The following is a 54787-nucleotide window of genomic DNA, read 5'->3' on the forward strand; positions in this document are numbered from 1 at the left end:
CGTCCACCAAATGGCCGGTCTACAGCCCCTTCGCCCGCGAACACTACGGCCGCGGCAAAGCAGACGGCATTGCCGAAGGCAAGGTCGAAGGCAAGGTCGAAGGTAAGGCAGAGGGCCGAACAGAAGGTAAAGCGGAAGAGGCCGCCAGATCGGTGCTGCTCGTGCTCGCCACCCGCGACTTCAATGTCCCCGACGACATTCGCACCCAGATCACCACCTGCACAGACCTCGCCCAACTCGAAACCTGGCTCACCCGCGCGGTCACCGCCCAGGCCCTCGAAGATCTGTTCAACGAAGTGGGCTGAGTGCCGGGCCGCCTGGTCGGCGCCGGCTCGACTACCCGCTCCCTGCCATGACCTTGATCGGATCTCGGGCTCTGGGCCGGAGTACTAGCGGGTGGCGAGTCGGTGGCCCTACTCGATGCGGGTCAGGAAGAAGTCCCGGACGTCCTCGGCGAGTAGTTCCGGCACCTCCATCGCGGCGAAGTGGCCGCCACGCTCGAACTCCGACCAGTGCCTGATGTCGTACAGTCGCTCGGCCAACGGTCGCACCGACTGCGTGATGTCGTGTGCGAACACCGCCACGCCGACCGGCACCTGGCAGTGCACGGTCCGCCCCCGCGGGGCATCGTGGTGCAGTCGCGCCGAGGAGGCCGCGGTGGCGGTCAGCCAGTACAGCGAGATGTCGGTGAGCATCCGATCGTCGCTGATCTGGGAGCGGGGGTCCGTCCACTGCGCGAAGCGCTCGGCGATCCAGACCAGCTGGCCGACCGGTGAGTCGGTCAGCGCGTAGCCGATGGTCTGGGGGGTGAGAGCCTGCAGGGCCTGGTACGGCGGCCGGTTCGCGATCAGCTGCCTGACCTTGTCCAGCCGGGCTTCGTCCGTTGCGGACAGTTCAATGTCGGCATCCGGGTCCGGCCGGGTCGGCAGGTAGTTGACGTGCGCGCCGACGACTTGCTCGGGCGCCACCGCGCCGAGCGCCAAGGAGATGCCCGCGCCGAAGTCGCCGCCCTGCGCGCCGTAGCGCTCGTACCCGAGACGGCGCATCAGCTCGGCCCAGGCCCGCGCGATCCGGAAGGCATCCCAGCCGCCCTCGTGTGTCGGCCCGGAGAAGCCGTAACCCGGGATGGACGGAATCACCAGGTGGAAGTCGCGCGACAGCGGCTCGATCACGTCGAGGAACTCCAGGAACGAGCCCGGCCAGCCGTGGGTGAGGATCAGCGCGAGCGCGTCCGGCTTCGCGGACCGGACGTGGACGAAGTGGATGTTCTGGCCCTCGATCTCGGTGGTGAAGTGCGGGAGCTTGTTGAGCTCGGCTTCGTGCTCGCGCCAGTCGTACTTGGTCCGCCAGTGTTCGGCGAGCTCCTTGAGCCGCGCCAGCGGGAAGCCGTAGTCCCACCCGGCATCGGCGACCTCGTTGGGCCAGCGGGTACGGGCGAGCCGGTCGGTCAGGTCGTCAAGGTCGGCCTGGGGGATGTCGATGCGGAACGGCTTGATCATGTTCTCTGCTCCAGGGGGATTCATTCAGCCGCCGAACGTTCGGACGGCTAACGTTTATGTCCCGAACGATAGCACAATCATTAGTGCCCCGAACGATTCGTTAGACTTGTCACATGGAGAACCCATCCGAGGACACGCCCACCCGATGGGAGGGCCTGCCCAGCTGGCTGCTCAGCCAGACCGCCAACCACGCGCACCGCCTGGTGGGCGACGGGTTCTCGGCCGTCGGCGCCCGCGGATACCACTACCGCCTGCTGGCGACGCTGGAGCAGTCCGGCCCGGCCAGCCAGGCCGCGCTGGGCCGCCGTAGCGGCATCCACCTCAGCGACATGGTCGCGACCATCAACGAACTCGCCGACGGCGGACTGGTCGAGCGCGCCCCGGACCCTTCCGACCGGCGACGCAACATCATCTCGCTGACCGCGGCGGGCAAGCGGCAGCTGCGGCGGCTGGAGAAGCGGTTGGCCGAAACCCAGGAAGAGCTGCTGGCTCCGCTGTCACCCGAGGAGCGGCGGCGGTTGACCGAGCTGCTGTCCAGGCTGGTGGATCACCACAACCGGCGAACCGGCACCCCTGAAGAGCCGTGGCGCTGACGGCGGCTCGATCCGCCCTTGATCGCCGGTTTCAATTAGTCGTGTGGAATGCTGTTCGTCCCAAGGGGAGGGCGGATCTTCGTGCACGGGATGGGCGAAACGAGTACGGCGGAGAGGTACCGAAAGTTCGGGGAGATGGAGGCCCGGGGTCACTCGCCCAGTTACGAGCAGCTATGCATGGGCGTCGGCGCCGACGACAAACTTCTGGCCCTGGTCGATACGCTGCCCGCGGCCAAACGACAACCCAACCTCCTGTTCGGCGCGGTCCGGTTCCTCGGCGGTCCAGTGCATGACTATGAGGCGTTTCGCATCTGGGTGCTCGAGCATTGGGCAGAGGTCAGCTCCGAGATGCTGGCCCGCAGTACCCAAACCAATGAGCCGGGCCGGTGCGCGACGCTGCTGCCGCTTCTGGCGCGCCTGCCGCAGCCACTGGCGTTGATCGAGGTCGGCGCCTCGGCCGGACTGTGCCTTTTCCCGGACCGTTACACCTACCGCTTCGATGACCGACCCGCCCTGGGTCCAGTCGGCCCAGTCATGCTGACCTGCCGGACCAGCGGAGCGGTACCGATCCCGCAGCAAGTGCCGTCGGTGGTGTGGCGGGCCGGGATCGACCTGAACCCCCTCGACGTCGCTGATGCCGATCATCTGCGCTGGCTGGAGGCGCTGGTCTGGCCTGAGCAGCAAGATCGGCTGGTACGGCTACGCGCCGCGACTCAGATCGCGCGTGCCCAACCGCCCCACCTCGTTCAGGGTGATCTGAATGTCACCATCGCCGGCCTGGTTGGACAGGCCCCGCCGGACGCCACGCTGGTCGTGTTCCACAGCGCGGTTCTGGCCTACTTGCCGCAGGACGAACGCGATCGGTTCGTCGAGACGATGCGTGGCTTGCCCGCCCGGTGGATCTCCAACGAGGCGCCGACCGTATTGCCGGGCGTGGCCGCTCGGCTGACCCGTAGCCCGTCGACCGACCGTAGCGCCTTCGTCCTGGCCCTGGACGAAGAGCCGGTCGCTTTCACCGGACCGCACGGGCAGTTCCTGGACTGGTTGCCAGAATGAAACCGATTTGCCGGGGACGGACGGTCAGCCTAACTGGTCGAACTCGCCGTCCTTGACGCCGCCTAGGAAGGCTCTCCACTCGCTGGGCGTGAAGATAAGTGCGGGGCCGCCCCGGTTCTTACTGTCGCGGACGGCGACGATTCCGGGGAGATTAGTAGCAACCTCAACGCAGTTCCCGCCCCCGTTGCCACTGCGGGAACTCTTCCTCCACACAGCCCCGGTGAGCTCTGTAGTGGTCAGGTTTTTGCGGTCCATTGCTCAGCCGCTTCCTTGATCATGTCGAGCGATTCGCCTGGCCGGTCGGCATCTGCCCTGAGTCTGTCATAACGGCCCCAGATCAGTGAAACGAGCTCATGCTCGGCCGATACTTCGCCTTTGCCTGCGGACTCCACGGACACCGTGGTTGGCGCATCGAGAAGCTCTCCGATGACAAAGCTGGACATCAGCCCATCCGTGCAAGGGTTGTCGGCGGGGACGATCTGCACTGTCACGTTGTGGCGGTCAGCAGCGGTGGCTAGATATCTGAGCTGATCGGCCATGATCTGGGGACCACCAATGGAACGACGAAGGACCCATTCGTCCAGTAGCACCCATAGGGCTGGGGGATTATCCCTATTTAGAATCAATTGCCGTTCCATGCGAGCGGCAGCCTGTTCCTCCACCTCCGGAGCGGGGGTTGCGAGGTGGCCACGAAAGACGGCGCGCGCGTAGTCCTCAGTCTGGAGCAGGCCAGGGACCAAAAGGGGATCCCACGTTCGAAGTGTTACCGCATTGGGTTCGATCTCCTCCAGCCAGCGAAGAAACCACCCCGGTCCGTAAGGGGATTGGTGGATGCGGCGACAAAGCCGGACGAAGTATTCCGTGTCAGGGAGGCCAAAGAAACGATCACACGCCTCTGCGAGATCGAGTTGTGGATTGCGGCTACCGGTTTCGATGTGCCCTACAAGAGACGGTGAGCAATCGAGATGGTCGGCGAGCCGCCGCTGTGACAGCCCTTTCTCTTTGCGGCATCGGGCCAGTTCGCGGCCGAAACGTTCGGCGGGCGACATGCGTGGATCGAGATCGTTGGCCATGGTCGCCTCCAAGCGCCTCGGTAGTCAATGACATCTGCTTACACGCTATCCACATTCAGCTACGTCCTATGCATCTTTCTGTCGGCAGACTGTCCATCTATCTCGCGTGCAGCCCACCCACTTCTACCGGCACTCTGAGCTTAACAAGCTATTTCTGTAAGTGGGATCGTGACAAGAATCCGACATTTGCCCATCGCAATGGAGTCAAAATGACAAAAGAGATCTTGAGGAGTCTGCGGCCTCGAAGTGACGGCGGTGATCGCGTGGACGGTTTCTCGTTCGATACGCAAGAGCAGTTCGTTTGGCTATGGCAGCTCGGGTTGGGGCTGACGGATCTCGGCGAGAACGTCGCCGTCGATCTTCGGCGCGGGAAGTGTCCGGTGCTGCTGGTGATTTATCGGCCTTTTCCGCTACGGGTACGAGCGAAGCTATACAAAGGCGAGCCGGTCTTCGCGTGGGGCTGGATGCCTTGGTGTCGAATGCCGGTGCTGGAAGACGCGGCGGTGTCGGCGGAACGGCTGCTCAAGCTGGTGGCCCGGTGAATATCTGGGGCGCGGATCAGGACGGCTTCTTCGTGTGGGGTGCCACGGACAGCCACGGGCGTGGCTCAGGTGGAGTCGCCGGGACCGGTCTGAAAGCCGCCTCACAGCTGTACGACGCGATCAGCGCTCTGGAGGGCGACGCGGTCGGTTCCATGAACGTGGTCCATCTCGACCGCTACGCGCGTCAACCGTCCTACATCTACGGGCCCGTAGTCCTGCGCATCCGCCGAGACAAGGCGACGGGCGAAATCAACCTCAGCCCCGGTGACAACTGACGCACCCAAAGCCGCCCGGTGTCCCGTGTCCTCGTCTCGGGCTGGCGACCCCGTACTGACCTTGGCCCCGCACGGGGTCGCGGACGCTCCAGGCAGATCTGCTGCTGGGTCGCGGATGTGTCTTTCGTGCTCGACCAGCTGACCGGCGCGCACCCGAAGAAGGGCGCCGGTCCGGTCTATACGGCGAAAATCGCCACCGTCCTGGCCCGGCGCAGCCTGCTACCGGGATGACGGCCGGTGGTCCGGCGTTCATGTGCTGCTGGATCTGGCAGGGACAGGGCTCTAGGCGAGCCCCATCCCCTTAGATCAGAAACGGTTTCTCAGGTAGCCGAGCTGCGCGTAATTCGCCGCGAAAGCCCGGAGCCACCTAGAGACGTATTGACCAGCGGTCGATTCGGCCCACGTTGCCGCTGGCACGGTCCCGTACCCGCAGTCTCCACGTCCCGTCGGCGACCGAGAAGGACAGGTTCTCCGTGAAGCTCTTGTGAAGGTCTTCCGTATAGCCGCCGGTCTGGTTGTGCAGCACGATGGTGCGACTGCCGTCCGCCGACACCAGCATCACCTCCAGATCCGAGATCCTGGGGTGGATGATGTGCACCTCTACCGTCGCCGTCGCCGAGGCTTTGCCCGGGCAGCCCTGGATGGCGATGTATGACTCCACAGGAGGGATCTGGAATTCGGGGATCGCCACATCGGTGTCGTTCGTGCCTGAGCAGCCCGCTGTGGGCACCGGGCTGACCATCCAGCTGTACGACGTGCTACCTGAACGGGGCAGGCTGGTCGAGTCGGTCGCCACTACTTTCACAGTGAACGACCCCGCCGTGGTCGGAGTCCCGGAGATCGCACCCGTCTTGGCATTGATCGACAGGCCAGGGGGCAGGCCCGTCGCCGACCAGGTGTATGGCGCCTTCCCGTCCAAAGTCGGGTGGTTCACCGGCGGGATCGCGGTACCCACCACACTGGCCTGGGGGCCCGAGTTACGCACCTCAAGGCCGTCGGCCGGCACCCACTCCCATTGGGTCACCTCGCCGTTTCGGCCGCTGGTCATGTGGACGCCGCCGGCCTGGCCGGCATTGATGTAGTCGCTGGTTGCGTAATTTGATATTTCGGCCCACGTCCGGCTCCCATGACCGATGATGGACCATCTCATACCGGGCTGATTCGGTGAGTCGCTGCAGTCACGTAAATTTATTGAACTGTAGGAGGTATTCAGACATTTGAAGCCGTCGTACGTCTGCAGGCGGAAGCTCCCGTTCGTCACTTTATCGAACTTCCACTTGGTATTCTTGGAGCCGCATTTCGCCACCAAGGCCTTGGTGGCGTCGTAGGCGAGGCAATTGTTGGTGCCGTGAACTCGAAGATAATTCACGTACTCGGTCGGGATGTCGGCCATTGCCGCTCCCGGAGCCGACAGGCCACCCGCGAGCGCTGCCATGGTCATCGCCGCGCCGATCGCCGCACGCCGCAGCAGCAGCTTTCCTGGCTTTTTCATTCAAGGCCCTTCTGATAGTTATGAATCGGCTTCCCGATCACTGAGCGAGTATCGGTGGCCTCGGTCCGAGATCCTGGCTAGGGAAGCTTGGCCTCGCATTTGTCCTGATCTTCGTACTCCACCGACCGGCAGCTATCGGCCCCCGTGTCGTAGGTGTATTCGTGGGCGTGGTCGATGCCTCTGTCACCGACGAGCAGATCGCCGTCCGCGCCGCCGTACAAATGGTCATTGCCATATGTCATGCCGGTGTCGTTGTAGTCGCCGTAGAGCTTGTCCACGCCGGACCCGCCGTACAAATAGTCCTGGCCGCCGTGGCCGTATATCACGTCGCCCCCGCCGGGGCCGCCGTTCAGCGTATTGTCCCCGTCGTTGCCGACGAGGACGTCGGCCTTGTATCCGCCGAAAATATCTTCCACATCGTTCGGGATGTTTTCCTGTTCGCCGGCGATGCCGTCGTCGGCGACGCCATTCAGGGATGCCTTCACCGGCTCCCCCTTTTCCGCGTAGCTCACCACGTCCTGACCGCTGCCGCCGGCGTATGTGTCGACGCCGACCCCGCCTCGCAGATCGTCGTTGCCCGGGCCTCCGGTCAGGCTGTCGTTGCCGTCCGAGCCCTCCAGCAGGTCGCCACCGTCCGCGCATTCCTGTGCGCAGCCGCCGAAGAGCTGGTCGTTGCCGGTGTCCGGCTTTCCGCGGTTCGTGGCCAGGTCGTCCGGGCTGAGACCACCATTGATCCACTGCACTCCGGGGCCGCCGTAAATGACGTCGTTCCCGGAGCCGCCGTAAAGGCGGGCGTGCGTCCTACTGCTCGTGGGTAGCAGGTTGATGATGGTATCGGCGCCTTCGTGGCCGTCGACGTCCAATCCCGTGGGAGTGCCGCTTCGCCCGCATTCAACTTCGTTGGCGGTGACGGCGATGCAGTCGCCGAGCGGCATTATGGGGTAGTTCTCATCGGCGACACGCACCCGGCCGTAGGCGGCCGGGGTGATGGTGATGCGGTTGGCTCCGTAACTTCCATCGATATTCAGCGTGGTCCCGACCACGCCGGCATAGCCTGCGGCTGGATCCGTGTCGGCCCTCGCTACGGCCGGTGAGACTAACACCATGCCAGATAGCAGCGCCGCAGCGCCGATCCATGGCATCCTCTTCCGTGTACCGCGCTTCGCCGTACGAACTGCCTGTTCCCGTGTGTTCGCGGCGGTTTTTCTCTTCGCCGGCGAGCCGAAAGGTGCTGCGGGGACGATCTGATTCACGTGAGCTCCGATTCTATGACGGGCGATGCGGGCGCGGCGGATGGCAAGCTCAGCGTTTGATGGTCGTTCGGCAGCGGTGTTCCGACCACGAGCATGCGTCGCCTGCTGCGACGAATTCGAGGGCAATATTTACCCGAAATACTGGTCTGGTCAGCCGATCACACGGGCCGCAATTTCGCTGAGTTGGGCGTCGCGCCGCCTCATGACCACTGGCGTCGTCACGACACTCACACACTCGGGCATCGCTTCTCCTATTTGGCCACGGCCGATGAGGGAAGGAGGTTATGGGGCCGCTCTTCCGTTCCTCTTCCGCTCCGGTTCCGTACCGTTGACCATTGCGCCTGCCGGCCACCGGGCCGGTGCGCGTGTCCTCGTCCTTCCCGGCGGATCAGGCTGGCGGCTCGTATCGGCCTTGGCTCGGTAGGAGGTCATCAGCCAGGCGCAAGAGGTCACCAGCCGGGCGCAAATGGAAAGTGGCGGGCCGGGAGAACCGGCCCGCCACAGGGGGAATCAGCAGTCCACCAGCTCGGGTTTCTGGTTGAGGATCTGCGCGCGCGGCGTGACGAACTCTCGCCATGCGTCCGCGGCCGACGGAACGAACACCGCCACCCGGTGGCAGTTCTGGAAGGCCAGGCGGACGCCGAAGTGGCGCTCCAGCGCCCCCCGCATCGCGTCACTGGCCAGGCAGCGCAGGAGCTGGCCGCGAGCCTCCTCGGACGGCGGCGGCACCTGGTTGTCGGCGAAGTCGGCGCCGGTCCTGTCGCGGTGCTGGACCAGCTCGCTGATCACCGACCAGGCGTACGGCAGGGATTCGCGGACGCAGGCGATGAACGCCGCGTCGTCGACCTCGCCGGCTCTGGCCTGATCGAGTAGATCGTTCGGAACGGTCAGCGACATGCTGTCTCCTCTCAACGGGGATTGATGCGAACGCTAGGCGGGCTCGGTAAGGGCTTCCAGATGACCGGAGGGGACAGTCATGTGGTCGCTCGGCCGCCGTAGACGAACTCCGGGTCGATCTGGTCGGCCAGATCGAGGCCGGTCTTGGCGTTGGCCCAGGAGCGGGCGTTGCGCAGGTGGAACTCCTCGGTCTGGCGGCCGAAGCGGGCCCAGTCCTTGGCCTGCGCGTCGAGGTGCTTGCGCAGGATGGCCAGCGCGTCGGCGTTGGCGGGCTCGAGGTCGTCGAGAGAGAAGCGGTGGCCCTGCTCCATCGCGCGTATGGCGGAGGAGTGCTCCATCCAGGTGAGCAGGTCGTCGCCCACCTGGCTGTGCAGGAAGTCGACGTCGGACGGGCTGTGCACCTTGTTGCCGATCACGGCCAGCGGCACGTCGTAGTCGGCGGCGTAGTCGCGGTATTGCCGGTAGACGCTGACGCCCTGCCTGGTCGGCTCGGCGACGAGGAACGTCAGGTCGAAGCGGGTGAACAGGCCGGAGGCGAAGGAGTCGGACCCCGCGGTCATGTCGACCACCACGTATTCGCCCGCGCCGTCGACCAGGTGGTTGAGCAGCAGCTCGACGGCTCCGACCTTGGAGTGGTAGCAGGCCACGCCGAGGTCGTCCTCGCTGAAGGGGCCGGTGGCCATCAGCCGCATGCCCTCGGGTGTGGCGACCGCGAACTCGCTGGTCGCCAGGTCCTTGAAGCTCAGCAACCGGGAACCGCGGCCCGGCGGGGTCGTCTTGACCATAGCCTGGGCGGAGGGGATGCGCGGGTTGTCGCCGCGCAGCAGGTCCTTGATCTCGGTGAGCCGGGAGCCCAGCGGCTCTGGCGGGTCCTCGACGCCGAGCACCAGCGCCAGGTGCTGGTTGATGTCGGCGTCCACGATGACCACCGGGCCGCCCTGGCTCGCCAGGTATCTCGCGAACAGCGCCGACATCGTCGTCTTGCCGCTGCCGCCCTTGCCGACGAACGCCACTTTCATAAGCGCCCTCCTGTTGGTTATGAAAACCGTTACCATTTCTGGTCGCGCTCATCTTGCCACACTGAGTGCGTGCATGACGATGAATTGGCGCAGGTCGCGGGATTGAGCGAGCCGGGCGAGCGGGACGACGAGCCGGCGCGGGCGTAGGGCTGCGTGAGGCGGGCAAGTGGGATGAGGCCCGCGCTCGGCTTTCGCCGGTGTCACAGGGCGTGGAAACGGCCGGGAAACAGGCCGCCGAGTTCGATCACCTTCATGACCGCGAACCAACCGTCACGACGTACCGCGATCGGCCTGCTGGGGGCGGCTCCCCTCGCCACGGGAGCCGCTCGTGCGCAAACGCCCCCTATCCCCGACGCCGTCCGGCCCGGAGGATCCTTCGACAAGCACATCGCCCAGCTCGCCGCCGACGACAAGTTCTCCGGAACCGTGCTGATCAGCTATCGAGGCAAGCCCGTACTGTCGCGTGCCTACGGCATGGCCGACAAGGAAAAATCCATCCCCAACCGGGTGGACACCATCTATCCGCTGGCCTCGGCGTCCAAGCCGTTCACCGGCCTGGCCATCGTGCAGCTCGCGCAACAGGGCAAGCTGAAGTTCCACGAGAAGCTGGGCACCTATCTCGATGGCTACCCGGCCGAGACGGCGGACACCGTCACCGTCCACAACCTGCTCACCCACACCTGCGGCCTGGGCGATCCCACCCGCGACGACGACATTTCCACGACGGTTCACTACAGCATCGCCGAGCAACTCGCCGCCATGAGAAAGCGCCTCCAGTCACAGAAACCCGCCTTCCCTCCCGGCGTCAAACACCAGTACAGCTCCGCCGGTTACGAGGTCCTCGGCGAGATCGTCGCCCGGGTGTCGGGGCAGACCTTCTGGGACTATGTCCGCGACCACATCTTCCGCCCGGCCGGCATGACCGACTCCCTTTACTACGTCCGCCCCCAATGGCTGGCCAGCGAGCGTTTCGCGCACCCGTACATGTACCAGAGCGACGGCTCCCGCATCGACGGCCTCCGCAACCTCGACAAGGGCGGCTCGCGAGGCGTCGCGGGAACCAATTCAGCGCGCAGCTACATCGGCACAGGAGGCGGGAATGGCTTCTCCACGGCACCTGACCTGGTCCGTTTCGCGCATGCCCTGCTGAGCCACAAGCTGCTCAACCCGGCCTACACCGCCCTCTACGTGAGCGGGAAATTCCCACCAGCTCCTCTCGCAGGCAGCCCGCCCCGCCCCGGGGGATACGAGTCCCTCATGGCGTACGGCCCCATCGCCGGCATTTTCCACGACCAGCGGGTGATAAGCCACGGCGGCGGAATAGCGGGTGGCAACACCAACTGGTCGGTCTACCTCGACATGAACTGGACCTCGGCCATTCTCTGCAATTACGACCTCGACCCCGCCGACTTCGCCGCGATCATCGACCTGGAAAGACGGGCCATCACCGGTGTGACGTGATGGATCACGGCAGCCAAAGGCATGGCCGCGCGGACCCCGTACCACCGTCGTTTCAGCGGGGGCGGAGGCCGTCGAGTGCGACCTCGATGTACCGCCGCCAATCGCCCGCGGCGTTGCGGATGACTGCCGCCAAACCGCAGATGACCATGTTGACGTCCCCGGTCGTCACGTCCTGGCCGACCGTGCCGCGCGTCTGCGCCCGGTCGATCAGCTCCGCGACGATGGTGAGCAGCGCCTCGCGGGTCTCGTCACGCGGCTCGGTCGAGCCCATGGCCTTCTCGATGACCTCGGACATGCCGCGATCACCGGCCAGCACCTCGCCCACATGGCGCAGGAACCCCGCCAAGCCGTGAGCCGGATCGTCCGTGTCGGCGAGCCGGCGTGCGGCGGCGATGAGGTCGGCGGCCCGGTGCTCGGCGATGGCCTCGATCAGGGCCTCCCGGGTGGGGAACTTGCGGTAGAGGGTCCCGATGCCGACGCCCGCCGCCCGTGCGATCTCCGACATCTGCACGTCGTAGCCGGACTCGGCGAACAACGCGCGAGCCGCCTCCAGGACGCGATCTCGATTGCGCTCGGCGTCGGTACGCGTCTTGCGGCGCGCCTGCGGAGTTGACATCCCAAACGATCCTCTGCCTAGACTTCATGCGGAATCCGGATTCCTTATTCCGTATTATGCATGAGAGGTCAACACCATGGCGGCGTTCTCATCAGGTTCAAGGCGGTCGACCGGGCAGGCCCTACTGGTGTGGGGGTTGCTGGTGGTGGCGGCGAACCTTCGGCCGAGCTTGACCGGTGTCGGGCCGTTGCTGGATCACGTGCAGGCCGATCTGGAGTTGGCTCCGGCCGTGGCGGGTCTGCTGAGCACGCTGCCATTGCTGGCGTTCGCCGCGATGTCGCCGATGGTTCCGCGACTGGCGGCGCGGTGGGGACCCGAGCGGCTTCTCTGGGGCGCACTCGTGGTGCTGACGCTCGGGATCGCGGTCCGGTGGGTACCGACGGCAATCGGGCTGTTCGCGGGAACCGTGCTGATCGGGGCGGGCATCGCCGTGGGCAACGTGCTGCTGCCGAGCCTGATCAAGCGCGATTTCCCGACCAAGGTGGGACTGCTGACCAGCGCGTACGCCACTGTGATGGGGGTTGTCGCCGCGGTGGCCTCCGGGGTGGCGGTGCCGATCAGCCAGGTCGCCCCTGGCGGTTGGTACACCGCGTTGGGTTGCTGGATCGTGCTCGCGCTGGTGGCCGTCGTGCTGTGGTTCCCACAGGTGCGGACTTCGCGGCGGCCTGCCTCGGAGGCGATTCGCAGGCACCGGTTGCCATGGGGATCGGCGCTGGCGTGGGCGGTCACGGCGTTCATGGGATTGCAGTCGCTGGGCTTCTATGTCGTCGTGACTTGGTTGCCGCAGGTGTTCCAGGACAGTGGAGTAAGTGCGGCCGCGGCGGGATGGCTGTTGTTCGTGTTCCAGGCGGTCGCGGTGTTGACCAGCCTGGCGGTGCCCGCCGCGCTGCGGTGGGCACGTGACCAGCGTGCGGTGGCGATGGTGAGCTCAGCGGTTGTGCTTGCCGGTTACCTGGGACTTTTGGTGGCGCCGGGATGGGCGTTGCTGTGGAGCGTCGTCCTCGGGCTGGGTGGCGGAGCCTGCCTGGTGCTCGCCTTGGCCTTCCTCAGCCTGCGTGCCAAGGACGCGACCATGGCGGGCGCGTTGTCGGCGATGGCGCAGTCGATCGGTTACCTGCTGGCCGCCGCCGGGCCGGTGATTTTCGGGCTGCTCCACAGCGTCAGTTCCGGGTGGCACGCACCGATCATTCTGATGTGCGGCGCTGCGACCGGCCAGGTGATCGTCGCGATGGTGGCCGGCCGAGGCACGGTGTCGTCGGCCGACGGCCAGGCACCTCACAGGAGTACTGGACTCTGTTGATCCAGGCGGGCTTCAGCCCTGATCCTTGTGTACATGGAGGGTCGTGGGGCGGTGTCGCGGGTCACGCTGGCGGCCGCGGGCGTCGCGCTGGGCCTGGTGAGCAACATGGCGACCGGCACCGTCGAAGTGGACGCGTGGTGGTGGAAGCCGTTCACCTGGGGCCTGACCGGCCTGTTCGGCCTGGTCGTCGTGATGGGCGCACTTGGCGGGAGGAAGGTCGCTGAGGTCACGCCGGTGGAGCCCGCGCTCGCCATGCTCAGGAAGATAGTGAGCGATCAGTGGCGCAACGAGGCCACCCGGGTGCTGGGGCTGGGGCTGGACCCGATGCCCGTACGGTGGAACCTGCGCGACAAGGTGCGCTTCATCGACGGCCCGCGCATCGGAGGGAAGATCACCTGGTCGGGATCGGGTGACCAGATCGAAGAGCTGGCCGACCGGTTCCGCGCGTCAGGCCGCCGCCTGGTCGTGCTGGGCGGCCCCGGCGCCGGCAAGACGACGCTGGCGATCCAGCTCGTACGCGAGTTGCTGAAGAGCCAGGACGGCTCGGTGCCGGTGTTGCTGACGATGAACGGCTGGGACGTCAAGGAGTATCCGTACTTCGAGGATTGGCTGGTCGACCGGCTGGAGCAGACCTATCAGGCGCTCCCCGCGTACGGCAAGGACATGGCGCGCCGGCTCTTCCGCGATGGCAAGATCGTGCCGGTCCTCGACGGGCTGGACGAGATGCCGGCCGCCTCGTTACCCGGGGCGCTGGCCGAGCTCAACCAGGCGCTCCCCCCGGAGACCCAGCTCGTCCTCACCAGCCGCACCGCCGAGTACATCGCCGCGGCGCAGGCGCTGGGCCGGGCCGCCGTGGTCGAGGCGGAGCCCATGTCGGCCGCTGCCGCCGCCGACTACCTGGACGGCATCCTCGCAGGGACCGCTCCGCATCCCGGTTGGGAACGTCTGCTCGACCGGCTACTCGAGGACGGGCCGACGCCGCTGTCCGAGACCGTGTCCAGCCCTTTGGGGCTGTGGCTGCTGCGCACCGTCTACGGACCGGCCGCCGATCCGTCCCGGCTGCTCGACCCCGCCCGCTTCGCCACCGCGGCCGAGCTGCGTGCCCACCTGTTCGACCGGCTCGTCCCGGCGCTCATCGAGGCCCGGCCTCCCGCGCGGAAGGACGAGGCCGACCTGTTCCGGCCGAGCCGCGTCTACCAGCCCGAACAGGTCACCCAATGGCTCAGCTACCTGGCCACACTGCTCGACCGCACCCCCGTCGAGGCCGAGGCCGTACCTCTGGGCGGCAAGAGCATCGGGGTCAGGGACTTCGCCTGGTGGCGGCTCGCGGCCTTGACCATGCGCCGGTCGCCCCCGGGGCCAGGGGTCACGCTCTTGGTACTGGTGGCGAGCGCGGCATGGGGAGGGGTGCTCGTCACCCTGGCGTTGGACGACTTCACCTGGTGGTACCTCGTCGGTGGCCTGGGGATCATCACCATGTATCGGGAAAGGTCCGGCGACCCGTCTTGGGCGCATGACCGGCCCGGCTACGCCGACCTGCGGATCAGGCGGCGGATCTTCCCACTGCTCAACAAGCTGCTGTCCGGCTTCTCGATCGCGAGCGGGATAGCGCTCGGGTCCGCGCTGCTGGGCGGCGTCGTGCAGGCGGTGGTCAATCTCGTCGCGGGCGACGCGGTCACAGACGGGCTGGTGGGGGCCTTCGCCGTGGCGGTGGTGTTCGGGCCGGGGATGCTCCTCGTCTTCATGACGGACGCGGTGGCCGAGTGGGCCGAGATTCCGGTGATGGACGGGCAGGCCAGCACGCCGCTCACGAGCTGGCGCGCGGACCGCAGGCTCAACCGCGTACGGCTGCTCGCCGGAGGAACGCTCGGCGCGGTCATCGGCGCGGCCCTGATCTGGGCGACGGGCGGATCCGCGGGCGAGATGGCGGTCGCGACCCTGGTCGCGGCCATGGCCGGCATGACGTCCGGGCTCGTGTCAGGGCAGCACCACGCCTGGCCGGTCTACGAGCTGGCCGCCTTCCGCCTGGCCCGGCGGGGGCGGCTGCCGCGGCGGTTGATGGCGTTCCTGGACGACGCGCACCGCCTCGGGCTGCTGCGTGCGGTCGGGCCGCTCTACCAGTTCCGGCACGCCGAGTTCCATGACCATCTCGCCGGGCGTGGGACGCCGGTTACCGCCCCCCGGCAGGCCATCACTCCCCGTCCGCCCGTGCCCCACCGCGCCGGTCGGGTGGTCACCCCCGTGCCCTTGCGTACGATCGAGACCCCTCGAAAGGTCCACAACCTCGCGTTCAGCCCGGACGGCACCCGCCTGACCTGGACCGGCGAGGGCACGACCACGCTGGCGGACCTGACCGGCAGCCCCGAGCGCGTCTTCCGTCACAGCGGCCGCCTGATCGCCCGCCTGCTGGACACGGGACCGATAGCGGCGATCAGTCCCGACGGCCGGCTGATCGCCTTCACCAGGGAACGCCTGGGCCTCAGGGACTTCGACGCCACCGCCGGCAAGATCTGGATCGCCGACCTCGCCACCGGCGCCGAGCTCGTGGAGCTCGACAACGACGGCGGCGTACAGGCGATGGCCTTCAGCCCTGACAGCGCCCGCCTGGCCGTCAGCGACACCGAGGCCGCCACTCGCATCTGGGACGTGACGGACGGCACCGAACTCCTGCGCATCGCGCACCTCGGCGGCCCTCCCGGCCTCGCCTTCAGCCCCGACGGAACCCGCCTGGCCACCGCCTCCTCCAGCTCCTGGGGACGCGACCGGACCTGGGAGGCGGAGATCTGGGACTCGGAGACCGGCATAGCGCTGCTGCGGCTGCACGAATCGGATACCGAACTGTTCTCGTGGACGCGTGACGTGGCGTTCAGCCCTGACGGCACCCTGCTGGCCACCGCGGGCTCCGACGCCACCCGCGTCTGGGACGCCGGCTCCGGCGCGGCCCTCGTCACGCTGCGCGAGCAGGCCCGGCGCGTCGCGTTCAGCCCTGATGGCACCCTGCTGGCCGCCGCTGGCTACGGTTCCGACGTCCGGCTCTGGGACGTCGGGGACGGTAGGGAGGTATGGGAGATCCTGCGGATCCCGCACGGCCAGTGGTCCACCGCGGCGGCCTTCAGCCCCGACGGGCACCTGTTCGCCACCATCGCGGAAGACAAGATCATCCAGTTGTGGGAGCTGTCTGGCTGACCTGTCCGACCTTGTACACCTATCGGGTCGCCGGTCTGGATGGACATGGCATGGATAAGCCCAAAACCTATGCACTCATGAGTAGCGCTGAACCGGGGTGGTTAGGTTCACGGCGATCGCAGTCGACCGTCCCGACATCATCAAGGAGCACCGGTGCCCAACGGAAACGAGATGCCACTCAAGGTTCCTCCCGGCTATGACCTGGACATCGCCCGAACCTGTTCTTTCGTCGTCAACGTAGCCTGCGAGATGTGTGAACAATGGAAGGCCGCGGGCAAGCCGAGTGCTCCCACGTTCTCCTGGACGCCCTCGGATAGCTGCCCTGTCACCGGCCCGGCGTTCCCGCTTGGCCAGTGGAAATTCCGCGGCCCGTTCTGGAGCAGTTTCACCCCGGTCGTCAAGAAGATCGCGGAACCCTTCGCGATATTCGCTTACGGGCCTGACAGCAGCACCGTGTTCCTGGCCTTTCGCGGGTCCCAGACGGACGACGACTACATCATGGACGGCAAGACCGAGTTGGTGCCCTATGACCCGCCGACAAGCACGCCCATCAGGAACACCCAGGTGGAGAAAGGGTTCAACGACGTCTTCAACGGTTTCGACCAGGGCGCCTTCGCGGCCGAGTTGTCGCAGATCGCCGAGAGCGGCGCAAGGCTCATCGTGACCGGGCACAGCCTCGGTTCGACCCTGGCGACCCTGATCGTTCCGCTGGCCCGCTTCGCGGGAATACCCATCGCGAAGATCCTGCATTGCAACCAGGCCAGCCCCAAGGTCGGGGAGTCGAATTTCAAGGACTACTACAACAGCCTGCGCGTGCAGACGTTCCGGCTGGTGAACTTCTACGACAAGGTGCCGAAGCTGCCGTCGGGGCCGTATGAGGCGGTCGGCGTCGAGGCCCTGTTCGGTGCCGACTACCCGACCGAGGGGGAATGCCACAATCCCTGCTGTTCGTACTCGTACGCCCTGTTCAACCCAGACACGCCCTACAACCAGGGCATGGATACGTGCATGTCGCAGTCGAATCCTGATATGCGCATTCCCTGAAACGCCAGGCATCACATCGCCGACAGATCGACTGCCGTCTCCAGCACCGCATAAGACGTGCTTGAGGCATCGCATCTTCAGCGCTGCGGCACTAGCGGGTGCTGGGGCGGGTGGTGGAGTCGCTGGAGACGATCTGCGCGAAGGTGACCTCCGTGAGCAGGCGTTCCTCGTGCTCGCGCAGCGCGCTCCAGACGTCGGCCAGCGGGCCCGCGACACCCGGGTAGCCGCCGTGCGCCGGATACTCGGGCTTGCCCTCGATGACCGCGATCACGTCGGCGAGCGTGATGTCGTCCGCCGGGCGGGCCAGCCAGTAGCCGCCCTCAGGGCCGCGCAGGCTGTGGATGAGCCCGGCCCTCCTGAGTTGCAGCAGGATGTTGTCGAGGAAGCGGCGCGGGATGTTCTGGGCCGAGGCGATGCGCTCGGCCGGCACCGGCCCCGGCGGTGCCGCCGCTAATTCGGTGACCGCCCGCAGCGCGTAGTCGGTTCGCGCGGAGACCCGCATCACACCGGATTGAGGCCCCAGCGCCGGCGTAGGGCGCTGTCGGCGGCCTCGAACAGCATGTCGATCACGATGCCGATCACCAGGATCACGATCATCGTGCCGATCAGTCCCGGCGAGTCCGAAAGCTCCCGTGAGATCGCCAGTTGCTCGCCGAGCGACGACTGGTACGCGATGATGACGAGCAGCTCGCCGGCCATCAACGAGCGCCAGGCGAACGCCCATCCCTGCTTCAGCCCCGCCAGGAACGACGGCAGCGACGCGGGCAGGATCACGTGCCGGTAGAGCTGCAATCGCCGGAACCCGAGCACATGCCCAGCCCGCAGCAGCAGCGGAGGCGTGTAGTCGACACCGGTGATCAGGCCGTTGGCGATCGACGGGGCGGCACCCAGGATCACCACAAAAGTGATGGCGCTCTCGGTCAGCCCGAACAGCAGGATCGCGAACGGGAACCAGGCGATCGACGGCATGGTCTGCAGGCCGGTGATCAGCGCCCCGAAGGCGGCCCGCAGCACCTTCACCCGCGACACGGCCGCGCCGATGACCAGGCCCACGAGCACGGCCAGCGCGAAGCCGGTGACGGCTCGGCGCATGGTGGTCGCCACGGCCTGGTAGAACTCGGGGTCGCCGAGGCGGTGCCCGAGGTCCTGGAAGGTGGTGATCGGTCCGGCGAAGACGTACTCGGGCCAGCGGCCGCTCAGCACGACCAGCTCCCAGGCGACCAGCACCAGCGCGACCGCGGTCAGCATCGGCCAGAGCCTCGCCCAGACCCGGGACGCCACTCCGGCGCGCTGCTCACCGGCCAGTTCCAGCGCGTCGAGCCCGGCCATCTGGCGCGCGTGCGTATCAATGGCCATGGCGCAACACCTCTTCCTTCAGCCGGTCGGTGATCCTCGCGGCGAGCCCGGCGACCTCCGCGGAGTCGGTGCGGCGAGGCCGGGCGAGCTCGACCGGGAACTCCTCGACCACGCTGCCGGGACGGCTGCTGAGCAGCACGACCCGGTCGCCGAGCCGGACCGCCTCGCGGACGTTGTGCGTGACGAACAGGACCGACAGCGCCTGTTCCCGCCAGATCCGCTCGAGCTCGTCGTGCAGCAGGTCGCGGGTCATCGCGTCGAGCGCTCCGAACGGCTCGTCCATCAGCAGCACCGCGCCGCTCTCCGACGAGGACGAGGATGAGGACGAGGACGAGGAGGACTGGGCGAGCGCGCGGGCCAGAGCGACGCGCTGGCGCATCCCGCCGGACAGCTCATGCGGGCGCTTCTTCCCGAACCCGCCTAGATGCACCATCTCAAGGAACTCGGCCGCCCTCGTACGACGGTCGTGTTTGGCGAGGTTGTCGGCGCGGAAGGCCATCTCGACGTTGGCCGAGACCGTGAGCCACGGGAACAGCGCCGGCTCCTGGAACATCATCGCGACCTGTCGCCCGGCTGTGGAGATCTCCCCCTGTGTCGGCCGGTCGAGCCCGGCGACCAGCGAGAGCAGCGTGCTCTTGCCACAGCCGGAGGCGCCCAGGAGGCAGACGAACTCGCCGGGCCGTACCGACAGTGAGACCTTGTCGAGGGCGAGCAGCCCGTTGCCGCCGTGACCGTAGACCTTGGAGACGGCCTCCAGCCGGACCGCGGCCGTACGATCGACCACCTGCGTCGTCATGTGCGTCACCTGTCCGAAATCGACTGCTGACCCTGCGCGGCCAGCACCTCGTTGAGTGGCTTCAGGTTGTAGATGCCGTTCAGGTCCACCGGCTTGAGCAGCCCGACCTTGACGGCGTGGTCCGCGCTGCCGGTGAGGGAGGAGGCGATGGGGTCGTTCGTGAACGTGATGTTCTTGAACGCGCTCTGCAGGACCTCGGGCTTGAGCGGCTTCTGGGTGAGCTTCTCGATCGCGGCGTTGACGGTCTGCGCGGCCGCGGCGGGGTCGTCGTTGAGGTACTTGGTGGCCTCGACGTGCGCCTCGAGCAGCTTCTTGAGCAGGTCGGGGTTGGCCTTGGCCCAGTCCTGCCGGACGATGAGGTGGGTGATCACGAACTGCTTGTTCGGCCAGAGGTCGCGCTCGTCCTGAAGGATCTTGCCCTTGCTCTCGATGACCAGGCGGCTGGCGAACGGCTCGGGCACCCAGGCGCCGTCGATGTCGCCGGTCGCGAACGTCTGCAGTGTCTGCGCGTTCTCCTGGGGCACGATGTGGACGTCGCCGCCGCCCTTGGTGTCGGTCTTGAGCCCCTTGCTGTCCAGCCAGTAGCGCAGCGCGACGTCCTGGGTGTTGCCGAGCTGCGGCGTGGCGATCTTCTTGCCCTTGAGGTCCGCGGCCGAGTTGATCCCGGGCTTGACGACCAGGTACACACCGCCGGACGCGGCGCCCGCGACGATGTTGATGGCCTTGCCCTTGGACTTCTCCCAGGCGTTGATCGCCGGGTTCGGGCCGATGTAGGTGGCGTCGACGGCGCCGGAGAAGACCGCCTCGATCGCGGCCGGGCCGGCGTTGAACGTGCTGGTCTTCACCGGTACGCCGAGGTGCTTGGCGTAGAAGCCCTTCTCGACGCCGACCAGGGCGGTGGCGTGGGTGATGTTCGGGAAGTAGCCGAGGCGCAGCTCCTTCGCCGCGCCGCTGGGAGAGGCGCTGCTCCCGCAGGCCGCCACGAGCGCGGTGAGTGCGGTTGCGGCCAGAGCGGCTAGCACCCTGCGAGCGTTCATGCCCTACTCCCTATTTCCTACTTAATAAGTCGGCTATGTGCATATGAAACTCTCCAGATCCCGACACGTCAAGTTGGTATAGGGGGATAACTAGGATCTGTCCATATGGAGAGACAGTTGATCAGCCACATCGCGCACGCCGACCACCCGATCGCCTCCCCGATAAGCGAGGCGAACCTGACCCGCTTGCTGCGCCGGGCCAAGCTGCCGAGCGGCGCGCGGATCCTGGACCTGGGGTGCGGCTCGGGGGTCTGGAGCGTTCGGCTTCTTGAGCTGTACGGCGATGCCACCGCCGACGGTGTGGACCTGTCCGACGCGGGCTTCGCCGACGCCCGCCGGATGGCCGCCGAGGCCGGGGTGGCGGACCGGCTGACCCTGCATCATGGCTCCGCGACCGACTTTGCCGCGGCTGAGCCGTACGACCTGGTGCTGTGCGTCGGTGCCACGCACGCGTTCGGTGGGCTGACGCCGTCGATGGAGGCGATCGGCGGCCTGCTCACTCCCGGCGGGCTGGCGCTGGTGGGTGAGGGGTTCTGGGAGCGGCCGCCGGGCGGGGAGATCGAGGCGGAGATCGGCGAGTACGCGGACCTGCCGGGCACCGTGGCACAGGCCGAGTCGGCCGGGTTTCACACCGTGTACGCCCACGTCAGCGAGCGGGGCGAGTGGTACGACTACGAGTGGTCGTGGACCGGGACGCTCATCGACTGGGCGCTGCGGCATCCCGGCGACGACGGTGACGCCGCGATGGCCGCGGCGCTGGAGCACCGGAAGATGTGGCTCGACGGATACCGTGACCTGCTCGGGTTCGTGACGCTGCTGCTCAGACGCGCCTGACGGCGGGCCGCTAACGGCAGGCCGAGTCGAGGGTGATCGGGTTCTCCGGGCTGCCCGTCTGCGGGGCGGCCTGCGGGTGCTGGGTGGGCGAGCTCTGCTCGGACAGGGCCTGGGAGACCTTGTGCCTGATCAGGGTCCAGTCGGGGTAGACGGTGTCGATCAGCGGCGGTACGAAGTTCAGGCTCCTGATCTTGTGCTCCTTCACCTTCTGCGCCAGGTCCACCAGGTCGGGCAGGACGTTCTGCGGGATGTCAGTGGAGATCGCGCGCTTCGTCGCCACGGCCAGCTTCTCGAAGCTGTTCAGCACGGTCACCGGGTCGGCCTGCTTGGCGACGGCGTTGAGCAGGCATTTCTGGCGGCCCATGCGCACGTAGTCGTCGCTGTCCGTACGCGAGCGGCCGAACCAGAGCGCTTCCTGGCCCGAGAGCTTGCGGGTGCCGGGGCTCAACAGGCCCTCGCGGTACTTGCCGTAGACGATCGGGTCCTTGATGGTGACCGTCACCCCGCCCATCGCATCGATGATCTGCGCGAAACCCCTCATATCCACCAGGGCGTAGTAAGTGACGGGGATGCCGAGAATTTCGCTGATCGTCTTCTTGAGCAGGGCCGGGCCGCGCTGCCCCTTGCGTACGCCCGGCTCCATCTCGGGATAGTCCTCGGCGTACTGGAAGATCTCGTTGAGCAGGCCGGGAGTGTCGGGGCCCGCGCCGGTGAAGCCGTCAGGGAAGCGGTCCCTGGGCGGGCCTTCCGGAAGTCGTACCCGCTGCAGGTTGCGCGGCAGGCCGAGCAGGGTCGTCGCTCCGGTGGCGACGTCGACGCTGGCCACGGTGATGCTGTCGGTACGCACACCGGGACGGCCGGGGGCGGCGTCGCCGCCGAGGAGCAGCAGGTTGATCCGCCTCGCGCCGTTCCACGGGTCCTGCGACACGATAGGGGAGACGTTGGCGGTGAACAGGGTGTTGACCACGTCCCGCGACACGTAGGCCACGCGGGCCGCGTACACGGCCGGGGCCAGGATGAGCCCGCACAGGGCGATGGTCAGGACGGTGGTCACCGCGCGGCCCACGCGGTTCGCGGGCGCCGGACGTACGAGTAGGTACGACCAGATGATCACGCCCGTCCAGACGACCCCGAGCGTGGCCACCATGATGGTGAGAGCGGTGAGCCAGGCGGGCTGGACGGCCAGCGAGAGCAGCCTGCTGCTGAACACGGTGAGCACGGTGAGGATCGACGCGAGCATCAGCACGTACGTCACCATGAGGGCGAAGCCGGTCTTCCGGCGGTCGGCGGCCAGGTGGGCCACCCCCCACAGCAGGGCTGAGGCCAGGGTGAGCGCGATGCTGAAGCCGAGGCCGAACCCGCGTGTTCTGACTGTCATCCCTGGTCAACCCCTCGTTCTACGAACTATGGCCAAGGTTAGTAACGGTTTGGAGGCGGGCGATTTGGTGAAAAGGCAGTGTCGCGGCAAGTTTCGGTGAAGTCCATCTTGAGATATAACGTGTGTGTGAGACGCGGAAGCTATGGATTCGACGCACCATGGGCCCTCGCCGGACTCTTCTTCGGGGCGGTGGTGCAGCTGGCCCTGGTAGCGGTCTCCTTCGCCTTCGACGTACCGGCGGCTGGGATCGCGTTCCTGCTCGGCGCGCTCTACACGCTGGCCAGCGCGGGGAGTTACCTCTACACGACCCGGCGGGGGAAGTTCGTCGTATGGGGCGAGGAGCTCGGCCGGATCGAGGGCGACGAGCAGGTGCTCGACCTCGGCTGCGGGCGCGGGATGGTGCTGCTGCTCGCGGCCCAGCGGCTGCGCGGCGGCCGGGCCACCGGCATCGACCTGTGGAGCGGCAAGGACCAGTCGGGCAACGCCGAGAGCGTCACCAGAGCCAACGCCGAGACCGAAGGGGTGTCGGACCGGGTCGATCTGGTCACGGGGGATATGCGCGAGCTGCCGTTCGAGGACGGGCGGTTCGACGTGATCGTGTCCAGCCTGGCCATTCACAACATTCCGACCGCCGAAGGCCGCGACCAGGCCGTCAAGGAGGCGCATCGGGTGCTGCGTCCGGGCGGGCTGATGCTGATCGCCGATTTCCAGCACACGTCGCGCTACGAGGACGTGCTGCGTGAGCTCGGCGTGGTCGATGTGCGCAGGCGCGATCTGGGGTGGCGGTTCTGGTACGGCGGGCCGTGGTTCAAGTCGGAGATGCTGGAGGCCCGCAAACCAGGTCCGGACGGTGTTGAGTCGCGCTCGGTCGGTGGCGAGGCGCGCTCGGCCGATAGTGAGTCGCGCTCAGCCGACGGTGAAGGCGCGGTGGTGTCGGCGGTGCCGGAGGTAGGGCGGGTTCACCAGGATGCGGCGCCCGTGAAAGACGTCGGCGACGGCGCGTAGCCCAGTCGCTCGCGGGCCGCGGTGATGTCCAGCGTGCGCTCGACGGCCAGGTGGCCGACGGCGTAGCGGGTCAGGCGCGGTTCTCGGGCGAGCTTCTCGGAAATCGCGGCCAGGCCGTGGGCGAGATGCCGAGGCAGGTAGAGCGGGGTCGCGTCGATGCCCTTCTCCCTCAGTACGGCCCGGAGCGCGTCGTCCAGGACGACCGGCTCGGCGTCGGTCACGTTGTACGTCCCGAGCGGACCCGTGACGGCCAGCAGGCAGGCCATGGCCAGGTTGGACACCGACGTCAGGCTGACACGCTGCCGCCCGTCGCCGACCGCGACCAGTCTGCGGCCTCTGACCGCCCGCAGCACCCGGGGGAGCAGCGTGGTGTCGCCCGGACCGTAGACGGCGTGCGGGCGCAGGATCACCGCCCGTCCCTCGACCAGGCGTTCGGCCGCCGCCTTGGACGCGCCGTAGGCGTTGACGTACCGGCTCACCGGGGCCTCGTGCTCGCGGGCCATAATCGTCGGCCGTCGCGGGTCGTACACGCTGGCCGTGCTGACGTGCACGAACCGGGCGTGCGGGAAGGCGGCCATGGCGTTCGCGGTTCCGGTGTGGTTGGCCCGCCAGATCCCGGCCGGCGGGCCCCAGTCGGTGACGCTCCCCGCGCAGTGGATCAGCGCGTCGAGGTCCGGCTCCGGGCGCTCGTCGCCGGTCAGGTCCCACGCCTGGTACGTCACTCCGGGGATCTCCGCGGGCCGGCGCCCGAAGCCGTACACCTGCCAGCCCCTGGCCACGGCCGCCCGGCAGACCGCGCCACCCACGAAACCGGACGCCCCGGTCACCCCGACCCTCATGCGGCCCTGATCAGCAGGTGCTTGTAGGTCGGGAGGAGCACGCCCCTGGCGGCCCGCCGCGCCACCACCTTGACCGGGCGGGCGAGCACGACCCCGGCCACCGCGCGGATCTCGGCCAGCGCCAGCGGATAGCCGATGCAGAAGTGTGGCCCGGCGCCGAACCACAGGCGGCGCAGCTCGGGCGGGTGCGGGCGAGACGGGTCGAACGGGCCGTACGCGCGGGCGCAGTTGTGCGTCACGATCACCACGCGGTCACCGGGCCGGGCCAGGACCTTGCCCAGGCGTACGGGCTTGGCGACGGAACGCAGCATGACCGGAGTCGGTGTGGTGATCCGCATCGCCTCCTCGATCGCCAGATCCAGGTCGGCGCCGAAGGCGTCGTGGTCGTGCAGCAACGCGACCAGCCTGGGTACGAACGTGGCGACCGTCTCCGTCCCGGTGAGGAAGAACGCCCCGGCCGCCCCGCGGGCCTCCGCCGCCGACAGCCCGAGCTCGCGCATCCGGCCCATCACCGTGGCGGGATCCCCCGCGTCGTAGGCGGCCTGCGCTATGTCGCCGATCCCGTCGAGCACCTCGCGGGCCACGGTGAGCTGGCGGGCGTTCAGTCCCCTGGTACGCAGCGAGACCATCGACACCACCCGCTCCCCATCGGCGAACAACCGCCTGGCCCTGGCGGCCGGCACCTCGCCGAGTCCGATCACCCGGCAGATCACCGCCCCGGCCAGCAGCCGCATCTCGTCCACCAGGTCGACCGTGTCGCCTTTCGCCAGGCGTACACGGAGACCGTCCAGCGGACCGGCCAGCACGTCGGCGACCAGCGTGGCGACGGACGACGGCGTGAACAGCGGCGCCAGCTTGGCGCGGAGCGCGGCGTGCGGCTCGCCCTCCATGTTGAGCAGCACCGACGGGCCGAGCACGGGCGTCCACAGATCACCGGGCGAGCCGGGGCCGTCCTTGCGGAAGCGGCCGTCCATGAGCACGCGCCGGGCCAGGGCCGCGTCGTTCACCACCACACCCAGACCCGGCACCCGCACCACCGGACCCAGGCGGGCCAGCAGGCGCATCAGCGGGTAGGCGAAGGGGTGGGCGGTGAGGTAGAGACGCGTCTCGTGCCGCCGCCGACGCCGGACAGGCCGCTCGTGGCGCTCGGGCGGATCGTCGTGGCTGTTCACAAATCCGCCAGCATGATGCCCAGGCTGATGCCGCCGCCGAGGCCGAGCAGCGCCACGCGCTCGCCCCTGCGGGCGTGGGCGAGTTGGAGCGGGAGCGTGACCGACGCACAGTTTCCGTGCTCGGGCAGCGTGATCACCAGCCGGTCCTCAGGGAGGTCGAGCGCTCGCGACAGTACGTTCAGGTACGGCAACGCCACCTGGTGCACCGCGATCACCGCGAAATCATCCCAGGTCAGGCCGGTGCGTTTGAGGGCGTTGAGGAAGAGGTCGGGGCCGACGAGCTGGAACGCCTCCTTCAGCCGGCGACCGTCGCCGCGGAAGTAGGAGTACTCCGGGTCGCGCGGATGCATGGACCCACCACCCGGAAGGGTGCCGATGCCCCACGCCGTACTATCCGCCGAAAAATCGCGATAAAAGATGCCACGGAGCGGGTCGGCCTCCACGAGCACCGCCGCGCCCGCGTCCGACAGCGTGTATCCCGCGAACGCGTCCACGAACTGCGCCCGATCCCGCACCCGCCAGCGGATCGCCCGCGACGGCGTCTCGCCCGAGCACACCAGAACCCTGCGGTACGACCCGGAGACGATCAGGCCCTCGGCCACCTGGATCCCGTTGAGCAGGCTGTTGCAGGCGTTCTTGACGTCGAACACCGGGCACGACAGGCCGAGCTTGGCGGCCACGATGTGCGCGGTCGCGGGCTCGACCAGGTCCTGCGAGGCCGAGGCGAAGATCAGCAGATCGACGTCGGCCGCCAGCCCCTTGGCGGCCTCGACGGCCAGGTCCGAGGCCTGCTGATCGTCGGCGGCCACGTGGCGGCGCTCGATGCCGGTCATCCGCTCGATGATCCCGGTCGGCGGCCGGTAGCCCTCGATGCGTCGCTCGACCTCGTCGCTGGTCAGCGTGGCTGCGGGAAGGTACGTGGAGATCTGGGTGATGCGGGCCTTCATCTGCCGAAACCTAGCGGGTCGGCCTTGCAGAACGTTTGCGAGCCGTTCACCGGGCCTGTCAGCCGCGCTCGTCCACCGGGCCCGTTTGGCGGGCGTCGCGGCGTGCCGGTGGGCGACCACTAATCATTTCAATGAATCTCAATTAACGGTGGCCAGGAGAGTTATTTGCGAAACCTGCTCGATGTATGCCGTGGGCAAGGCGTACAGGATGCCGGCTGTTTCGGAATCGTTAATCACCGGCAGGGCGGCGAGCGCGTCGGCGGCCAGCCCGCGGCAGTATTCCAGAGTTTTGTGCACCATGTCACCGCCGCGCAGCCGACGCAGGACTTCCGCCACCTGGTCGTCGGTCATATTCCTGCCCAGCAATTCCGACACGTCCTCGCCGGCCATCAGCAGGGGCAGGCTGTAGACGCCCTGGCGCAGGTCGTTGCCCGCGGGTTTGCCGAGTTGCCGGCTGGAGGCGGTCAGGTCGAGCAGATCGTCGAGCACCTGGAAGATCAGCCCGAACCGCTCGCCGTACGCCGCCATCCTGGCCCGGTCCTCCGGCGAGGCGCCCGCGCACACGGCGGCCACCAGGCACCCGGCCCGGAACAGCGCGGCGGTCTTACCGGTGACGGATCGCAGCGCGCTCTCCACGGTCCGGTGCGGGTCGAACAGGTCGGTGGTCTCCAGATACTGGCCCTCCGCCAGTTCGACGACGGTCGCGGCCAGCACCTCGGCCACCGGTCTCGACACGGCCGTGATGGCCGCCAAACCCGCCCTGGCCAGCATGAAGTCGCCGATCACCAGGGCCTTGCCGTCGCCGAGCTCGGCGTTCAGCGTTCTGGTGCCGCGCCGCTCGGTGGCGTTGTCCATCAGATCGTCGTGTACGAGGGAACCGGCGTGAATCAACTCCACACACGCCGCGGCCGTGATCACCCTGCGGTCGGGCTGCTTGCCCAAGGCGATCGCCGTGGCCAGGGTCATGGCGGGGCGCAGCCGCTTCCCGCCGGCGCTGATGATCCGCTCGGCGCCCGCGTTGATGCCCGGCAGCGTGGACGATCCGCTGAGACGGCGGATCCTGGCTTCGACCTTGCGCAGTCCTTGGGCGATGACGGGGGAGTTCAGCAGTCGGTCCATGGTCACCAGCCTGCTCCGCGGCGGCTGAGCCATCCCTGAGAAACGCTGAGGAAATTCTCAGCCGACTGCCCGAATTGCCGTCGATTACTCGTAAGTACGGTGACTTGGAGAAAGATCTGGGATCTAAAAGTAATTGCGGGAAATGGCAGATCGTCCCACTGGTAAAAATCCTCGAGTGTAAAGAAATCCAGATCGTTCTGGGAGATAGATGCTCCATTGTTGGGGGGTAAGCTCCAGCGGGCCGAAACAACAGCGCATCCATTTCTGGGGGACAGACCTTGTACAAGCACGCGATCACCGCTCTAGCTCTAACCGCCTCCGGCCTTCTGCTGGTGGCGGGGCCAGCGGTCGCCGACGACGAGTTCGACGGCGGCTTCACCAGCTCCCCGAGCAGTGCGATCGGGGCGCGGAACGACAAGGCAGAAGGCCACTTCTTCGCCACCGACTACTGGCGCGGTGTCCAGGCAGGCACGTTCGACCTCAGCCGCTCCAGCCTGACCGGCGTCCGCACCGCCCCCACGGCCGCCTCCACCGCGAACGCGGCCTGCCCCGCCAAGGTGAGCGTGGCCTGCCCCGACTCGGTGACCACGGTCCGGCCGTCCGCCACGACCAGCTCGCCCTGCGCCGCCGCGGTGACCATGGTCCGGCCCATCGCCACGGCCGGCACGCCCTGCGCCGCCGCGGTGAGCAGCGTCCGCCCGGTGGAGGTGACCACGGTCCGCCCGATCGAGGTGACCACGGTCCGGCCCTCCGCCACGACCAGCTCGCCCTGCGCCGCCGCGGTGACCACGGTCCGGCCGTCCGCCACGAGCAGCACGGCCTGCCCCGCCGCGGTGACCACGGTCCAGCAGGCTCCGATCCAGCAGGCTCCGATCCAGCAGGCCCCGGTCCAGCAGGCCCCGGTCCAGCAGGCCCCGGTCCAGCAGGCTCCGGTTCTGCAGGCTCCGGTTCGGCCGGCCGCCGTTAGCTCGGCGTGCCCCGCCGTGGTGACCATGGCCTGCCCCTCCAGCACGACCACCGTCCGGCCGGCGAACGTGAGCACGACCTGGGCCGCCAACACGACGACCACCATCCGTCCCGTCATCGTGGGCACGCTCTGGGCCGCTAACACGACCACGGTCCGTCCGGTGAACGTGAGCACGACCTGGGCCGCCAACACGACGGCCACGGTCCGTCCCGCCGTCGTGGGTACGGCCTGGACCGCCAACGCGATCACGGTCCGCCCCTCCATCGTGGGTACGGCCTGGGCTTCCGTGTCGACCGCGGTCCGGCCCTCGGTCGCCATCGCCGTGAACACCGGCCGCGCCGAGGACTGCAAGCCGGCCCAGTCCTCTTCTCAGTCCACCGCCTGGAACGGCATCCGTACCGCCGGCTGGAGCGGTTGGATGGCATCGTCGGAGCGCGACTCGGCGCGCGGATCCGAGCGCGCGTGGGCGATCGCCACGAGGTAACTCCGCTGTGAGATGAGCACGGGCGCGGGTCCATCGTCCCTGGTGACGGTCCGAACCGCGACCCCGACGGAACCGCTCCGGGCCTGACCTGGCGCCCGGCGCGGTTCCGGCTCCCACTCTCTCGAGCCGTCTGCTCGCCGCTGAAGCGAGCAGACGGCTCGACTGCGTTGGAAGGTGCCTGGCAGTCCGGAACGATCACAGAGCGCCAAAACTATGATCCGATCAAACTATGACGCGATCATAGTTTCCGAGCCGTGAGCGCACGGCTCGTTGGGGGTGAGGTCCTGGACGGTCTGGCACCATGAGCGCGGTTGACTCTCACACGGTGTCAGGTCATAGACCGGGAAGCCCCAGCGAAGAGGAGGTCGTCATGGCATTGGCGGATCGAGTGGACGCCGTCCTACGGGAGGGCAAGGCTCCGAATCTGCACGGGCTCGTGGTCGTCGAGAACGGGCAGATCATCCTCGAACGCTACGGCGCGGGCCAGGACGTCAAGCTCAACGAACCCCTCGGGCACGTCACGTTCGGGCCGGACACGCTGCACGACGTCCGATCCGTCACCAAGAGTGTGGTCTCGCTCCTGTACGGCATCGCGTTGGCCGAGAAGCTGGTGGCGCCCCCGGAGGAGGGATTACTCGCGCAATTCCCGGAATATCAGGATCTTGCGGCTGATCCCCAGCGGGCCCGCCTCACCATCGAGCATGCCCTGACGATGACGCTCGGCATGGAGTGGGACGAGAGCGTTCCGTACACCAGCACCGCCAACAGCGAGCTCGCGATGGAGTACGCGCCCGACCGCTACCGCTTCGTGCTGGAGCGGCCCATCGTGGAGGAGCCGGGGCGGCGGCGGATTTACTCCGGCGGAGCGACTGCGCTGATCGGGCGGATCATCGTCAAGGGGACCGGCCGGTCGCTCGCCGAGTTCGCCAGGAACGCGCTGTTCGAGCCGCTGGGCATCGGCGCGTTCGAGTGGTCGCAGGGTGACGACGGGGACGAGATGGCGGCGGCGGGCCTGCGGCTGACGCCGCGCGACCTGGCCGCCATCGGCACGCTCGTGCTCGACGGCGGGCGTGGGATCGTGCCGCGCAGCTGGATCGAGGAGCTGTCGCGACCCCGGGTGAAGATCGACGACAGGTCCCACTACAGCTACCAGTGGTACGTCGGCACCGGCGAGCGCCCCTCGATCGCCGCACATGGCAACGGAGGCCAGGTGATCCACGTGGCACCCGAGCGCGGGCTGGTCGTGGCCGTGACCGCGGGCGAGTACAACCTCGAACAGCTCAGCTCCGCGGCCGTGCTCGACGCGGTCCTCGAGGGGGTCTGACCCCGGGCCTGACCCTCGGTGGTTCTCCGAGCGGCCCTGACCCTCAGCGGCCCTCGGAGGGACCTGGCCGACAGTGGTCCTCCGAGAGCCCGACCCGTCTGACCCGTTTGACCGGTTTGAGCGTCAGGGTGTCAGGATCAGCCTGCCCAGTGCCGTGCGGCCTTCCAGGCGGCGGTGGGCCTCGGCGGCGGACTCCAGCGGCAGGGTGGCCTCGACGTACGCGCGGCTGCGTCCATCGGCCACCCTGGCCAGCATCTCCGGGTAGCTGACGCTGAACACCCCGGCGCCCCACGCGGGCCCGCCGCATCCGATGACCGTCACACCGCCGGCGAGCAGATCGGCGGCGCTCACCGCGGCGGGCGCGCCGCTCAGCAGGCCGTAGCAGAGCATGCGTCCAGAGCCGGGCGTGAGGTGATCGAGCACCTGCCTGGCCGACGGCCCGCCGATCGAGTCGAAGACCACGTCCACGTCGGGCAACTGGCCGGGCCAGTCCGGCTCCCGGTGGTCGATGACCTCGTCGGCCCCCATCTGCCGGGCTCGCTCCCGCTTCGGCTCGGCGCCCGCGGTGGCGATCACCCGTTCCGCGCCGAACTCCTTGGCGTGGCGCAGCAAGTACGTCCCGACGGAGCTCGCCCCGGCCTCCACCAAGACGGTCTCCCCGCCCTTGAGCCCGGCCCGGTGCAGCAGCGCCAGCGCGATGGCGCCCGGCGCGGCGGCGGCGACGGCGTCGACCGGCGACACACCGTCGGGCACCGGGCAGCTCAGTGACGCCTGCACCGCCACGTACTCGGCGTAGGAGCCGACCCCGCCGGTCACGGCGGCGACCGTGGTGCCCAGCAGGGCCTCGTCGACTCCGGCCCCGACCTCGGTGACCACCCCGGCCACCTCGGCGCCGAACACCGCGGGCAGGGGCACTGGCACCGGCATCGGCATCGTGCCCGCCCGCAGCTGGGTCTCGGCGTAGCTGACGCCGATGGCCTGCGAACGGATGACCAGTTGCCCTTCTCCCGCCTTCGGCTCCGGCCAGTCCTCGGCCTTGAGCACCTCGGGACCGCCCAGTTCGTGGACAACGATCGCGCGCATGGGACACACTCCTCGTAAGTGAACCTGTGGTCCAGTTAATATATGGACCAGCGGTCAAGTTTGTCTATGGGGGACAATGATCCGATGGAACGGCGGGAGCGGGCCGACGCGGCACGCAACAGGCGGGCGATCCTGGCGGCCGCCGAGGAGTTGCTGCGGGAGCATCCGCCGGAGGAGGTCTCCGTCGAGCGGGTCGCCGTCGCGGCGGGGGTGGGCAAGGGGACGGTGTTCCACCGGTTCGGCAGCCGCGTCGGGCTCATGCAGGAGCTGATGTCGGAGCGGGCGCACGCGTTGGAGCAGGCCGTCGTGGACGGGCCGCCGCCGCTGGGGCCGGGCGCGCCGGCCGGCGAACGGCTGGTGGCCTTCCTGGACGCGGTGGTCGCGATGGCCACCCGAAACGCGGGACTGATCGCCGCGCACGAGCACGCCCGGCTGACCCAGAAGGCCGGGGGCGGGACGCGGCTGGCCAACCCGATCTACGTGGCGTGGCACCAGCACGTCTCGGCCCTGATCGCCGAGGCGCGGCCGGATGTCGACGCCGACCTGGCCGGGCACGTCCTGCTCGGCACGCTGCACACAGAGCCGATCGGCAGCCTGCTGCTCGCCGGGGAGTCGGCCAGGGTCGCCGCCACTCTGGGCGACCTGGCCAGGGGTCTACTCGGCGACGCAGGGGGTCCGCTCAGAAGGACGTAGGAGGCCCGCTCAGAAGAGGGGGCGGGTGACGGCCGCTCAGAGTGGGAGGTGGGTGATCGCTGTGTGGAAGGCCGCGACGGCCGCCTTGATCGCGGGGTGCTCCCCGTACCCCCTGCGAAAGGCGGCCAGGGTGCGGCGGCTGAGCGGCAGTCCGGTCAGCGTCACCCCGTGCGGCGGCGCCAGCGCGGCCAGGCGTGGGACGAGCGCCACGCCCTGACCGGCGGCGACGAAGGCGAGCACGGTGTCGAAGTCGTCGATCCGGTGACGGACCCGCGGTTCGAAACCGGCCGCCTGGCAGGCCCGGATCGCCATCGCGTGGCACAGGGTCCCCGGCTTGCCGACGATCCAGGCGTCATTGCGCGCGTCGGCGATCGTGGCCCGGTCCGTGAGGTACATCTGCTCCCCGAACAGCGGCTCCGTCTCCAGCGACGCGTCCGTGACCGGGGGGACGAAGTCGTACTCGTGCACGAGCGCGACGTCCAGCTCGCCCGCCCGCAGCGCGGCGGAGACGTCGGCGGGGTCGATCTCGGAGACCATCGGCCGCAGCCCCGGATGCGCGCGGGACAGCTCGGCGAGCGCGGGTGGCAGCAGCACGCGGGCCGCCGTGGGGAACGCGCCGATCCGCAGCGGCCCCGACGGGCCGCCGCGCACCGCGGCGAGCGCCGCGGACGCCCTTTCCAGCTGTTCGAGTACGTCCTGCGCGTGCTCGACGAGCAGATGGCCGGCGGGCGTCAGGGTGACCGTCCGGCCCGTACGCTCCAGCAGCGGTACGCCCGCCTCCCGTTCCAGGGCGCTGAGCTGCTGGGAGACCGCCGACGGGGTGAAGCGGAGCGCCTCGGCGACGGCGGCGATGGTGCCGCGCTGGGCGAGTTCGCGCAGGAGGTGGAGCTTGCGAGGGTCGAGCATCAGACAAGCTTAAGCTCGTCAGCAGAAATCCGCGCTGGACCTAACGTATTGATCCAAGCCAGGCTGAGAGCATGCTGACAGGAATCCATGTGCCGCTGGTCACGCCGTTCACCCAGGAGGGTGAGGTGGCCGTCGAGGCGATCGACAAGCTCGCCCGCCACGTTCTCGACCAGGGCGCCGCTGGGCTGGTCGCGCTGGGCACCACCGGAGAGGTCGCGGCGCTGACGCCCGCCGAGCGGGCTCGGGTGATCGAGGTCTGCGTCGCGGTCTGCGCGGAACGCGAGGTGCCGCTGACCGTCGGCATCACCGGCAACGACACACGCTCAACGGCCGCGGCGTTGAAGGAGCTGCCTTCGGGAGTCTCCGCCGCGCTGCTGACCGTGCCGTACTTCCTGCGGCCTTCGGAGCGCGGTGTCATCGCGCACTTCGAGGCGTTGGCGGAGGAGACGCCGGTGCCGCTGGTGATGTACCACATTCCCTATCGGACCGGGCAGGCCGTCAGTGCCGCGACCCTGCGTCACCTGGGCGGGCACCCGATGATCGCCGGAGTGAAGTACGCGACGGGCGGGATCGACCAGGACGCCGTTGACCTGCTCGGGGACCTGCCCGAGGGGTTCGAGGTGCTCGGGGGCGACGACCTGTTCATCTCGCCGCTGCTGGCGCTGGGCGCCGCGGGCGGCATCCTGGCCTCGGCGCACCTGGCCACCGACCGGTTCGTCGAGCTGGCGGCGGCGTGGCGCGCGGGTGACGTGGCCAGGGCCCGGGCGCTGGGTCATCGGCTCGCCCGGCTGTCGGCCGCGCTGTTCGCCGAGCCGAACCCGACCGTCATCAAGGGCGTCCTGCACGCCAGGGGCCTGATCCCGACCCCCGACGTGCGCCTGCCGCTGCTCCCCGCCAGAGCGGAGACGGTGTCACAGGCTGACCTGGTGGCGGTACATCCAGGACAGTGACTCCTGGCTGGCCAGCTTCTTCAGGAAGATCGGCATCATCAGGTCGCGGAACACCCGGGCGACCGGGCCCGCGGCCTTGTTGTTGCTGATCGTCCGCGAATAGGCGACGACCTTCTCCACCCGCCCGCGCCGCTCACTCTCGAACCGCTCGAACGCCGCCCGGTGGTCCTTGGTCTCACGCAGGCACCTGGCCAGCACGACGGCGTCCTCGATGGCCAGCGAGGCGCCCTGCCCGGCGCTCGGCGAGGTGGCGTGCGCGGCGTCGCCGGTGAGCACCACCCGTCCCTTGTGCCAGGTCGGCAGGGGCGGCAGGTCGTGAATCGGTAGCGCCAGCGCCACCTCGCTCCGCTCGATCACCTCGGCGGAGAAGTTCGCGTCGTCCCGGAACGCCGCAACCAGCACCGGCTTCCAGTCCGCGGGAACGTCGCCCAGCTCGCGGGGCAGGTTGGCGAACCACCAGGTCTCGCCGGAGGCGGCCACGGTATAGCCGAAGAAGGCGCGCTTGCCGAAGACCATGTTGTAGACGCCCGGCTCGCCGGTGAACTTCGGGTCGTGGATGAGTCCGCCGAAGCTGTAGAGGCCGCTGTAGCGCGGCTTCGGGGCGCTCGGGTCGAGCTGGGCGCGGGTCCGCGAGTGGACGCCGTCGGCGGCGATCAGTATGTCGCCCGTCTCCTCCGTGCCGTCCTCGAAACGGGCCGTCACCTGGTCGCCCGTGTCGTCGAAGGAGACCAGGCGCTTGCTGTACGAGATCTTGATGCCACGGGAGAGGGCCTCGTCGCGGACGACGCGGTAGAGGTCGGCGCGCAGGATCGTGTGGCTCACCGTGCCGTCGTCCAGGGCCAGGCCGTTGGCCACTTCGCCGAGGCGCTTGCCGGAGCCGCTCCACATGACCATCCGCGGGGTGGGGATGCCGGCGGACAGCACCCGGCGGTGCGCACCCAGTACGCGCAGGGCGTCCAAGCCGTTCGAGGCGACGTTGAGAAACGAGCCGACACTCTCGGCCGTGTCCGGGTAGGCCTCGAAGATCTCGGCGTCGAAACCGGCCTCGCGCAGGGCCATCGCGGTGGCGGGGCCGCCGATGCCGCATCCTATGATCAGAGCTTTCATGGTGATAACCTTTCGTTCGGTCGAACGAAATATATGCCGGGAGGGAGGGCTGTGTCCAGAGATATTTCGGAACACCGAAAGAATTTGCTCGAAGCCCTGTTCGTGGCCGGGCGGGACAACAGCAACGCCGCCGTGATGTTCCACAGCGCCGTCGGCGAGCTGCTGGGGGTGGGGATGACCGAGGAGAAGGCGCTCGACCTCCTGCAACGGCTGGGCCCGCTGACGGCGGGGGAGCTGGCGCAGCACACCGGCCTCGCGCCCGCCTCGGTGAGCGGGCTGATCGACCGGTTGGAGAGCAAGTGGCTGGTGCGCCGCACCCGCGACACTAAGGACCGGCGGCGGGTGATCGTCGAGGTCAACCACGAGGCGCTGGCCGGCGGCGCCGAGGTCTTCGAGCCGCTGGTGACCGGGCTGTCCGAGCTCTACGCCGGCTACTCGGACGAGCAGTTGGAGCTGATCCTCGACTTCCTCACCCGGGCCACGGCCATCCAGCGAGAGTGCACGACACAGCTGACCTCGCCGCGGTGACCCGTGGTGACGCGAGTCAGTCCGTCGTGTTCTCCCTGATGGCCGTGCCGACCTCGCCCACCCGGTCCGCGAGCAGGCCGATGGCGCCCACGGCCCTGGTCATCGGGTCGTCCTCGGCGCCGCCGAGCGCCTTGGCGCGCAGGTAGGCCGCCTTGAGGTCGCTCCAGCGAGCGGCCTGGGCGGGGGTCAGCCGGCCGCGCAGCTCGGCGAGCTTGAGCAGGTTGGCCTCCGCGTCGCTCGTCAGGGTCTGCGCCTCGCCGAGGTAGTGGTCGTCGATGACCGCCTCCAGCTCGGCCTCGTTCATGGCGGGCACGATCCGCTCGGCCAGCTTGTTCATGTTCCGGTACGAGCCCTGCAGGCGGAACGGCGGCTCGGTGCGGGCGGCGTCCGACTGTCCGGCCGAGGCGATGTACGCCTGGTTGTTGGCCAGCACGACCTCCTGCACCCGCACCAGCTTGCGCAGCACGCTGAGGATCTGGTCCAGCTCGGTCTTGGCGTACGGGTGCCGGAGCTGGTCCGGCCGGGCGCTCTGGTCGCCGCGCGCCAGCCGTACCAGGAGCTCGACGTCGGCCCGATCACGGGCGGAGAGCGGCGCGAGCACCGGGTTGGAGGTGAGCGCGTTGTCGATGTAGCTCAGCGCGAACAGCTCGTCCTTGCCCGACAGCACGTCGCCGAGGTTCCAGACGTCGGCGCGGTTGGCGAGCATGTCGGGGATGCGGAAGCGCTGCCCCGACTCGGTGTACGGATTGCCCGCCATGCACACCGCGAACCGCTTGCCGCGTAGGTCATAGGTGCGGGTGCGGCCGTTCCAGACGCCCTCGATCCGACGCTGGGCGTCGCACAGCGAGATGAACTTCTGCAGCAGCTCGGGCGAGGTGTGCTGGATGTCGTCCAGGTACAGCAGCGTGTTGTTGCCGGTCTCCAGGGCGAAGGAGATCTTCTCGACCTCCTGCCTGGCCGTCGCGTCGGGCGCCTCGGCCGGGTCGAGCGAGGTGACGGCGTGGCCGAGCGCCGGGCCGTTCACCTTGACGAAGACCAGGCCGAGCCGGCTGGCGACGTACTCCATCAGCGTCGTCTTTCCGTAGCCCGGCGGCGAGATGAGCAGCAGCAGGCCCATCTGGTCGGTCCGCTTGTCCCCTCCGGCGGCGCCGAGCTGCTTGGCCAGGTTGTCGCCGATCAGCGGCAGGTACACCTCGTCGAGCAACCTGTTGCGGACGAACGCGCTCATGACCTTGGGCCGGTATTCGTCCAGCCGCAGCCGGGCCCGCTCGGCGGTCACCAGCTCGGTGCGCCGCTTCTGGTAGGCCCGGTAGGCGGGGACGCGTTCGGTGCGGAAGCGGCGGGTCCTGGCCAGGGTCTCGTCCAGGCGCAGCTCCAGCTTGCGGTCGGCGACGCGCGGGTGGGTGCCCAGCAGGCCCTCCACCGTGGCGGTCAGTGTGGCGCTGGAGTCGTGGCGGGGCAGGTCGCAGAGCTGTACGGCGATGGACTCGGGCACCTCGGGGCCCTTGCCGAAGGCGCCGATCCAGGCCCGGGCCAGCTCCAGCCGCTCGGGCAGCGCCACGGCCTTGAGATCCTCCTCGAACTCGCGTGACCTGGCCGGGCCGAGCGTCTGGTGGAAGCCTTGAAGGAGGGCGCGGGCCGCCGCGCTGGTCACGAAGCCGGTGGGTTGAGTGGCGAGCTCCTCGACGAGGTACTCCCCGGCGAGCGCGGCCGTTTCGCCGGGCCCATGGTGGAATGCGGCGATGTTCGAGCCCAGTTCCGTTGCCAGAGCGGCAATCTCCGGTGTGGGGCCGAAGACCGTGCGGGCGCGCACCAGCGACACGGCCCGTGTGGCCAATGTTTTACGTGAAACCTCGTCCACCCCGAACGCCCAGTACAGCTGCGCCGCCGCCCGAGCGTCCGGCGGATACCGCAGCAGCCCCGCTCCCTCCCGGAGCCGCAGCAGCGTGTCGAGGATGGCGGTCGCGTCATGGTCGTGGACGCCGCGTTCGTACCCCTCGTCGTAGCGCTGTTCGGCCGCCTGTCGTACGAGGTCCTGGAGCGGCCCGCCCGGCACGGCCACGTCGAGCAGCGAGGCGGCCAGGTGCTCGGCGCGGTAGACCTCCGGGGTCTCCGAGGCGAGCAGCTGGTCCCAGAAGGGGCGGGTGTCGGCGAACGCGGCGGGGGCGGGCGAGCGGTAGTCGGTCCCGGTGATGGCGAAGTGCATGTCGCCGTCGTGCGGCACCAGCGTGAGGTCGATCGGCTGGGTGTTGACCGCGAACCGGTGCCGCCCCAGACGCAGCGTCTCGCCGCCGTCGGAGAACAGGTCGAGGCGGTCGCGCAGGGCCCGGCCCGCCTCCTGCTGCGCGGCCTTGACCCTGCCGTCGAGCTCCTCGGCCCGTACCGCGTCGCCGAGCCCGCGCAGCTCGGTGGCGACCGAGCGGAGCTTGGCCACCATCGGGTCGGTGGCGAAGAAGGTGTTGACCTCGTCGAGCGAGCCCAGCGACGGCAGCCGCCTGGTGATGCTGCCCAGGATGCGCTCGGCCGAGGCGAAGATCCGGTCAGCCCGGCGGGCGAGCTCGTCCAGCTGCGTCTGCTTGCGGGCCGAGAACGCCTCGTAGACGTCGTCCCGCTTGGCCGCGAGCCGGGTGGCGAAGTCGTCGAACTCGCCGAAGCGCGTCTCCAGCGCCTCCAGTCGCAGCATCAGCCTGCCGAGCTGCTCGTCGCACCGCTCAGGCGTGTCCGCCACCGCAAGCGCGCCGGTGATGGCCTGCCCGAGCAGCGCGAACTCGGCCGCGAACGCCGCCCGCCCCTCGGCTCCGAGCAGTTCTCGTCGGCGGCCGTCCAGGAGGGCCCGCGCCCGGTTCACCCCGCCGAGCACCTCGGCGATGCGCTCCAGGATGAAGGTGCGTACGGTGGCGTCGGCGATCTCGAGCGAGCCCACGACCTCGGTGACGACCTCCAGCCCCTCGGACTGGGTGGCCAGGCGTTCCGTGACGGGCTCGGCCTCGGCGACGGTGGTGATCGCGGCGGCCTCGGCGGCCAGCCGCTCGACCGCCTCGTGGTAGCCGGTGAACGCCTCGGCCCCCTGGAGGAACCCGACGGCCCGCTGCCCCACCGAGACCAGCTCGTCGGCCAGCGATTTGGTCAGCGTGTCCAGCTGGGCGAGGTCGAGGTAGCGGACCTCGCGCAGCGTCACCAGGCGGCCCTGAGCCCGGCGCAGCGTGGCCAGCAGCGTCACCCAGGCGTCGGCGGTTGCGGGGGTGTCGCCCCGGGCCTGCCGGACGAGCCGGGTGGTCTCCTCCGTGGCCTCGGCGAGAGTGCGGGCGGCCTGGCGGGTGAGCGCCTCCACGTGCTCGTACTCGTCGAGCACCTGCTCAGCAGTGGCCCGTACCTCGGAGAGCGGGGCGCGCAGGCCCTGCTCGCCGAGCCAGTGGTAGTGGTCGAAGGCTCGTGTGCAGGCGGCGATCAGCGCCTCGAACGTGGCGGCCGACGGCGCCATCTCGCCGATCATGCGGGCCACCGACAGGCAGTCGGAGATGCCGCGCACCAGCTCGGCGTTGCCGATGCGCTCCAGGGGGCCGTTGCCGGTGGGCTGGGCGGCGGCGTAGGTGTCGGAGACGTACGGCGTCTGCCAGACCTGCATGGGGTGGACCCGCGTCGGCTCCTCGGAGGTGGCGCGGAAGACCACCATCGTGCCGTCGTCGAACAGGGAGTAGCCGTGGCAGACGATGGGGTTGGCCACCTCCTTCCTGATGACGTTGTACGGCAGGAGCAGGGAGCGGCCGTCGCCCCTGGCGTGGAAGACGTACAGGACGTCCTCGCCGTTGGGGGAGCGGACCACGCGGTCGAACTCCAGGTCCGTGACGTCCGTGTCGAACGTCTTGCTGACCCCGGTGGCCAGGTAATAGCCGCCAGGGAAGATCAACCCCTGGTCCTCGGGGAGGCGCTGACAGGCTTGGCCGATGCCGTCGAGCCTGGTCACGGCCTTGGTGCGGGTGTTGAAGACCAGGTGGCGCCAGTCGGGCTCCTTGTACGGCCGGATCCTGATCAGGATGAGCGGGCCGATGACGGCGTGCTCGACGTCGGCGTCGGCCAGGCTCTGGAGGGGCTCGGCCACGGGCTCGGCGTAGATGCCCTCGCCGGTCTCGGTGTTGTTCTCGATCTTGATGGTGAGGTCGCCGCCGACCGTTTCGACGAACACCTCGTCGCGGATGGAGATGTGCGGGTGACGGCCGAGCACGTGGTCGTCGCGGGTGGCCGGGGTCCAGACGAAGTCGTGCGAGGGCGGGAAGGCATGGTCCCGCTCACCCCTGTTGTCCTGATATTTCGTGACTCCTTGGGAGTCGACCGTCCATCTGAAGACCCGGGTGTCGGCCGGGCCGGTCTGGAAGACGGCCAGCAGCTTGCCCTCGACGCGTCTCAGGTGGTGGAGCCTGGACTCCTTGTAGTAGCGGTACAGCTCGGCGAAGTCCTTCTGGAACGCCGGCTCCTCCAGAGCCGGGAGACGGTCGGGGTCGAACCTGAAGACGTCGCCGTCCCTGGTGAAGCGGTGCACGGAGAAGACGTCGGCGACCGTGGTCTCCGGCTTCAGCCCGATGAAGACGTTGTAGCCGAACAGCATGACGCCGCCCAGCGAGACGATGTCCCGGGGAACGCAGTTGTTGTCCGTACGGATGCGCTCGGTGCCGAGCAGGCGGAGCTCCGTGCCGCCGAAGACGGTCAGGCGCTGCGCGTTGACCCCTTCAGTGGCCGCGGCGAGGGCCTTGGCCTGGGCTTCCAGCCGGGACTTGAGCACCTCGTAAGTCCCGGCCTCGAGCCCGCTGGTTTCAGGTTCTGCCGTCTGTACGTCGTCGGTCACGCGCGATCAGACCTTCGCGGCGGTGAGCGCGGCCACCGGCGAGTCGGCCACGCCCAGGCGGCGGGCCGTCTCCAGGAGCTCGCCCAGCGGGCCCGAGTCGGGCCCGCCGTTCTGGATGAGCCGCAGCAGCAGCGCCGACACGGTCAGGTTCTTCAGGTCCTCGGTGCTCACCCCGTTGACCAGCGCGCTGAGGTCACCCGCGAGACTGGCTGACCCGTTGAGGTACGGCGCCGCCAGCGTGCCCGCGACCTGCGAGTGTTCCACGAACCCGTCCACCACCTTGCCCGCGGTGATCGAGCCCACGACCTTGTCGAAGAACATCGTGTCGCCGCCGACGATGTCGATGTTCGCCTTGGCCAGACCGGCGGCCAGCACGCTCGCCTGCGACTCCGCCACCTGCCGCGTGACGTCGATCTGCTTGAGGCGTACGTCCTTGTCGGCCTCCAGCCGCAGGCGGAACTCCTCGTGGCCCCGGCTCGCGTCGTCGAGCGCGGCCATCGCGGCGGCCTTCTCGGTCAGACCCTCGGCCTCGGCCTTGAGCTTCTCGCCCACCGCCGTCGCGGCGGCCAGGGCCATCGCCTGCTCGCCCTCCGCCTGCGCCTTGAGCCGGTCGCCCTCGACCATGGCCATGGACCTGGCGCCCTCCGCCTCGGCCCGCAGCCTCTCGGCCAGGACCGCCGCCTCCGCGCGGCCGACCTTCTCGATCGCCTCCGCGTCCCGCTCCTTGACCTGGACCTCGGCCAGCCCGGCAGCCGCCGACTCGGCCTGGATACCCTCGGCCAGCCTGATCTTGGCTCGGGTGTCGAGCTCGGCGGCCTGCTGCCTGGCCTCGGCCAGCGTCAGCTCCTCGCGGGCCTTGAACTTCGCGGCCGCCTCCGCGGCCTCGGCCGCCTTGATGCCCTTGACCAGGTTCTCCTGCGCCTCGGCCTCGGCGGCGATGATCACGCTCTGGCGGGTACGCTCGGCCTCCTCGACCACGCGCAGCCGCTTGATGCTCTCCTCCTGCTCGGCCACCGTCTTGTCGACGGCGATCCGCTCGCGCACCACCTCGGCGATCGACCGCTTCTCGGTCTCGACCTCTTTGTCCTTGGCGATGCGCGACAGCTCGGTCTCCCGCTCGCGGGCGATGATCTCCAGCATGCGGTCCTTCTCGATCCGCTCGGTCTCGATCGCGATCACCCGCTCGCGGTTCTTCTCCGCGACGGCGACCTCACGGGCCCGGTTCTCGTGCTGTACGCCGAGCTGCTCGTCGGTCTTGATGTTGGCCGACTGCGACTTCAGCCGCTCCTCGGCCGCCACGCGGGCGATCTCCGCCTCCTCGCGGGCCTTCATCGTCTCGATCTCGCGCCGCTGCTTGACCTCGGCGTCGGCCTGCCGGCGCTGCAGCTCCAGGATCGCCTCGCGGGCGTCCACGTTCTGGCGGGTGATCTCCTTCTCCTCGCGGCGCTGGAACTCGTTGGTCCGTACGTGCTCGATCGCCGTCAGCTCGGTGATCTTGCGAATGCCCTGCGCGTCGAGGATGTTGCTCTTGTCCAGCGCGGCCAGCGAGGTCTGCTCCAGGTAGTCGATGGCCGCGTCCTCCAGGCTGTAGCCGTTGAGGTCGGTGCCGATGAGCCGGACGATCTGGTCACGGAACTCGTCACGCTTGGTGTAGAGATCGACGAAGTCGAGCTGCTTGCCGGCGGTCTTGAGCGCCTCCGAGAACTTCGCGTTGAACAGCGCCTGCAGGGTCGACTCGTCGCTGGCCCGGACGGTGCCGATGGCCTGGGCGACCTTGATGACGTCCTCGGCGGTCTTGTTGACGCGTACGAAGAAGGTGATCTTGATGTCGGCCCGGATGTTGTCCCGGCAGATCAGCCCCTCGCGGCCGGTCCGTTCGATCTCGATGGTCTTCACCGAGATGTCCATGATCTCGGCCTTGTGAAAGACGGGGAGCACGGTGGCCCCGGTGAACGTCACGTCGACCTTGTTGACCTTCGAGATGATCAGGGCCTTGCCCTGTTCGACCTTCCGGAAAAGGCGGCTGATGACGGCAAACAGGCCGATCACGATGACCAGCACGACGGCGAGGAATATGCCGAATCCGGTGGAGATGACGTCCATCAGTGCTCGCTTTCGTAAGGCATGACCCAGAAGAATTCGCCGTTGGTGTCGTATTCGAAGATGAGCGCGTTGTCGCCGCGCGCGAGCCGGTCCTGGCCCGTCGTCCTTACCTGGACGACGGCCGACGAGCCGTCGGGCGCGGTGACCTCGGCCTGGCCGAAGTCGGCTGTCGCCTGGCCGGTGCGGATTACGCACATCTGGCCGACGAAGTCACCACGCGACGGACGCCGCGCGTCGGGGAAGAGTCGCCGCAGCGGGCTGAGCAGTGCCCGCGTGCCCAGCCAGGCCCCGATCAGGGCGAGGATGGGTACGACCGGCAGCGCGATTCCCGGCGCCACCTGACTGCCGATCAAGGCGAGCAGCCACGCGAACGCGATCAGTAGTGACAGTGCGATCCCGGCGGGCACTCCGCCCAGTCCCAGCCAGGGCGCCTCGCCGTCTTCGAAGTCGAAGAGGCCGGTTATGACAATGAACCAGTAGCCGGCGACCACGACGAGAAGGAAGGTGAATACCACCGTCGGGAAGCTCAGCACGACATGTAAGAACTCGGTCATCGAACCCCGGATACCCCGTCCCCCTGTGATGTCCGTCGGACTCTATACAGATAAAGCGGGACTAAAGCCGAAAGTTCCCGAAATGCGATCTGGTTTGACCTCAAGTGCGGTTGAGGGTGCACAGTCGTCCCCATGAGTGGAAATTTCATGAAAGCGGCGGCGTTTGCTGAGTTCGGCGGACCTGAGGTGCTCACTGTGATGGCCCGGCCCATGCCGGAGGCCGGGCCGGGCCAGGTCCGGGTACGGATCAAGGCCGCCGGGATGCAGCCCTTCGACACGGCGGTGCGGGCCGGTTGGACACCGCCCGCCGTGACCGACCCGTTGCCGCGGATCCCGGGCAACGAGTTCGCGGGCGTGGTCGACCAGGTGGGGCCGAGCGTGGCGGACCAAGGAAGTCCGGGCGGCCAAGGAGAGCCGGGCGTGCGCCTCGACGTTGGCACGGAGGTGCTTGGCTTCTCGCTGCTGAACAGCTACGCCGAGTACATCGTGGTCCCCGCCACCGACGTGACACCCAAGCCCCCGGGCCTCCCCTGGGAGGTGGCCGGCGCGTTGACCGCCGCGGTGCAGACCGCCGACATCGCCATCAGCCAGCTGAACCCGACCGTGGGCGAGACGCTCCTCGTCCACGCCGCCGCCGGAGCGGTCGGCACGGTCGCCGTACAGCTCGCCGTCCGTAGGGGCGCCACCGTGATCGGCACCGCTCGCGAGGAGAACCACGCCTACCTACGCGACCTCGGCGCCATCCCTGTCGCCTACGGAGACGGCCTCTCCTCCCGGGTACGCGCGCTCGCGCCCGGCGGGGTGGACGCGGCCCTGGACGGAGCGGGCGGCGCGGCGCTGGACGTCTCCCTGGAGCTGGTCCCGGAACGTGGCCGCATTCTGACCATGGTCGACCACGACAAGGCGGACGAGCTGGGCATCATGGTCACCAAGGGCGTCCGCACGGCTGAGCGCCTCGCTCGGTATGCCGCCCTTTGCGCGAAAGGGGAGCTGAAGTTCCTGATCCGCCGGACGTACCGGCTGGAGGAGGCGGCGGACGCGCACCGCGAGATCGAGACCCGCCACGGTCGCGGCAAGCTCGCCCTCCTCATCTGACCCAAACGCTGCTCTTTCGGGCCGGTCAGCCCATGGTGCGCTGGCGTTGGTTGAACCGGCCCACTTTCGCCCGGTTGCCGCACGCCTCCATCGAGCACCAGCGGCGGCTGCCGTTCTTGCTCGTGTCGAGGAACCACAGCACACACTCCGGGTTCGCGCACTTGCGCACGCGCTCGGGCCGCTCGCGGAGGATCCGTACCAGGTCCGCCGCCGCCACCCACGCCGCATGCCACGCCGCTTCGTCCACGACGACCAGCTCGTACGGCTCATGCGGCTGGTGCGGGTCGCCGGTGCGGATCAGCGGGCGGCGGCTGCCGTGGCCGAGCACGGCGTTGAGCCGCTCGGGCCCGCGCCCGTCCAGCACGGCCCGCAGGGCGGCACGAGCCTCCATCAGCCGATCCCGTACGCGCTCCAGCTCGTCGCCACCCGGCAGCCCGTGATCGTCGAGCCAAGCCCGCACGCCATCGAGGTCGTCGAACTGATCGACCGGCACCCCATGCTCCTTCCACACGGTGTCCACCAGATCGAACGCCACAGACTCCCCACGAAGCGGCCGCACTCTCACAGGACCTAACCCCTCAAATAAGTTTGACCGGTTAATCAACCTCATGCTATCACTTAACCATCAAAGCTGATTTAGCCGGTTAAGAGGAGTCGCCATGACCACCCGCTACCGCACCACTGCCATCGACGGCCTGGACGTCTTCTACCGTGAGGCAGGCGACCCGTCGGCCCCTACGCTCGTACTGCTCCACGGCTTCCCCACCTCCTCGATCGCCTACCAGGAGCTGATCGCCGACCTAGCTGATGAGTTCCACCTGATCGCCCCCGACTACCCCGGTTTCGGGCACAGCTCGGCCCCGGCCGCCTCGGAGTGGGACTACACCTTTGACCATCTCGCCGACGTCGTCGACCGGCTGCTCGACTCGCTCGGCCTGACCAGGTACGCCATTTACGTACACGACTACGGCGCCCCCGTCGGCTTCCGTCTCGCCCTGCGCCACCCCGAGCGGATCACCGGCATCATCAGCCAGAACGGCAACGCCTACGAGGACGGACTGGCCCCCTTCTGGCAGGACCTCCGCGCGATCTGGGCGAACCCCTCCGAAGCCGACCTCGCACCGCTGCTCGCCAACTACACGCGTGAGGCCACGCACTGGCAGTACACGCACGGCGTCTCCGACGTCTCCCTGGTCAACCCCGACAAGGAGGCTCTCGACCAGGCCCTGCTCGACCGTCCGGGCAATCACGAGATCCAGCTCGCGATCTTCATGAACTACGCCACCAACGTGGCCGCGTACCCGCAATGGCAGGACTACCTGCGCACCCACCAGCCCCCGGTGCTCGCCGTCTGGGGTCGCAACGACGAGATCTTCGCCCCGGAAGGTGCCAAGGCGTTCGCTCGCGACGTGAAGGACGCCCGCGTCCACCTCCTGGACGCCGGCCACTTCGCCCTGGAAACCCGCCGTCCCCAGATCGCCGCTCTCGTACGAGCCTTCCTCCACAGCCTGTCGGATTGACCCCGGCGGCTGTCCTACAGGCGGTGACGGACCGCCTCGGCCACGGCGAGCTGGATCTCGTTGAGCTCCGGCTCGCCCTGGGCCACGTCCCAGAGCGAGTTCTGCAGCACCCGGCCGAGCGTCCAGCCCGCGGCCCGCCGCCGATCCAGCCCGAGCCCGTCAACCATGAAGTCGAACCGCCGCAACACCGCCCGACGCACATCCCCGGTCGCCACGGCCTCCTCCCACCGGTTGTGCAGCGCGGGCATCAGGTCGAACCCGGGGTCCCCGGCGAGCGGCTTGGGATCGATGGCCAGCCACGGCTCCCGTACCCCGGCCAGCACGTTGTCGTAGTGCAGATCCCAGTGCAGCAACCGATCGCCCGGCTCGCCCGCCAGCTCACGAACCGCCCCCGCGCAGACCTCCAACCAGCGCCGATCCCGCTCCCTGGGCAGCACCGCCACCGCGTCGGAAACGCGGTCGAGCATGCCACCCGCGATGTCCCCCAACTGGCGCATCCCCTGGGGAGCGGGCAGCACCACCAGCCGCCGGAGCAACTCGGTGAGGATCCCGAGCGCCTTCATGACATCGGGTTCGGACGACAGCGGCCGCTCGGCGTCGAGCCGTTCGAGCAGCAGGGTGCCGGTGGCGGGGTCCTCGTCGAGCAGCAACACCGACCCGTCACCCGCCCAGGCCCGCAGCCCCGGCCCCTCGCCGGCGTTCTCGTCACTCACGGGCTGCAGCTTGAGCGCCGCCCGTGTCCCATCGCCCCGCACCACGGGCAGAACCAGCGAGACCACCCCGTGCGCGGGCGCACCGTCCAGCCGCAGGCCCCATCGCTTGAGATAGCGCTCGGCCAGCGCCGGTAACCCGGCAGACCAGGACCGCCCGGCTTCTCCGTCGTACTTCACGTGAGACTCGGTCAAAGCGGCAGGCACCACGATCTCCACCCACCCAGTCTGCCGCAAGCCGTCTCCACCTACGTGGACGAAGCCGTCGCCGAGAAACTCGATCGAGATCGCAGAATGGCCGTCTGGCGCGAGCTCGTCGGCTACAACCTCAATGACGCCCCCGCCGCCACGCTCGCGCGCGTCCGCGCCCCCGTCAGGTCTGTACCCAACCCGCCCGCGAACGCCTGCAGGGCCTGCTGTACATGATCGTCCACCACGTCGACCCGCTCGACAGGGATGACGCCGTCACGGTCGGCTCACTGGCGGCGGAGCACGATGGAACATGACAGCGCACGCGCGGCATGCGTGGCGTTCCCAGGCGCTCGGTCGTCTCTCAGCAGCAGACGTTGGTCGATCGTCCGGGTGAGGCGCTCGCGGCGCCTGAAGACGTGCCGGAGCTCGCCTCCTGGTCTTGGACGATGCGGCCGCGCAGCATGATCTCCATGACCTTCATGAAGCGCTGCGTCCTGGAACGGCCGATGACGAACGGATTCGCCGCTCCCGTGGACCCGGCCCGCAACTCCTCGATGCGCGCCAGGCTGTTGTCGCAGCCTCCATGATTGTTCAGCTCGACGTCCACCCCTGCCTGCCTCATCCTGGAGGCGAAGGCGAGCACAGAGGAGAGATTGGTGCGCTTGTCCGCGGTCGCGGCGGGTGGCGCGGTCCCGCCCCACAACATCGCGGTGTGTCGTAGGCCCTTCCAGCGCACCGGGAAGATCGGCGAGACGGTGCCCGGCGTGTGCCCGGGCGTGTGGTGGAACGCGACTGTGGTGTCGCCGAGGGTGAGCCGCTGTCCGTCGGATATCTCCAGGTCTCGCTTGGGCGCATTGGCCGGACGTTCGGCAGCGATGACATTCCAGTCGGCTCGGCTCATCATGACTCGGGCGCCGTACTGGTCGGCGAGGAACTGGGCGCCGCCGAAATGATCGCTATGGCCGTGGGCGACCACCACGTACTTGATCTTCGCTGGATCCACTCCCACAGAGCGCAGCCCGGGAACGATGATCTTTTCGGCGTCGTCCGGTGATCCCATCGCGTCGATGAGGATGACACCCTGGGAGGTGAGCAGGGCCGTGGCCTGGACGAAGCTGGTGCCCACCACCGCGACATCGTCGAAGATCCTCAGTGGCGCGAGGGGCTTCGCCGACGGCATCGGGAGGCCCGGCGTGAGCACTTTGACGAGGGCCCGCAGCACCGGGTCGTCGCCGGCCAGCTTGGCCGCGCGGTCGTAGTAGTGCTGTGCGCTCTTGGGAGCGGCGGCCGATGCCGCCGATGCCTCGGCCTCGCGTCCCGCCAGCGGCAGGAGGGCCGCGGCGGCCAGCAACGCGCGGCGGGACGGGCTGGACTGCCCGAAGGACATGGGCGAACACCTGCTTTCACGGGCCAGAGACCTGGAGGCGATCACGACCCCGATGGACGTCAATGCCCGCTTAGCAGACCAGAACCGATCTCCTTGCGTCCAATATTGCTATCTATCGTCCATCGATAAGGAAGTAGATATCAAAGCTGATCAGGCGCACCAGTCAGCCGCCGGCCAGCGGGACGAGCTTGACGAAGGAGGCGACGGGGTCGGCGATCAGGTCGATCTCGGTGTCCAGGTCGTCGATCGAAAATGGTGCCTCCGTTCAGGGCCTGGTCGCGGAGCGGCGGCGCATGAGGAGGCCGCCCGCGCCCGCCGCTGCTATCAGAGCGGAGCCCGTCAGTACGAACAGGCGGCCGTCCGGGCCGGCGTCGCCGCCCGCGCCCGTGTCGGCTCCCGCCTTCGGAGTGGCGGAAGGCTCAGACTTGTAGGAGGTCTTGGTCGATGACTTGGGGGTCGGGGACTTGGACTTCGTGGGGGTCGGCGAAGGGCTGCTGCCGCTGCCTGCCCCGATGGTGAGGGGGTACGTCTTGAGGCTGGTGTCGCTCTGAACCTCACACTCGATGACCGGGGCGGTCGGTGAGGTGCCGATGTTGATGGCGGCCGGCTTCACCGTCGCCGAACCCGAGTTCTTCGAGGTGGTCTTCATGTCGACGCTGGTGGGCAGCGTGATGGGCGCGCTCGCGGTGACCGCGGCCAGCTCGCCCACTCCGGTCGCGGAGGTCAGCTGGGTGATGCCGGAGATCGAGGCGTAGGCGTACAGCTTGCTGCCAGTGGGCAGCCCGGTCGACGGGGCCTCGAGTTCGTAACCTGTCTCATAGGTGCCCGACCAGCCGATCGAGAACTGTTCGCCGGTCTTGGGGGTGGTCGTGGGCATCGTCAGCGTGACCTTGACCTTGACGGTCTGCGGGCTGGCCTCGGTGCCGGTCTTGCAGGAGTAGGTGACCACGTCGCCGGTACCGGTCCCGGTGCCGCCCTGGCCGACCGTGATCACCACGCTGGTCGTGCTGGTGGTCGTGCACGAGGTCACGTCCGACGGCGCGCTGGCCAGGCTGAGCTTCAGGCTGCCCTGCTCGGTGGAGCCCTGGACCGTCACCTCGCCACCCGTCGTGGCGGTCACCGACACCGTGCTCGTCACCTGTCCGGCCAGCACGGAGGTGGATCCGGAGGTGACGCTCGCGCCGGTCTTGCTGAGATCCGTGTGCGTTCCGCCGGTCACCATGAGTTTCCCGGCGACGTGGACCTGCGTGGTGGTGGTCGGTGCCGTGCGCAGCGTCAGGGCGGGAATGCGCCACTTGACGTCGAACGTGCCACTCGCCGTATCGGGCATGGTGAGCGGCACGCTGAGCGAGGTGTCGCTGAACGGGCCGCCTGTACAGGTGTAGGCCAGGGTGAGGGTCTTGTCGGCCATGGCCTGCGCTTGCGCGGGAGATGGCAGGCATAACGCGATCACCGCGCCGACGAGCCACAGAGCGGACGCGTGCCTGACGAAGCGGCGCCACACCCCGGATGCCGGCAACTGTCTCATCCCCATCCCACGACTAAGTCAAAGGACGTATCAGAATTCCAGCTCTTGGTCACGATTGGGTAGAGAAGGGCAAATGTCGCAAAGGATCTTCAGCCCTGCGGCCGGGCTGGTCACCACCGCCGGCGCCAGAAGCGGCGCTGGTGCCGAACGAGCAGCCGACCGGCTCGCTGAGAGCGGATCAGTAATGCCAGGGGAAGGGCGACCAGTCGGGTGCGCGCTTCTCCAGGAACGAGTCGCGGCCCTCGGCGGCCTCGTCCGTCATGTACGCCAACCGCGTCGCCTCGCCGGCGAACACCTGCTGCCCGACCAACCCGTCATCGACCATGTTGAAGGCATATTTCAACATCCGCTGGGCCGTGGGTGACTTGCCATTGATCTTGCGGCCCCACTCCAACGCCCGCTCCTCCAGCTCGGCATGAGGAACGACGGCGTTCACCATCCCCATCCGGTGCGCGTCGGCGGCGGAGTAGGTGTCGCCGAGGAAGAAGATCTCGCGGGCGAACTTCTGCCCCACCTGCCGGGCCAGGTACGCCGACCCGAAGCCGCCGTCGAAGCTGGCCACGTCGGCGTCCGTCTGCTTGAAGCGGGCATGCTCCTCGCTGGCCAGCGTGAGGTCCGACACGACGTGCAGGCTGTGCCCGCCGCCCGCGGCCCAGCCGGGCACCACGCAGATGACGATCTTTGGCATGAAGCGGATCAGCCGCTGCACCTCCAGGATGTGCAGCCGGCCGGTGGACGCTGAGCCGTCGGCGTACTGGTAGCCGTCCTTGCCCCTGATCCGCTGGTCGCCGCCCGAGCAGAAGGCCCAGCCGCCGTCCTTGGGCGAGGGGCCGTTGCCGGTGAGCAGCACGCAGCCCACGTCCGTGGTCTGCCGGGCGTGGTCGAGCGCTCGATAGAGCTCGTCGACCGTCTGCGGCCGGAACGCGTTGCGTACCTCGGGGCGATTGAAGGCGATCCGTACGGTGCCCTGGTCGACCGCCCGGTGATAGGTGATGTCGGTGAAGTCGAATCCCTCGACCACCTGCCATGCCTTCGGATCGAACAGTTCGGAGACCATGGGGCGAGCCTAACGGATCTGCCCTTCGGCCCATTCGGCCCAGTCCCGCGCCGTGGTGCTGAGGTGATGGCCGTACTCCAGCACGAGCCTCCCGTACACCGACAGATTGTCCTGCCCGGACTCCACGAATTCCCTGATGCTCTCTAGGTGCGCCAACCGTTCGGCCGCCATCTCCGCCTGCCGCCGCAGGTAGTCCTTGGCCTGCGACGGATCCACCTGGGCCAGGAAGAACACGCGCAACAGCATGTCGCTGCGTACGTTCCGGACCGGCTCCACCTCGATGAGCCAGTGGCGGAGCTCGGCCAGGCCCTCTTCGGTGATGGCATACTCCTTGCGGCCGCGCGGCCCCTCGGCCGCCACGCTCACCAATCCGGCGTCGGCCAGCTTGCCGAGCTCGGCGTAGAGCTGGCTCTGCGTGGCCGGCCAGACGTTCGCGAGGGAGACGTCGAACATCTTCATCAGGTCATAGCCGCTCGCCGGTCCCTCGGAGAGCAGGCCGAGCGCGGCGTGTCGAAGACTCATATTCCTATATTGACATATCGAGCTCGCAGGTTCTACCTTCGACATGTCTACATAGGAACGTCGTAGGGAGCTCGACATGCGCGGCCTGCTGGGATTCGCCCCCTGGATCCTCTACGCGATCATCGCCACCGGCGACGAGTGGCGGTGGGGCGCCATCACCGGCCTCGTCATCGCGCTGGTCCTCGTCGTCGTGGACCGCCGAGCGGGGCGGGCCTGGGACGAGATGGTGATCGAGTCGAGCGCCGCGGTGTTCTTCGCCTGCCTCACGGTCCTTTCGCTGATCGATCCGCATTCGTTCCTCACGCCGTACGGCCCGGCGCTGGTCAACGTCTGGCTGGCGGGCACCGCCTGGGGCTCGCTGGCCATCCGCCGGCCGTTCACGCTCGGCATCGCGCGCACCATGGCGCCCAAGGAGGTCTGGGACACCCCGGGCTTCTACCGGGTCAACGCGGTCATCACCACGGTCTGGGCGAGCGCGTTCACCGTCGCCGCCGTATCGCTGACGTTCGTACTGGCCGCCGCGCCGCACGCGACGGCCGTGGTCATCGCCATCAAGGTGATCACGTTCGCCGCCCCGGCCGTCTTCACCGCCCGCTACCCCAAGGTCGTCCAGGCCCGCGCCCGCCGCGCGGCCGCCGCCGGCACCGCTGCCGACAAGTAGGAACAAGCAGGGGCGTTCTCAACGCGGTTCCAAGGGGTTCTGGAAAGAGACCTCGGGGTTGGCGGTGGACGGGCCGTCCAGCAACTGCTGGTGTTCGCCACGTAGGTGCTGGTCGAAGAAGGCGCCCACGTACGCTGTGGTGATCTCGCCCCGGCTGCGGCGTTGCGGCGCGTTCTGATCATGGGCAGCAGCGTAGGAAGGTCCCGAAGCGCCCGACACTGCGGAAAGACCAGCTCGTCCCCCGACTTTCGTCGAATTGACGGTGCTCATCGTCATAGACGGTGACGCTCCACGTTCAGGGGACCTCGGCTCGTAGCTCCGCGAGCAGTTCGCCCTGGTCGGCGAGCATGTCGGTAAGGATGCGGCGGGCGGCCCCGAGCAGGTCGGCCAGCTCAGGGGTGGCCAGCGTGTAGACGACGGTGCTGCCCTCGCGGATGGCGCTCACGATCCCGGCTCTTCGCAGCACGGCCAGCTGCTGGGAGAGGCTCGACGGCTCGATGTCGATCTGGGCCAGGAGTTCCCGGACGGGGAGCGGGCCTTCCTGGAGTAGCTCCAACACTCTGATGCGAGCGGGGTGGCCGAGAGTTCGGAAGAAATCGGCCTTGGCCTGGTAGACCTCCACGTGCATAGTGTCAGACTAATCCAGCGCACTTGCATAATTCTTCAAGTCGTAACGTTGTTGGCTAGGATGACAGCGGGGACTAGGGAGTAGCCATGGGCCGAGGAAGAGCCAAGGCGAAGCAGACGAAAGTCGCTCGCCAGCTTAAGTACACCAATCACAACATCGACTACGACCGGCTCCGCAAGGAGCTGGGCGCCGACTCGCCGCATGACGAGATGCACCCGACTACGGCGTCCGAGCAGGAGTCCGAGCACGCGCGCTGACGCGTGTCAGCTTCGCAGGGGCAAGGGTGACGAGCTTGAGCCGCCTGGCCTCCGGCGCCGGATCCGGCGCGGAGAGCTCCAGGCGGCCCAGCACCTCTCGGAGGATGACGCGCATCTCCAGGAGGGCGAGCTGGGCGCCGACGCAGAAGCGCCGGCCGCCGCCGAAGGGCATCCACGCCTTGCCGTGGGCGTCCGCGCCGTCCAGGAAGCGTTCGGGCCTGAATTCCTCGGGTGACGGCCAGATCGACGGGTCCTGGTGGATGAGCGCGATGAGCGGTGCCGCGTACCATCCCGCGGGCACCTCATAGTCGCCCAGCCGCAGCGGGGCGTCGACCAGCCGGGGCGCCTCGAAGACGACCGGCCTGACGCGCAGTGCCTCCTTGACCACGGCATCGAGATACTCCTCGTCGTGCGGCAGCCGGTCGAGCACGTCCGGGGTACGCAGCAGCCGCTCGAACGCCCACGCCAGCCCCGTGGCCGTCGTCTCGTGACCGGCGATGAGCAGGGTGATCAGCTCGTCGCGCACTTCCTGGTCCCCGAGCTCGGTCTCGAGCAGCCTGCCCAGCACGTCGGTGCCGCCCGGCTCGGCGCGCCGCCGGCCGATCTCGTCGAACAGGATCTCGTCGACGGCCGCGCGCAGCCGCAGGAACCGCGCGTACGGCGTGAACGGCAGACGCCGCGAGGCCTCGCGCAGCCGGGGCGGCAGCACCATCATCGCCGGCGAGCCGCCGACCTCGATCAGCTTCGGCAGCAGCACGCGTAGCCGGTCGAGCCGCTGGGCGTCGCGGATGCCGAAGACCAGCCGGAGTATGACCTCCAGCGTGATCTCCTGCATGCGGTCGCGCAGCCCGAACGGGGTGCCGAGCGGCCAGGTCGCGATCTTCTCGGCGGCGATGGCGGCGATCTCACCTTCGTACCCGGCGATCTGCTTGGCGCGCAGCGGCGGGGTGAGCAGCCGCCGGTGCCGCCACCACGGCTCGTCGTCCAGGGTGAGCAGGGAGTGCGCGCCGACCATCGGCTCCAGGAAGTCGCGCCGGACGCGACCGGCCCGTCCGCCGCCCTGGTCGAGCCGATAGACCTGCTCGGCCAGCTCGGGGGTGGCGACGTAGACCTCGGGCGGGAAGCCGAAGAGGCGCACGGTGAAGATCGGGCCGTATTTGCGGCGGCACTTCTCGAGCGCGCCCATCGGGTCGCTCAGCAGCCAGGCGGTCTGGAGCAGCGCGGGGAGTCTCGGTCCAGGGGGGAGCATCGTTCGGCCTTTCGTGTGTATATATACGTACGTCATAGACGGTCGTATACATCGATAGCATAGAACGCGTGTCGAGAACAGAGCTCGGTGGATACCGGGAGAGACTTCTGGCGGCGGCGGTCAACTGCCTGCAGGAGAAGGGCTACGCCCGTACGACCGCCCGCGACCTGGTCGCCGCGTCGGGCACCAACCTGGCCTCCATCGGCTACCACTTCGGCGGCAAGGACGCCCTGCTCAACGAGGCGATCGTGGCCGCCTATGACGCCTGGATCGAGCACGTGGAGGAGTCGGTCTTCGGGGGACCGCTGGCCAGCCCGAAGGAGATGCTCGAACGCGCCATGGTGGCCCTGGTCGACGTCTTCGCGGAGATGCGGCCGCAGCTGGTCCTAGCCGTGGAGGCGTACCCGGCCGCCCTGCGTGAGGACGTGCTGAGGGAGAAGCTGGCCGCCGTCTACGCCAGGGCCAGGAAGGCGGGCGTCGACATGATCAACAGGGCGGCGGTGGAGCTGGGGGTGGAGCTGGGGTTCGCGCCGGACGCCCTGATCGCGGTCCTGATCGCGATCTCGGACGGCCTGATGATCCAATGGCTCCTGGACCCGGAGAGTACCCCGGACGCCCACCAGGTGGTGGAGGCCCTGGCCGCACTGTCGGCC

53 protein-coding genes and 1 pseudogene (1 of these 54 cut by a window edge) are annotated in these 54787 nt (G+C 68.5%); 20 read left to right on the forward strand and 34 right to left on the reverse strand.

Annotated features, from left to right (window positions below; genetic code table 11):
* Positions 1 to 305, forward strand: a pseudogene (locus ACGFJ2_RS27075) (hypothetical protein); the annotation flags it as partial.
* A 108-nt stretch (positions 306 to 413) separates the two neighbouring features.
* On the opposite strand, the gene ACGFJ2_RS27080 reads toward ACGFJ2_RS27075, so the two are convergent.
* Complete coding sequence (locus ACGFJ2_RS27080; RefSeq protein ID WP_393472762.1) at positions 414 to 1499, reverse strand: epoxide hydrolase family protein; 1086 nt, start codon at positions 1497 to 1499, stop codon at positions 414 to 416.
* 113 nt (positions 1500 to 1612) lie between these two features.
* Between ACGFJ2_RS27080 and ACGFJ2_RS27085 the strand changes: the two genes are divergently transcribed.
* Both ACGFJ2_RS27085 and ACGFJ2_RS27090 read left to right on the forward strand, forming a co-directional pair.
* Positions 1613 to 2092: a MarR family winged helix-turn-helix transcriptional regulator gene (locus ACGFJ2_RS27085; protein ID WP_393472765.1), complete on the forward strand. Its 480-nt coding sequence runs from the start codon at positions 1613 to 1615 to the stop codon at positions 2090 to 2092.
* Positions 2093 to 2182: 90 nt separating this feature from the next.
* The gene (locus tag ACGFJ2_RS27090; protein ID WP_393473959.1) at positions 2183 to 3148 is read left to right on the forward strand and encodes a DUF2332 domain-containing protein; all 966 of its coding nucleotides are present in this window, start codon (positions 2183 to 2185) and stop codon (positions 3146 to 3148) included.
* Between the two features lie 24 nt (positions 3149 to 3172).
* On the opposite strand, the gene ACGFJ2_RS27095 is transcribed toward ACGFJ2_RS27090, so the two are convergent.
* Positions 3173 to 3403 (reverse strand): DUF397 domain-containing protein, encoded by a 231-nt coding sequence (locus ACGFJ2_RS27095; protein WP_357960853.1) that lies wholly within the window; start codon positions 3401 to 3403, stop codon positions 3173 to 3175.
* Positions 3385 to 4221, reverse strand: coding sequence for a Scr1 family TA system antitoxin-like transcriptional regulator (locus ACGFJ2_RS27100; RefSeq protein WP_393472768.1), 837 nt, complete (start codon positions 4219 to 4221; stop codon positions 3385 to 3387). Before ACGFJ2_RS27100 ends, ACGFJ2_RS27095 begins: the two co-directional genes overlap by 19 nt.
* 209 nt (positions 4222 to 4430) lie before the next feature.
* On the opposite strand from ACGFJ2_RS27100, the gene ACGFJ2_RS27105 reads away from it, so the two are divergent.
* Together ACGFJ2_RS27105 and ACGFJ2_RS27110 are read left to right on the forward strand one after the other, a co-directional pair.
* Positions 4431 to 4763 (forward strand): hypothetical protein, encoded by a 333-nt coding sequence (locus tag ACGFJ2_RS27105; RefSeq protein WP_357960859.1) that lies wholly within the window; start codon positions 4431 to 4433, stop codon positions 4761 to 4763.
* Positions 4760 to 5038, forward strand: a complete 279-nt coding sequence (locus tag ACGFJ2_RS27110; RefSeq protein ID WP_358204124.1) for a hypothetical protein — start codon at positions 4760 to 4762, stop codon at positions 5036 to 5038. The genes ACGFJ2_RS27105 and ACGFJ2_RS27110 overlap by 4 nt, the downstream gene beginning before the upstream one ends.
* A gap of 367 nt (positions 5039 to 5405) precedes the next feature.
* Here ACGFJ2_RS27110 and ACGFJ2_RS27115 read toward each other — a convergent pair whose 3' ends face one another.
* The 4 genes from ACGFJ2_RS27115 to ACGFJ2_RS27130 all read right to left on the reverse strand — a co-directional run bounded on the left by ACGFJ2_RS27115 (position 5406) and on the right by ACGFJ2_RS27130 (position 9699).
* Entirely contained in the window at positions 5406 to 6530 is a 1125-nt protein-coding gene (locus ACGFJ2_RS27115) for a putative Ig domain-containing protein (RefSeq protein ID WP_393472773.1), read from the reverse strand.
* 77 nt (positions 6531 to 6607) lie between these two features.
* Positions 6608 to 7783: a calcium-binding protein gene (locus tag ACGFJ2_RS27120; protein ID WP_357960868.1), complete on the reverse strand. Its 1176-nt coding sequence runs from the start codon at positions 7781 to 7783 to the stop codon at positions 6608 to 6610.
* A gap of 510 nt (positions 7784 to 8293) precedes the next feature.
* Positions 8294 to 8680: an SCO5389 family protein gene (locus tag ACGFJ2_RS27125; RefSeq protein ID WP_357960871.1), complete on the reverse strand. Its 387-nt coding sequence runs from the start codon at positions 8678 to 8680 to the stop codon at positions 8294 to 8296.
* Between the two features lie 77 nt (positions 8681 to 8757).
* On the reverse strand, positions 8758 to 9699 hold the full coding sequence (locus ACGFJ2_RS27130; RefSeq protein WP_393472776.1) for an ArsA-related P-loop ATPase: 942 nt from the start codon (positions 9697 to 9699) through the stop codon (positions 8758 to 8760).
* Between the two features lie 252 nt (positions 9700 to 9951).
* Between ACGFJ2_RS27130 and ACGFJ2_RS27135 the strand changes: the two genes are divergently transcribed.
* Positions 9952 to 11160 carry a serine hydrolase domain-containing protein gene (locus ACGFJ2_RS27135; RefSeq protein ID WP_393472779.1) on the forward strand — a complete coding sequence of 403 codons (1209 nt, stop codon included), beginning with the start codon at positions 9952 to 9954 and terminating at the stop codon, positions 11158 to 11160.
* A 52-nt stretch (positions 11161 to 11212) separates the two neighbouring features.
* On the opposite strand, the gene ACGFJ2_RS27140 is transcribed toward ACGFJ2_RS27135, so the two are convergent.
* Complete coding sequence (locus ACGFJ2_RS27140; RefSeq protein ID WP_393472782.1) at positions 11213 to 11776, reverse strand: TetR/AcrR family transcriptional regulator; 564 nt, start codon at positions 11774 to 11776, stop codon at positions 11213 to 11215.
* Positions 11777 to 11918: 142 nt separating this feature from the next.
* Between ACGFJ2_RS27140 and ACGFJ2_RS27145 the strand changes: the two genes are divergently transcribed.
* From ACGFJ2_RS27145 to ACGFJ2_RS27155, 3 genes are all read left to right on the forward strand, one after another.
* On the forward strand, positions 11919 to 13076 hold the full coding sequence (locus ACGFJ2_RS27145; protein ID WP_393473962.1) for an MFS transporter: 1158 nt from the start codon (positions 11919 to 11921) through the stop codon (positions 13074 to 13076).
* 33 nt (positions 13077 to 13109) lie between these two features.
* Positions 13110 to 16262, forward strand: a complete 3153-nt coding sequence (locus ACGFJ2_RS27150) for an NACHT domain-containing protein (protein WP_358204092.1) — start codon at positions 13110 to 13112, stop codon at positions 16260 to 16262.
* 153 nt (positions 16263 to 16415) lie between these two features.
* Positions 16416 to 17306, forward strand: a complete 891-nt coding sequence (locus ACGFJ2_RS27155; protein WP_393472786.1) for a lipase family protein — start codon at positions 16416 to 16418, stop codon at positions 17304 to 17306.
* A gap of 91 nt (positions 17307 to 17397) precedes the next feature.
* On the opposite strand, the gene ACGFJ2_RS27160 is transcribed toward ACGFJ2_RS27155, so the two are convergent.
* The 4 genes from ACGFJ2_RS27160 to ACGFJ2_RS27175 are packed head-to-tail and all read right to left on the reverse strand — an operon-like array spanning position 17398 to position 20495.
* On the reverse strand, positions 17398 to 17808 hold the full coding sequence (locus tag ACGFJ2_RS27160) for an Rrf2 family transcriptional regulator (RefSeq protein WP_357960885.1): 411 nt from the start codon (positions 17806 to 17808) through the stop codon (positions 17398 to 17400).
* Positions 17808 to 18662 (reverse strand): ABC transporter permease, encoded by an 855-nt coding sequence (locus ACGFJ2_RS27165; RefSeq protein WP_393472789.1) that lies wholly within the window; start codon positions 18660 to 18662, stop codon positions 17808 to 17810. The genes ACGFJ2_RS27160 and ACGFJ2_RS27165 overlap by 1 nt, the downstream gene beginning before the upstream one ends.
* A complete protein-coding gene (locus tag ACGFJ2_RS27170) occupies positions 18652 to 19458 on the reverse strand; it encodes an ABC transporter ATP-binding protein (RefSeq protein WP_393472792.1) in 807 nt (268 codons plus the stop codon). The genes ACGFJ2_RS27165 and ACGFJ2_RS27170 overlap by 11 nt, the downstream gene beginning before the upstream one ends.
* 5 nt (positions 19459 to 19463) lie before the next feature.
* Entirely contained in the window at positions 19464 to 20495 is a 1032-nt protein-coding gene (locus ACGFJ2_RS27175) for an ABC transporter substrate-binding protein (RefSeq protein WP_358437114.1), read from the reverse strand.
* Positions 20496 to 20600: 105 nt separating this feature from the next.
* Here ACGFJ2_RS27175 and ACGFJ2_RS27180 point away from each other — a divergent pair, with 105 nt between their 5' ends.
* The gene (locus tag ACGFJ2_RS27180) at positions 20601 to 21329 is read left to right on the forward strand and encodes an SAM-dependent methyltransferase (protein WP_393472796.1); all 729 of its coding nucleotides are present in this window, start codon (positions 20601 to 20603) and stop codon (positions 21327 to 21329) included.
* Positions 21330 to 21339: 10 nt separating this feature from the next.
* Here ACGFJ2_RS27180 and ACGFJ2_RS27185 read toward each other — a convergent pair whose 3' ends face one another.
* Entirely contained in the window at positions 21340 to 22707 is a 1368-nt protein-coding gene (locus ACGFJ2_RS27185) for an LCP family protein (protein WP_357960898.1), read from the reverse strand.
* 126 nt (positions 22708 to 22833) lie between these two features.
* Between ACGFJ2_RS27185 and ACGFJ2_RS27190 the strand changes: the two genes are divergently transcribed.
* Entirely contained in the window at positions 22834 to 23712 is an 879-nt protein-coding gene (locus ACGFJ2_RS27190) for a class I SAM-dependent methyltransferase (protein WP_393472800.1), read from the forward strand.
* Here ACGFJ2_RS27190 and ACGFJ2_RS27195 read toward each other — a convergent pair.
* The 6 genes from ACGFJ2_RS27195 to ACGFJ2_RS27220 form a co-directional block, all read right to left on the reverse strand.
* Complete coding sequence (locus ACGFJ2_RS27195) at positions 23667 to 24551, reverse strand: NAD-dependent epimerase/dehydratase family protein (RefSeq protein ID WP_393472803.1); 885 nt, start codon at positions 24549 to 24551, stop codon at positions 23667 to 23669. The genes ACGFJ2_RS27190 and ACGFJ2_RS27195 overlap by 46 nt on opposite strands.
* Positions 24548 to 25723 (reverse strand): cytochrome P450, encoded by a 1176-nt coding sequence (locus ACGFJ2_RS27200; protein WP_393472806.1) that lies wholly within the window; start codon positions 25721 to 25723, stop codon positions 24548 to 24550. The genes ACGFJ2_RS27195 and ACGFJ2_RS27200 overlap by 4 nt, the downstream gene beginning before the upstream one ends.
* On the reverse strand, positions 25720 to 26670 hold the full coding sequence (locus tag ACGFJ2_RS27205) for a 3-oxoacyl-ACP synthase III family protein (protein ID WP_393472809.1): 951 nt from the start codon (positions 26668 to 26670) through the stop codon (positions 25720 to 25722). Before ACGFJ2_RS27205 ends, ACGFJ2_RS27200 begins: the two co-directional genes overlap by 4 nt.
* A gap of 138 nt (positions 26671 to 26808) precedes the next feature.
* On the reverse strand, positions 26809 to 27789 hold the full coding sequence (locus ACGFJ2_RS27210) for a polyprenyl synthetase family protein (protein WP_393472812.1): 981 nt from the start codon (positions 27787 to 27789) through the stop codon (positions 26809 to 26811).
* A gap of 445 nt (positions 27790 to 28234) precedes the next feature.
* The gene (locus ACGFJ2_RS27215; RefSeq protein WP_393472815.1) at positions 28235 to 29107 is read right to left on the reverse strand and encodes a hypothetical protein; all 873 of its coding nucleotides are present in this window, start codon (positions 29105 to 29107) and stop codon (positions 28235 to 28237) included.
* 18 nt (positions 29108 to 29125) lie between these two features.
* Positions 29126 to 29260: a hypothetical protein gene (locus ACGFJ2_RS27220; protein ID WP_357960919.1), complete on the reverse strand. Its 135-nt coding sequence runs from the start codon at positions 29258 to 29260 to the stop codon at positions 29126 to 29128.
* 350 nt (positions 29261 to 29610) lie between these two features.
* On the opposite strand from ACGFJ2_RS27220, the gene ACGFJ2_RS27225 reads away from it, so the two are divergent.
* Positions 29611 to 30564: a serine hydrolase domain-containing protein gene (locus tag ACGFJ2_RS27225; protein ID WP_393472818.1), complete on the forward strand. Its 954-nt coding sequence runs from the start codon at positions 29611 to 29613 to the stop codon at positions 30562 to 30564.
* Positions 30565 to 30687: 123 nt separating this feature from the next.
* Here ACGFJ2_RS27225 and ACGFJ2_RS27230 read toward each other — a convergent pair whose 3' ends face one another.
* Positions 30688 to 31647, reverse strand: coding sequence for a zinc-binding alcohol dehydrogenase family protein (locus ACGFJ2_RS27230; RefSeq protein ID WP_393472821.1), 960 nt, complete (start codon positions 31645 to 31647; stop codon positions 30688 to 30690).
* Between the two features lie 84 nt (positions 31648 to 31731).
* Here ACGFJ2_RS27230 and ACGFJ2_RS27235 point away from each other — a divergent pair, with 84 nt between their 5' ends.
* Positions 31732 to 32340, forward strand: a complete 609-nt coding sequence (locus ACGFJ2_RS27235; RefSeq protein WP_393472824.1) for a TetR/AcrR family transcriptional regulator — start codon at positions 31732 to 31734, stop codon at positions 32338 to 32340.
* A 36-nt stretch (positions 32341 to 32376) separates the two neighbouring features.
* Here ACGFJ2_RS27235 and ACGFJ2_RS27240 read toward each other — a convergent pair whose 3' ends face one another.
* Positions 32377 to 33246 (reverse strand): LysR substrate-binding domain-containing protein, encoded by an 870-nt coding sequence (locus tag ACGFJ2_RS27240; RefSeq protein WP_393472827.1) that lies wholly within the window; start codon positions 33244 to 33246, stop codon positions 32377 to 32379.
* A 71-nt stretch (positions 33247 to 33317) separates the two neighbouring features.
* On the opposite strand from ACGFJ2_RS27240, the gene dapA reads away from it, so the two are divergent.
* The gene (gene dapA, locus ACGFJ2_RS27245; RefSeq protein ID WP_357960934.1) at positions 33318 to 34196 is read left to right on the forward strand and encodes a 4-hydroxy-tetrahydrodipicolinate synthase; all 879 of its coding nucleotides are present in this window, start codon (positions 33318 to 33320) and stop codon (positions 34194 to 34196) included.
* Here dapA and ACGFJ2_RS27250 read toward each other — a convergent pair.
* On the reverse strand, positions 34158 to 35303 hold the full coding sequence (locus ACGFJ2_RS27250) for an FAD-dependent oxidoreductase (protein ID WP_393472831.1): 1146 nt from the start codon (positions 35301 to 35303) through the stop codon (positions 34158 to 34160). The genes dapA and ACGFJ2_RS27250 overlap by 39 nt on opposite strands.
* Positions 35304 to 35387: 84 nt before the next feature.
* On the opposite strand from ACGFJ2_RS27250, the gene ACGFJ2_RS27255 reads away from it, so the two are divergent.
* Positions 35388 to 35831, forward strand: coding sequence for a MarR family transcriptional regulator (locus ACGFJ2_RS27255; RefSeq protein ID WP_357960939.1), 444 nt, complete (start codon positions 35388 to 35390; stop codon positions 35829 to 35831).
* 16 nt (positions 35832 to 35847) lie between these two features.
* Here the strand turns inward: ACGFJ2_RS27255 and ACGFJ2_RS27260 are convergent, their stop codons facing one another.
* Genes ACGFJ2_RS27260 through ACGFJ2_RS27270 form a run of 3 tightly spaced genes read right to left on the reverse strand, consistent with a single transcriptional unit; the run spans position 35848 to position 43328 of the window.
* Positions 35848 to 40671 (reverse strand): DNA repair ATPase, encoded by a 4824-nt coding sequence (locus ACGFJ2_RS27260; protein ID WP_393472835.1) that lies wholly within the window; start codon positions 40669 to 40671, stop codon positions 35848 to 35850.
* Positions 40672 to 40677: 6 nt separating this feature from the next.
* The gene (locus tag ACGFJ2_RS27265) at positions 40678 to 42774 is read right to left on the reverse strand and encodes a flotillin family protein (protein WP_393472838.1); all 2097 of its coding nucleotides are present in this window, start codon (positions 42772 to 42774) and stop codon (positions 40678 to 40680) included.
* Positions 42774 to 43328 (reverse strand): hypothetical protein, encoded by a 555-nt coding sequence (locus ACGFJ2_RS27270; protein WP_393472841.1) that lies wholly within the window; start codon positions 43326 to 43328, stop codon positions 42774 to 42776. The genes ACGFJ2_RS27265 and ACGFJ2_RS27270 overlap by 1 nt, the downstream gene beginning before the upstream one ends.
* 132 nt (positions 43329 to 43460) lie before the next feature.
* Here ACGFJ2_RS27270 and ACGFJ2_RS27275 point away from each other — a divergent pair, with 132 nt between their 5' ends.
* Positions 43461 to 44423 (forward strand): NADP-dependent oxidoreductase, encoded by a 963-nt coding sequence (locus ACGFJ2_RS27275; RefSeq protein WP_393472844.1) that lies wholly within the window; start codon positions 43461 to 43463, stop codon positions 44421 to 44423.
* A gap of 25 nt (positions 44424 to 44448) precedes the next feature.
* Here ACGFJ2_RS27275 and ACGFJ2_RS27280 read toward each other — a convergent pair whose 3' ends face one another.
* On the reverse strand, positions 44449 to 44958 hold the full coding sequence (locus ACGFJ2_RS27280; RefSeq protein ID WP_393472847.1) for a CGNR zinc finger domain-containing protein: 510 nt from the start codon (positions 44956 to 44958) through the stop codon (positions 44449 to 44451).
* Positions 44959 to 45082: 124 nt separating this feature from the next.
* Between ACGFJ2_RS27280 and ACGFJ2_RS27285 the strand changes: the two genes are divergently transcribed.
* A complete protein-coding gene (locus ACGFJ2_RS27285) occupies positions 45083 to 45943 on the forward strand; it encodes an alpha/beta fold hydrolase (protein ID WP_393472850.1) in 861 nt (286 codons plus the stop codon).
* Between the two features lie 14 nt (positions 45944 to 45957).
* Here ACGFJ2_RS27285 and ACGFJ2_RS27290 read toward each other — a convergent pair whose 3' ends face one another.
* The 5 genes from ACGFJ2_RS27290 to ACGFJ2_RS27310 all read right to left on the reverse strand — a co-directional run bounded on the left by ACGFJ2_RS27290 (position 45958) and on the right by ACGFJ2_RS27310 (position 51339).
* Complete coding sequence (locus ACGFJ2_RS27290; protein WP_393472853.1) at positions 45958 to 46872, reverse strand: aminoglycoside phosphotransferase family protein; 915 nt, start codon at positions 46870 to 46872, stop codon at positions 45958 to 45960.
* Between the two features lie 334 nt (positions 46873 to 47206).
* Positions 47207 to 48232, reverse strand: a complete 1026-nt coding sequence (locus ACGFJ2_RS27295) for an MBL fold metallo-hydrolase (RefSeq protein ID WP_393472856.1) — start codon at positions 48230 to 48232, stop codon at positions 47207 to 47209.
* Positions 48233 to 48497: 265 nt separating this feature from the next.
* Positions 48498 to 49760: a hypothetical protein gene (locus ACGFJ2_RS27300; protein WP_358203979.1), complete on the reverse strand. Its 1263-nt coding sequence runs from the start codon at positions 49758 to 49760 to the stop codon at positions 48498 to 48500.
* Between the two features lie 178 nt (positions 49761 to 49938).
* Positions 49939 to 50817 carry a 1,4-dihydroxy-2-naphthoyl-CoA synthase gene (locus ACGFJ2_RS27305; protein ID WP_225301384.1) on the reverse strand — a complete coding sequence of 293 codons (879 nt, stop codon included), beginning with the start codon at positions 50815 to 50817 and terminating at the stop codon, positions 49939 to 49941.
* 9 nt (positions 50818 to 50826) lie between these two features.
* Positions 50827 to 51339, reverse strand: coding sequence for a PadR family transcriptional regulator (locus tag ACGFJ2_RS27310; protein ID WP_358203967.1), 513 nt, complete (start codon positions 51337 to 51339; stop codon positions 50827 to 50829).
* Between the two features lie 76 nt (positions 51340 to 51415).
* On the opposite strand from ACGFJ2_RS27310, the gene ACGFJ2_RS27315 reads away from it, so the two are divergent.
* Complete coding sequence (locus ACGFJ2_RS27315; protein WP_393472861.1) at positions 51416 to 52000, forward strand: hypothetical protein; 585 nt, start codon at positions 51416 to 51418, stop codon at positions 51998 to 52000.
* A gap of 18 nt (positions 52001 to 52018) precedes the next feature.
* Here ACGFJ2_RS27315 and ACGFJ2_RS27320 read toward each other — a convergent pair whose 3' ends face one another.
* Both ACGFJ2_RS27320 and ACGFJ2_RS27325 read right to left on the reverse strand, forming a co-directional pair.
* The gene (locus ACGFJ2_RS27320) at positions 52019 to 52270 is read right to left on the reverse strand and encodes a hypothetical protein (RefSeq protein WP_358203950.1); all 252 of its coding nucleotides are present in this window, start codon (positions 52268 to 52270) and stop codon (positions 52019 to 52021) included.
* A gap of 25 nt (positions 52271 to 52295) precedes the next feature.
* Positions 52296 to 52628, reverse strand: a complete 333-nt coding sequence (locus ACGFJ2_RS27325; RefSeq protein ID WP_225301381.1) for a helix-turn-helix transcriptional regulator — start codon at positions 52626 to 52628, stop codon at positions 52296 to 52298.
* An 86-nt stretch (positions 52629 to 52714) separates the two neighbouring features.
* On the opposite strand from ACGFJ2_RS27325, the gene ACGFJ2_RS27330 reads away from it, so the two are divergent.
* The gene (locus ACGFJ2_RS27330; protein WP_357960973.1) at positions 52715 to 52885 is read left to right on the forward strand and encodes a DUF3073 domain-containing protein; all 171 of its coding nucleotides are present in this window, start codon (positions 52715 to 52717) and stop codon (positions 52883 to 52885) included.
* On the opposite strand, the gene ACGFJ2_RS27335 is transcribed toward ACGFJ2_RS27330, so the two are convergent.
* The gene (locus ACGFJ2_RS27335) at positions 52848 to 54134 is read right to left on the reverse strand and encodes a cytochrome P450 (protein ID WP_393472866.1); all 1287 of its coding nucleotides are present in this window, start codon (positions 54132 to 54134) and stop codon (positions 52848 to 52850) included. The two genes, ACGFJ2_RS27330 and ACGFJ2_RS27335, sit on opposite strands and share 38 nt — an antisense overlap.
* 68 nt (positions 54135 to 54202) lie before the next feature.
* On the opposite strand from ACGFJ2_RS27335, the gene ACGFJ2_RS27340 reads away from it, so the two are divergent.
* Positions 54203 to 54787 carry the 5' portion of a TetR/AcrR family transcriptional regulator gene (locus ACGFJ2_RS27340; protein ID WP_393472869.1) on the forward strand. Its footprint extends 12 nt past the window's final position, so only the first 585 of its 597 coding nucleotides appear in the window; the start codon lies at positions 54203 to 54205; the stop codon falls past the right edge of the window.

Source organism: Nonomuraea sp. NPDC049028 (genome assembly GCF_043197735.1).
GTDB lineage: Bacteria > Actinomycetota > Actinomycetes > Streptosporangiales > Streptosporangiaceae > Nonomuraea.

Coding starts and splice junctions, on each gene's coding strand:
- ACGFJ2_RS27105 (WP_357960859.1), top strand. CDS start 4,431: ATGACAAAAGAGATCTTGAGGAGTCTGCGGCCTCGAAGTGACGGCGGT.
- ACGFJ2_RS27225 (WP_393472818.1), top strand. CDS start 29,611: ATGGCATTGGCGGATCGAGTGGACGCCGTCCTACGGGAGGGCAAGGCT.
- ACGFJ2_RS27240 (WP_393472827.1), bottom strand. CDS start 33,246: ATGCTCGACCCTCGCAAGCTCCACCTCCTGCGCGAACTCGCCCAGCGC.
- ACGFJ2_RS27135 (WP_393472779.1), top strand. CDS start 9,952: ATGACCGCGAACCAACCGTCACGACGTACCGCGATCGGCCTGCTGGGG.
- ACGFJ2_RS27150 (WP_358204092.1), top strand. CDS start 13,110: ATGGAGGGTCGTGGGGCGGTGTCGCGGGTCACGCTGGCGGCCGCGGGC.
- ACGFJ2_RS27310 (WP_358203967.1), bottom strand. CDS start 51,339: ATGAGTCTTCGACACGCCGCGCTCGGCCTGCTCTCCGAGGGACCGGCG.
- ACGFJ2_RS27265 (WP_393472838.1), bottom strand. CDS start 42,774: ATGGACGTCATCTCCACCGGATTCGGCATATTCCTCGCCGTCGTGCTG.
- ACGFJ2_RS27080 (WP_393472762.1), bottom strand. CDS start 1,499: ATGATCAAGCCGTTCCGCATCGACATCCCCCAGGCCGACCTTGACGAC.
- ACGFJ2_RS27275 (WP_393472844.1), top strand. CDS start 43,461: ATGAGTGGAAATTTCATGAAAGCGGCGGCGTTTGCTGAGTTCGGCGGA.
- ACGFJ2_RS27130 (WP_393472776.1), bottom strand. CDS start 9,699: ATGAAAGTGGCGTTCGTCGGCAAGGGCGGCAGCGGCAAGACGACGATG.
- ACGFJ2_RS27320 (WP_358203950.1), bottom strand. CDS start 52,270: ATGAGCACCGTCAATTCGACGAAAGTCGGGGGACGAGCTGGTCTTTCC.
- dapA (WP_357960934.1), top strand. CDS start 33,318: ATGCTGACAGGAATCCATGTGCCGCTGGTCACGCCGTTCACCCAGGAG.
- ACGFJ2_RS27210 (WP_393472812.1), bottom strand. CDS start 27,789: ATGGACCGACTGCTGAACTCCCCCGTCATCGCCCAAGGACTGCGCAAG.
- ACGFJ2_RS27180 (WP_393472796.1), top strand. CDS start 20,601: ATGGAGAGACAGTTGATCAGCCACATCGCGCACGCCGACCACCCGATC.
- ACGFJ2_RS27315 (WP_393472861.1), top strand. CDS start 51,416: ATGCGCGGCCTGCTGGGATTCGCCCCCTGGATCCTCTACGCGATCATC.
- ACGFJ2_RS27165 (WP_393472789.1), bottom strand. CDS start 18,662: ATGGCCATTGATACGCACGCGCGCCAGATGGCCGGGCTCGACGCGCTG.
- ACGFJ2_RS27115 (WP_393472773.1), bottom strand. CDS start 6,530: ATGAAAAAGCCAGGAAAGCTGCTGCTGCGGCGTGCGGCGATCGGCGCG.
- ACGFJ2_RS27195 (WP_393472803.1), bottom strand. CDS start 24,551: ATGAGGGTCGGGGTGACCGGGGCGTCCGGTTTCGTGGGTGGCGCGGTC.
- ACGFJ2_RS27160 (WP_357960885.1), bottom strand. CDS start 17,808: ATGCGGGTCTCCGCGCGAACCGACTACGCGCTGCGGGCGGTCACCGAA.
- ACGFJ2_RS27170 (WP_393472792.1), bottom strand. CDS start 19,458: ATGACGACGCAGGTGGTCGATCGTACGGCCGCGGTCCGGCTGGAGGCC.
- ACGFJ2_RS27125 (WP_357960871.1), bottom strand. CDS start 8,680: ATGTCGCTGACCGTTCCGAACGATCTACTCGATCAGGCCAGAGCCGGC.
- ACGFJ2_RS27175 (WP_358437114.1), bottom strand. CDS start 20,495: ATGAACGCTCGCAGGGTGCTAGCCGCTCTGGCCGCAACCGCACTCACC.
- ACGFJ2_RS27085 (WP_393472765.1), top strand. CDS start 1,613: ATGGAGAACCCATCCGAGGACACGCCCACCCGATGGGAGGGCCTGCCC.
- ACGFJ2_RS27330 (WP_357960973.1), top strand. CDS start 52,715: ATGGGCCGAGGAAGAGCCAAGGCGAAGCAGACGAAAGTCGCTCGCCAG.
- ACGFJ2_RS27140 (WP_393472782.1), bottom strand. CDS start 11,776: ATGTCAACTCCGCAGGCGCGCCGCAAGACGCGTACCGACGCCGAGCGC.
- ACGFJ2_RS27185 (WP_357960898.1), bottom strand. CDS start 22,707: ATGACAGTCAGAACACGCGGGTTCGGCCTCGGCTTCAGCATCGCGCTC.
- ACGFJ2_RS27295 (WP_393472856.1), bottom strand. CDS start 48,232: ATGTCCTTCGGGCAGTCCAGCCCGTCCCGCCGCGCGTTGCTGGCCGCC.
- ACGFJ2_RS27230 (WP_393472821.1), bottom strand. CDS start 31,647: ATGCGCGCGATCGTTGTCCACGAACTGGGCGGTCCCGAGGTGCTCAAG.
- ACGFJ2_RS27250 (WP_393472831.1), bottom strand. CDS start 35,303: ATGAAAGCTCTGATCATAGGATGCGGCATCGGCGGCCCCGCCACCGCG.
- ACGFJ2_RS27305 (WP_225301384.1), bottom strand. CDS start 50,817: ATGGTCTCCGAACTGTTCGATCCGAAGGCATGGCAGGTGGTCGAGGGA.
- ACGFJ2_RS27335 (WP_393472866.1), bottom strand. CDS start 54,134: ATGCTCCCCCCTGGACCGAGACTCCCCGCGCTGCTCCAGACCGCCTGG.
- ACGFJ2_RS27095 (WP_357960853.1), bottom strand. CDS start 3,403: ATGGACCGCAAAAACCTGACCACTACAGAGCTCACCGGGGCTGTGTGG.
- ACGFJ2_RS27325 (WP_225301381.1), bottom strand. CDS start 52,628: ATGCACGTGGAGGTCTACCAGGCCAAGGCCGATTTCTTCCGAACTCTC.
- ACGFJ2_RS27090 (WP_393473959.1), top strand. CDS start 2,183: ATGGGCGAAACGAGTACGGCGGAGAGGTACCGAAAGTTCGGGGAGATG.
- ACGFJ2_RS27205 (WP_393472809.1), bottom strand. CDS start 26,670: ATGAAGGCCCGCATCACCCAGATCTCCACGTACCTTCCCGCAGCCACG.
- ACGFJ2_RS27285 (WP_393472850.1), top strand. CDS start 45,083: ATGACCACCCGCTACCGCACCACTGCCATCGACGGCCTGGACGTCTTC.
- ACGFJ2_RS27100 (WP_393472768.1), bottom strand. CDS start 4,221: ATGGCCAACGATCTCGATCCACGCATGTCGCCCGCCGAACGTTTCGGC.
- ACGFJ2_RS27300 (WP_358203979.1), bottom strand. CDS start 49,760: ATGAGACAGTTGCCGGCATCCGGGGTGTGGCGCCGCTTCGTCAGGCAC.
- ACGFJ2_RS27270 (WP_393472841.1), bottom strand. CDS start 43,328: ATGACCGAGTTCTTACATGTCGTGCTGAGCTTCCCGACGGTGGTATTC.
- ACGFJ2_RS27235 (WP_393472824.1), top strand. CDS start 31,732: ATGGAACGGCGGGAGCGGGCCGACGCGGCACGCAACAGGCGGGCGATC.